The following is a 57,671-nucleotide window of genomic DNA, read 5'->3' as shown; positions in this document are numbered from 1 at the left end:
AGCCCGGCGATCTCATCGAGATAGGAACCGAGACGTTCCGCTTCGAGGCGGCCGACGCGATGGAGACCATCCTCGACCTCTCCGTGCTGGGGCCGATCACTCCCTCCAAGGCGACCCTGGAGGCAGGGCCCGTGCTGAACGTCACGATCTCGGGCGGCGGTCCCGTCGGCCTGAGTTTCGCCCTGCTCCTCGAACACCTCATGGGGCCACGCGTGGCCATCACGGTCTACGACGGCCGATGGGTTCAGGACGGGGCGAAGGTCGTCTGGAAGAGCGACGGGCAGGGCAACGTCAGGCGGCAGCAGGTCGTCACTGTGCAGAGCCGCCAGTACCTGAACCTCCCCGACGAGGTGCAGGGGCGGCTGTTCAGAGGCGATGCCTACACCGAGATGTGGCCGGTCGGCCCCGACTCGCTCCGTGGCTACAACCCGAGGAACCTCCGCATCGCCTACATCGAGGACACCCTCCTCGAACTCGCCAACGAGAAGCCGGACCGGATCCGGCTGGTTCCTGACGCGTTCGACCCGGCCGAGTACCACAAGGCCGAGGCCACGGACCATGTGCTCGCCGTGTGCGAGGGAGGCCGCTCCCGGACACGGGAGTATTTCACCGACAAGTTCGGCAACGCCGACAAGTCCATCTACTCGCTGCACGGTCAGCATGTTCAGGACGTCGTCCTGGGGCTGCGCGTCAAGTCGACCCTGACGGACCCCATGACGGTCCTGCTGACCGTCGCGCAGAACCGCTTCCTTCTCAACTCCCTGCGCGGAGAGGGGTTCTTGAACATGCGGCTCACCGACGCCGAGGCCGCCGAAGTGGTCGGTATCGATCCGGTGCGGCACGTGTTCGAGGACTGCATCGCCTCACGCCCCTGCGTGATGGGGCGGGACGGTCACGGCGACTTCCAGTGCTCGACGCACAGCACGCTCTTCCTGCCCGCCATGGTCAGAGGGTCCGCCCTGTGGAAGCGGGTGCTGGAGGGGCTGGCGCTCTTCGGTGTCGCCGAGAAGGACCTGAGCGCCGTCACGGCCTTCCGGCTCGACATGGTCCAGCGGCCCCGGTTCACCACCCGGCTCCGGTCGGCCACGGCGACCACCCCGGGGACGTACGGGTTCCTGCTCGGCGACGCGGCCAACGCCATCCATTTCTGGCCGGGACGCGGCCTCAACAGCGGGCTGGGCTCCGCCATCTCGCTTGCCCGGTCCCTCAACGGCGCATGGACCGGCCGGCCGTTCCGGGACGCCGACTTCGCACGCCACGAAGCAGCCATGTCCATGCTCCAGTACCGGCACAAGAGCCGCGCGTGGAACACGATGATCACCACCGACGAGAACGGTGTCAGCCGTGCCATCAAGGAGAAGATCGCCCAGAGCATCGAGGAGTCGGAAGGGAAGGACCTGGACAGGAACGCGGACACCGACGCGCTCATGGAACGGCTGCGGGGAATCCGCGACCGGCTGGCATCACGCGTCCCCGGCATGCCCGACGACTCGACCCTCCGAAAGCATCTCGCAACACTCAACTCCGACACCCTCCGCATCTTGTGGGAGAGCGGGGCGTGGGACACCCTGATCGTCGGGGGCGAAGAGGTGGACATCGACATCTTCTACCAGCAGGACTCGCCGGCCACGGCCGCCCTCACGAGGTCCCCCGCCGCGAAGTGAATCGGTACGTCGTCGTACCCGCCCTCGGGCGGGCCGCGGCTCGGCTGGGGCGCGTACCTTTGAGGTGTGGAAACCGCCCGTGAAACCGCCCTCCCGCTGCGGCGGCTGGTCGTTCTGCGGCACGCCAAGAGCGCGTGGCCCGAGGGTGTGCCCGACCATGACCGTCCCCTCGGCCCGCGAGGTCTTCGCGACGCCCCGGCGGCCGGCCGTTGGCTGAGGGATGCCCACTGCCTGCCCGAACTCGTCCTGTGCTCCACCGCCCGCAGAGCGCGTTCGACCTGGGAGCTGGCCGCCGCCGAGATGCCCGGGACTCCGCCCACCCGCCACGAGCGGCGCGTCTACGCGGCGGACAGCCACAGCCTTCTCGACGTCGTACGCGAAGTGCCGGACGAGGTGGGGACGTTGCTGCTGGTCGGACACAACCCGGGCCTGCAGGAGCTGGTCCTGCTGCTGGCCGGAGAGGCGCTCGACGACACCCTGCAGCGCGCGGAGACCAAGTTCCCCACCTCGGCCATCGCCGTGCTGGCACGGCGCGGCGCATGGGCCGACTTCGCGCCCGGCGCCGCGCTCCTGACCGACCTCGCAGTCCCGCGTGGACAGCGGTGAGCCGGCCCGGGCAAGGGCCGTTCAGCCCTGGCGCGAGGCGTCGACGCCCGGGTTGCCGCGCCGTACCGCGTCGTGGGCGGCGAGTGCGGCGTGCAGGGTGACCAGGTCGGCGCCCCGGGACGCGTCAAGACCGGTGAGATCCGTCGCCTTGCGCAGGCGGTAGTCCACCGTGTTCGGGTGGACCTGGAGCCGCGCCGCGGCCCGGCGGCGGTCGAGGCTGCAGGCGAGGAAGGTGCGCAGGGTGGTGAGCAGCTCCGGGCGGGTGTCCAGCGGGTCGAGCAGCGCGGCGAGCCCGTCCCTGGCGGGGCTCGGACGGCTCAGCTGGTATTCGAGCAGCACGTCGTCGAGCAGGTACAGCCCTGGTCCACGGCCGGAAGCCTCGGCCACCTCACGCACCTCGCCCGCCAGCCGGGCGGCGTCCGCGACGCCCTCCGGTGGCGCGGCGGTCGCCGCGGCAAGCACCTCGGCGCCGCACATCCGGCCCAGTTCCACGACCAGTTGGGACAGCCGGTCCCGGTCGTCAGGGCCGAAGTCGGCGGCCGGCGCCTTGTGCGGGATGAGGACCAGCCCGCCGCCACCTGACAGCACGGACAGCGGCACGCCCACCGTCTGGCGCTGCAGTTCGTTGCGCAGCCGCCGTAGTTTGCGGCGTGCGGCGACCGCGTGGTCCACGCCGGGCACCAGCTCGTCCGGATGCCGTCCCACGGAGATGCTCAACACCAGGTAGCAGGGCGGCAGTCGGACACCGGCGCGGTCGGCCGCGGCCTGGGGGCTGCCGCCCTCCAGGAGTCGGGACAGCAGCGACTGCAGGGCGACCTGCTCGTCGCTCAGGGCCGTCTGCCGCTCCTGTACGTACCCGGCGGCGACCTCGCAGCTCACCAGTCTGAGATACGTGAGCATGTGACGCTGGACCAGCAACAGGTCGCTCAGGTCGCCCGGTTCGGCGGCCGGAAAGACATGGGCGGCGCACTCCTCCGCACCGATGTGATAGGCGCCCACCACGGCCTCCAGCGGCACTCCCTCGTCGGCGCGCCGGGCCGACGACTCGCGTATCGCCGTCTGCTCCGCCTGATCCGGCAACTCCCCGGTGCGCACCATCTCGGCGAAGCACCGGATGCCGCGGGTCACCTGCTTGGCGATGTCGCTGCCGAGCTGTTCCGGCGGCAGCCTTCCGTAGACGGGCAGCCGTTCGACGAGCCGGATCATGACCGCGCGCTCCAGTGCGCCGGCGGCGGCCTGGAGCCGCTCGTATACCGGAACGCCGCCGAAGCGTGGCGCCGAGTTGCGAGCCGCGGCGTTGGACACGGTCACAATCCACCTCGCAATTCTCTGTTGCCCGCCCTGGGCGCGCCGCGGCGTACCGCCGTCATCATGTTTCCGGGACATCTCCTACTGGTTGGTAACACGTCAGGCCGGTGAATTGCCAGGTGCCCGCCCACCGGCGCGTCGCCCCCCCCACTCACGAATCGAGGAAGCCTTGCCCAGGACCGCCGTTCGTCTGATCCCCATCGCTGTCGTCACCGCGGCGGCCATGACCGCCGCGCCGGCGGCCACCGCCACCGTCTCCACGCCGGCTGCGACCACGGCCACGGCTGCATCCACCGCGAGCGACCCGTTCTACACCTACGACGGCAGCGAGCCCCTGTCGTCGTTCGCCCCGGGCACCGTGCTGAAGACGCGGACGCTCCCGTACCACCTCGTCGGGATTCCCACGCCGCTGAAGGCGATCCAGCTGCTCCACCGCAGCACGGATGCCCAGGGACGCCCGGCCGCCAACGTGACCACGGTGGTGCGCAGCCTCACGGGTGACGGAAGCAAGGCCGTGTCCTACCAGTCCTTCTACGACTCGCTGAACCCGGAGGACGGGCCGTCCCGAGCCATCGCCGGTAACCTCACCCTCGGCGGCGTGATCCCCAACGTCGAGGCCGTCTTCATGGCGACGCTGCTGGCGAAGGGCTACAGCCTCGTCATCCCGGACACCCAGGGACAGCGCGCCGCCTTCGCCGCGGGACCCGAGTACGGAACCAACACCCTGGACTCGATCCGTGCCGCGACCAGGTCCCCGGAGACGGGGCTGAGCGACCACACCCGGTTCGGTCTCATGGGCTACTCGGGCGGCGCCATCGCCACGAACTGGGCGGCCGCGCTGGCACCGTCGTACGCCCCCGACGTGAACCGGAAGCTCGTCGGCTTCGCCGAGGGCGGCCTGCTCGTGACCCCGGCGCACAACCTGAAGTACGTGGACGGCTCCCTCTCCTGGTCGGGCGTCATCCCGATGGCGATCATCGGCGTCTCCCGCTCCTTCGACATCGACGTCAAGCCCTACCTGAACAGCTACGGCCTGAAGGTGTACGCGGAGCTGGAGAAGGGCTCCATCATCGACGCCCTCGGCCACTACCCGGGTCTGACCTGGAAGAAGATGGCGAAACCCGAGTACGAGAACATCAACTCGGTTCCCCAGCTCGTCACGGCGGTGAACCGGATCAACCTCGGCTCCGCCGCCACGCCGACCGTCCCGGGGTTCATCGCCCAGGGCGACGCGGGCGTCCTGGAGGGCACCTTCAGCAACCACCGGGGAATCGGCACGGGCGACGGAGTCATGGTCGCCGGGGACGTGCGCGCGCTCGCGCGGCAGTACTGCGCCACGGGCAACTCCGCCATCACCTACCGGCAGTACGAGCTGCTCAGCCACGTCGGCGTGCCCGTCGTCTGGGCCCCGCTCGCGATGGACTGGCTCGACGACCGCTTCGCGGGGCGGACGGCTCCGTCCGACTGCGGACGCATCCCCGCAGGCAACTCGCTGGCACCGGAGGAGCCGGCGCCGCTGTCCTGATCCGCTTGTGGTCCTGCCGCTCGGATCGCGTGGCAGGACCGGGTGAGGCAGCCGGGCACCACGGCATGAGCCAAGCGTCGGACACGAGGCCTCGCCTCCGCCGTCAGTCAGGCGGCGGGACGAGGTCTCCGCGCATCCGCCGGGTACGGAGCACCAGCTCCAGCTCGAAGCGGCGGTCCGGGTCGTCCAGGTCGTCGCCCCACAACTCACGGAGCTGTCGCAGCCGGTAGCGCACGGTCTGCGGGTGGACCCCCAGCCGGGCGGCCACCTCCGGGGCACCCCCGCGCGTTTCCAGCCAAGCCAGCAGCGTCTCCGCGAGCCGGTGTGCGTGCGCCGGGCCGCCGGACTCGTCCAGCTGCGCCAGCCTCCGCCGGGCAAGATCGTCGATCAACTCACTCGCGGGCAGCAGCACCAGGGCTTCGACGTGCTCGCCGCAGTGCAGCAGCCGCCCGCGCGGCAGCAGACCCTGCTCGATCATCCCGACGGCGGCCTCGGCCCACCGCAGCGACGTGACGGCCTCCGCCACGGGGACCGACGGGCCGATCGCCCCCGACCAGCCGGCGACCGCCCGGTCCAGCAACTCCGCGCGTCCGGGAGCGTCCGGGTCCGGTACGACGAGGCGCGGCCGCTCGCCCTCCATGTCGACCAGCACCTCCTCGCCCACGGCAGGGGCGACGGCCTCCGCGGCGGGGCGGAGCAGCACGGCCACCGCCACCTTCTCGGGCAGTTGCCAGCCCACGTCGGCCGCGCGGTCGGCGAGGAAGGCCGACGGATCCGAGCGGTGCTCGGCGAGCAGGAGATCGACGAGAAGACGTTGCAGACGCAGCCGCTCCCCGGCCTGGCGGGCGATGGCTTCGGCGTAGCCGCGTACCGACTGGGCCACCATCACGTCGAGGTACTCGAAGGCGGACTCGGCGAGCTCGTACATGGCCGAGGACGGGATCTCGGCCTGCTGGCCGATCTCCGCCATGCGCCGCCAGGAAAGGCGCACGCCCAGCCGGTAGATCCCCTGCAGGGAGTCCAGGCTGCGCCCCTGAGCGACCTCGCCACGCCCGAAGTCCCGGAACATTTCCGGGAGTTCACTGGGCCGGTCCGAGCCCGTGGTCATCTGCTCCACGAAGAGCTCCAGCGCGTGCCGGATCGCCACCAGGGCCTTCGGCTCTCCGGACTCGTCGACCGTGAACACGAGGCCCGGGTACTCCCGCCGGATGGCGGCGAGGATGTCCTGTGCCAGCTCGGGGACCTGCTCCAGGGCCCGGTCCGCGAACTGCTGAATCCGTTCTTGTGGCACATCGCGCCACGCTGACGAGGCTTCCAAACCACCGCTCCTGGATGTCCGGTCTTCATGAGCTCGGTCAGCCGGGCCTGCACAGGCACAAACTAGCCCGCGCCGGGGCCAGGTGTGCCGGAGGGCCCTTGGATGGGCGGGTCGGGGAATGTGACGAGCGGCACATTCTGCTGCTCGGGTGCGGCGTCGAGAGCGGCGACGATTCCGAAGGCGGCGCCTGTGGCCAGAGCGGCGGCGGCGACGCAGGTCAGGAGGGCGGCGAGCAGTCTGGACATGAGGATGATCGGCCTCTCAGTCGATGAGGTCTGTCACCCAGCGCGCCGGCCCGGTCCGGCGCGGTCAGTATGCGAGGCGCATTGACAGGTGGTCAAGCTCCACCTAGCTTCGCCGTTCACAGCAGTGTTACTACCGGGTAAGTCGCTCGTCGCCCCGGACAGGCTGTGATTCGTGCGCGCGGCCCGTCCCGCACCGCCCTGAACTCCCGCATCTCGCGTCCGTATCGGAGTACCAGAATGCGTCGTTCAACATCACCTTTGTCCCTGATTCTGCTGGGCGCCGGTGTCTTTCTGCTGGTGTTCACCCAACTGCTCGCCTGGTACGTGGAGCCGCGCGCCAAACGCACGCCGACCGACACGGTCTCCACGACGGTCTTCGAAGGGCGAGGCAGCTACTTCGACACCGGGTCCGTCGCCACGGTGGACGACCAGACGATCACGATCACCCGCCGGGTGCTGGGGGACGTCGCCGCAGGTGAGCGGAGCGGCAACGCGATCTGGGACGTGTCGACCCAGATCGACACGCCGAAGACGCTGCCGCTGGCCGACCCGCGGAAATCCCTGCAGTGGACCACCGAACGCTGGGTGACCGACCGCCGGACGAACCTCCCGGTGCACTGCTGCGAGGAGAAGCCCGGGTTCGAGGGTGAGGCGTACCTGAAGTTCCCGTTCGATGTCGAGAAGCGTACGTACGCCTGGTGGGACAGCAGTCTCGGTGCCACCGTGCCGCTGGCGTTCGACAAGGCCACCAGGATCGACGGGCACGAGGGCTACCGCTTCGTCGGCGCCGTCGAGGCCACCGCGACGGGCACCCGGCTGGTGCCCGGCGTGCTGGTGGGCAGCAAGGAGCCGGGGCAGGTGCTGGCCGAGGAGTGGTACTCCAACGCGAGGATCGAGCTGACCGTGGACCCCCGCACGGGGCGGATCATGAACGCGATGATCGCGCCGACCAAGACGCTGCGGGCCCCGGGCTCGAAGAAGGACGCGGTCACCCTGCTCTCCAGCGAGCGGCTGGAGTTCACCGAGGCGACCCGGCGTGAGCAGGTGAAGCTGGCCTCCGAGGACAGCGGCCGGCTGGAGCTGCTCGGCGAGACCGCGCCCCTGGCGGGCGGGATCGCGGGCGGTCTGCTGGTCGCCGCGGGCGCGGTGCTGCTGACGCGGGGCCGCCGAGAGCCGCAACACTCAGAAGAGTGATGAAACAGGGTCCGCCGATCGACTCGAACTTGTCACCGGCGTGAGTAGCCGGACGAATCGCTTGAACGAACACTGACGTTACCCCTCGGTAAGACCAGTGTTTCCCGGTGGAAGGGGCTCTCACCTCAGGGTCTCCCGCCGTACTGGTGTCGGACAGGACACCCTCACGTCCTGGTCCGGCATCGCAGCACCCGCTGTACCCGCACCCGCTGCACCCGCACTCCGCTGTACCCGCACCCGCTGTACGCGCACACCGAGCCAGCCCAGCGCTTCATCCCGGAAGCCCGGCCGTCCCCCCACCCGCCTGCGTCCCGCAGCCCCCGAGTTGGAGCACCTCTATGCCCCAGCGCGCGTCCGCCCTGGTCCCCGGCCAGAAGGACCCTCTTTCCCTTCCCGCTCAAGCCCTCACCGGTTCCGTCCCCTCCCCCCAGGCGCCTCTGCCGCGCAGGATCACCTTCCTCGCCCGCCGCGACGTGGCCAACCGTGCCGCCGGTGGCTCGGAACTGCTCATCGACCGGATCGCCGACGGTCTGACCGCCGGCGGCCACGAGGTCACGCTCGTCTGCGGCGGCCCTGCCGCGGCGCGCGACTACCGGGTGGTCTCCGCGGGGGGTGACGCAGGTCACTTCCTGCGCGCCAGGGGGACCTTCGCCCGCGAGGTCGGCGACTGCGACCTGCTGGTCGAGGTGTGCAACGGCATGCCGTACCTGGCGCCGCTGTGGCACCGCGGACCGACGTTGTGCCTGGTCAACCACGTGCACACGGATCTCTGGCAGATGCGCTTCCCGGGTCCGGCGGCACGGCTCGGACGCAGGCTGGAGCACTGGGCGCTGGCAGGCACGCACCGCGACAACCTGATGGTGGCCGTCTCCGAGTCCACCGCCTCGGAGCTGCGCGGCATCGGCGTGGCCGCGGACCGCATCCGGATCGTCCACAACGGTGTCGAGGACCCCGGCCCGCCGCTCCCCGAGGCGAAGGAACCGCTGTTCCTGGCAGTCGGCCGACTGGTCGAGTACAAGCGCATCGACCTGCTCCTCAGGCTGTGGGAGCGGGTCCGCCCCGTCACCGGCGGCCGGCTCGTCATCGTGGGCGACGGTCCCGAACGGGAGCGGCTCGAAGCCATGGCCGGCCCCGCCGTGACGTTCGCCGGACGGGTGTCGGAGGCCGAGAAGCACCGGCTGATGTGCGAGGCGTGGCTCCTGCTGCACCCCTCCCTCGTCGAGGGCTGGGGTCTGGTCGTCACCGAGGCGGCCGCCCGTGGCACCCCCGCCATCGGTTTCGACATACCCGGCCTGTGCGACTCCGTCGAGGACGGGGAGACCGGGGTGCTCGCCCGGGGCGAGAGTTCGTTCGCCGCCGCGTGGTGCGCCCTGTCCCTCAGTAGCGAACGGCGCGCGGCCATGGGACGCGCCGCCGCGCAGCGCGCCAAACGCTTCCGCTGGAGCGCGACGGTCCGTCAGTTCCAGGAGGTCGCCGCCGAGGCCGTGGCCCGCGCCGCCCTCCAGGGACGCGGCGGGAGCGGCCATGGCTGAGATCGGCGAACGTGGCTTCAAGGATCCGTCGTTGAGACGGTCGGCGGCCCTCTTCCGGGCGTTCATGCGCGAGCCCAGCGACCCCGAGCGGTGCTACACCCTGCTGGCCCGCGACTCGGTCGCCCAGGTGGCACGCCATGTCGACCTGGCCGGCAAGATCGTCGTGGACGTCGGCGGCGGCAGCGGCCACTTCACCGAGGAGTTCCGCCGCCGTGGCGCGCAGAGCTACCTCTTCGAGCCCGACCTGCGGGAGCTGAGCGCCCGCGGCCCGGTCACCGAGGACGCGGTGCTGGCCGACGGCTATCTGCTGCCGCTCGCCGACGGGGCGGCGGACGTCTGTTTCTCGTCCAACGTGCTTGAGCACGTGTCGGACCCGCAGACCTTCATCAGCGAGATGGCACGGGTCACCCGCCCCGGCGGACTGATCTACCTGTCGTTCACCAACTGGCTCTCCCCCTGGGGAGGTCACGAGACCGCGCCGTGGCACTACCTCGGGGCCGACCGGGCCCGCGAACGCTACGAACGGCGCACCGGCCGCCCGGCCAAGCACACGCTCGGCGAGAACCTCTTCCCCGTCCACATCGGCCCCACCCTTCGGCACGTCCGTGCCCGCGACGACGTGCAGGTCGTCACGGCGCGCTCCCGTTACTGGCCGTTCCTCGCGAGCACGATCACCCGGGTGCCGGGACTCCGCGAGATCGCCACCTGGAATCTGCTGCTGATTCTCAGGCGAACCCCATGAGGGCGACGCCCATGCGCATGCGAAGCGAGGAACGGTCATGACCACCACGGTCCAGGCGCCCACCTGGGTGCCGCAGCCCGGCCCGACGCCGTCGCAGGCGTCCGGCGAACCGCGCGGACGACGCCTGCTGTTCGGCTTCTGGGCCGTCGTGCTCGTGTCGTTCCTCGCGGTGTCACCGGGAAGGATGACGTTCGAGACCAAGCTCGGCGTCGCCCTCGACCCCTGGCGTTTCATCGGCGACCTCGGCTCGCTGTGGAACGGCAACGTGGGCCTCGGCGGCATCGCCAACCAGTACGTCGGCTACGCCTTCCCGGCACTGCCCTACTACGCGCTCATGGACCTGCTCCAGGTGCCGGTGTGGCTGGCCGAACGGCTCTGGCTGTCGTTCATCGTGACCGCCGCCTTCTGGGGCGCGCTCAGGCTCGCCGAACGGCTGGGCGTGGGGACGCCCGCGTCCCGTGTCCTCGGCGCGGTCGTCTACGCGCTGTGGCCCACCTTCACGATCGTCATCGGATCGACCTCCGCCGCAGCCCTGCCCGGCGCCCTGCTGCCCTGGGTGCTGCTGCCGCTGACGTCCGCGAAGGCGAGCCCCCGGACGGCCGCCGCACGCTCGGCCCTGCTGATCCCCTTCATGGGCGGCGTGAACGCCGCGTCGACACTGGCGGCGCTGCTGCCGGTGGGTCTGTACCTGCTCAGCCGCCCGCCCGGCCGGCGCCGGTGGGCGCTGCTCGGCTGGTGGATACCGGGCGTCGTCCTGGCCACCGTGTGGTGGGTGGTGCCGCTGCTCCTGCTTGGCGTGTACGGCGAGAACTTCATGCCGTACGTGGAGCAGGCCGACACCACCACCGCCACCATGTCCGCGACCGAGCTGCTGCGCGGCGCCGGCAACTGGGTGGCGTACCTGAACTTCGGTGAGGCATGGCTGCCGGCCGGCTGGACCGTCGCGACCTCCGTCGTCACCGTTCTCGGCACGGCGTTCGCCGCGGCCCTGGGCCTCGCGGGCCTGGCCCGGCGGGACCTGCCGGAGCGCCGCTGGCTGATGCTGACCGTCCTGGCCGTCGTCCTGGTGGCGCTCGCCGGGTACGGCGGAGCCTTCGGCGGCCCGGTTCACGGAGTCGTCCAGGACTGGCTGGACGGGCCGCTGAAGCCGTTCCGCAACATCTACAAGTTCCAGCCGGGCCTCGCCCTCGCGCTCGCCCTCGGACTGACCCATCTGACAGCCGTGCTCTCCGAGAGCCGGGGGTCCCGCGCACTGCGTGGTCGCCGCTGGGTCCCCGCGACCGCGGCCGTGCTGGTCCTGCCGGGTCTGGCGCTGCCGTACGTCAACGGCTCGATCCTGCAGCCCGGGGCTTTCACCAAGCTGCCCACCCACTGGGACAAGGCGGCCGACTGGCTCAAGGACAACGCCCCGAACAGCCGGGCACTGGTCGTACCGGCGACGGCGCACGGCATCTACACCTGGGGGTCCCCCATCGACCAGCCCTTCGACGTGCTGGCCGACACGCCTTGGGCGCAGCGTGACTTCGTCCCCTTCGGTACTCCCGGCGCACGCCGTATGACGGACGCCGTCGAGCAGGCGCTGCTCTCGGGCTCCGAGGTTCCGGGCCTCCAGGCGTACCTGGCACGGGCCGGCATGCACGAGGTGGTCGTACGCAACGACCTCGACCCCGACCAGATCGGCTACGTCCCGCCGCAGACGGTGAAGCGGACCCTGGAGTCGTCCGGCTACCGCAAGGTCACCGGGTTCGGTCCGCTGGTGACCGGTGGACGCATCGCCGCCGACACCCCGCTCCAGGTGCAGGGGCTCTACCCGCGGCTCCAGGCCGTGGAGATCTACGAGCCGCGGGACCGCGACGCGCGGCCCGACAGGGTCGGTCTCTCGGCCGTGGCCGACACGGCCGTGGTCAGTGGCGGACCCGAGGCGCTGCTCCAGCTGTCCGCCGATCCCTCGATGACCGAGCGTCCGGCCGTACTGGCCGGGGACAGGCTTCCCGAGGGCCTCGTCGCGCCGGTGAAGGCGGTCGCGGACGGGCTGCGTCGAGCCGACACCCGGTTCGGCCTGGTCAACAACAACACCTCGTACACGTACACCGCGAACGAGCGCAATCACTCCGGCAGCCTGCAGAACCCGGGCGAGAAGCCCAAGCAGATCCTGCCGTCGCAGGGCACCGATCACCAGACGACGGCGGTGCTGCGCGGCGCCGAGGCCGTGACGGCCTCCAGCAGCGGCAACTGGCTGTTCCACCTGCCGCAGTACGACCCGGTGAACGCCTTCGACGGCAACCCGGACACCGCGTGGGCCGAGGGCAGCCCGGGCGAGCCGGCCGGACAGTGGCTCAAGGTGGAGTTCTCCCGGCCGACCACCGTCCCGGACTCCCTCCAACTCACCCCGCTGCCGGGCGACTCGATGCGTGCGGCGCCCACCCGGGTGCGGATCGAGACCGACCGTGGCTCGGCCGACAGCCCCCTCCGGACGAACGGCCTGCCGCAGACCGTCAAGGCTCCTGCCGGCGAGGCCTCCTGGATGAAGATCACCATTGTCGGCGCGCAGCAGGCGCGCCCGGGCCTCTCCGGGGCCGGGTTCTCCGAGGTGTCGATCCCGGACGTGCAGGTGACGCGCATGCTGGCGCTGCCGGCCGACGCGGAGCGCACCGACGCGGCGGCGAGCGTGTACTCCCTGCACCGCGGCACCGACGCCGGCGGCCTGTCGCCCGTGTCGGCCGAAGTGGGGCTGCACCGGCGGTTCAGCACCGGGGAACCGGGCGAGTACAAGGTGTCGGCGCGAGCCGTCGCCGTGCCCGGAGCGGCGCTGGACGGACTACTCGACCGCTCCGCCCCCGGATCGAAGAACCGGGTGACGGCCACGGTCGACTCCATCAGCCCCAACGGCACCCAGCTCAGCGCCCGCAACCTGGTCGACGGTGATCTGACGACCGCGTGGATCGCGGGCGACCGGCCCGTGGTCCACCTGAGCTGGCCCAAGAAGAGGAAGGTCGACGAGATCATCCTCGCGTCGGCCGGCGGGGTGTCCACCCGGCCCGAGCAGGTGATGATCAGCTCGCCGCACGGCGCCGCGGTGGCCGACGTCGACGAGAACGGACGGGTCCGCTTCCCGGCGATCGAGACGAACCGGCTGGACATCACCATCAGCAGGGTCGCCCCGCTCACCGTCCACAACCCGGTGGCGAACGCGCAGTTGCAGCTGCCGGTCGGGCTGAGCGAGGTGCACGTTCCCGCACTCGCCGACCTGCGGGTGCCGCGCCCGAAGCCGTCCGAGCGCTTCTCGCTGCCGTGCGGTCAGGGCCCGGACCTCGCCGTGGGCGGTGTCCTGCACAAGACGAAGGCCTCCGGACTCGTCCGGGACCTCACCGAGCGGCGCCCCGTCACCGTCGCCCTCTGCGCGGGGGAGGAGAAGGACGGCACGCTGGAACTCCCCTCCGGCGACCACGAGGTGGAGGCGGGTGACGCGGGCCCGCTGGCGGTCACCGACGTCACGCTGAGCCGGGGCACTCCGCGGGAACTGGCCGGAGCGGCGGGTCGCGAGGCCACCGTCACCCGGTGGACCGACGACAGCCGGACCGTCACGGTGTCGGCCGGCGCCGGCGAGGCCACGTACCTGCGGACCTACGAGAACGCCAACGACGGCTGGAAGGCCACCCTGGACGGCAAGGAGCTGAAGCCGGTACGGCTCGACGGCTGGCAGCAGGCGTGGGTGATCCCGGCCGGGGCGTCCGGCACGGTGACCATGGAGTTCGAGCCCTCCGGGCCGTACCGGACAGCCCTAGTCGGCGGCGCGGTCGCGCTCGTCGCCCTGCTCGCCCTGGCCTTCGTGGGCCGCCGACGTCACGACGGTGGGACCGACGAGGAGCTGTCCGAACCGTCGCCCCCGGGGATGCTGCTCGGCGTGTTGGCGCTGACCGCGGTCGTCGCGGTGGCGGCGGGGCCACTGGCCCTGGTCGTACCCGTACTCGCCGTGGCGGCACGGTTCCGGCCGGCCGTGCTGGTGCCGATCGCGGCGGCGGCGATGGCCGGAGCGGGCCTCGTCGCGGCCTTCGGCGCCGGGGAGCCGGTCGCCACGGGGGCGGGCTCGTTCAGCGGCTTGGCGCAGGTGCTCGCGTTGGTCGCCCTGTCCGCCGCGCTGGTCACGGCGGTCAGGCCGGGATCCGTGGGCGCCGGGCGTGAGGATGACGACCCCTACGAGGACGACGATGCCGACGCGCCGGAAGCCGGACCGGTGGTCACGGCCAGGCCGAGTGGCACCGGCGACGGGCACCGGCCCGTGCCGCCCCTTCGGCCGGAAGGCGGTGGCCCCTCATGACCGCGCCGGGGGATGCCGTCGGGAGGGTCCGGATTCCCTTTCCGACCGTCGACGAGGTGTCGCGGCACTGCCTCAGTGACGACGAGCCGGAGAGCGTACACATCGAGGTCCATCTGCCCGGACGGGTGGACCCGGCACGGCTGCGGGCCGCGTTCCGGCGGGCGCTGCTGACGCACCCCAGGGTGCTGATGCGGGAAGTGCCCGGCCGGCGGCTCCGGCGGTCCTTCGCGTGGGAGCTGACCGTCGAACCGGACGGCGACCCGGTGAGCTTCGCCGGGCAGGGCCCCGACGCGTTGGCCAGGGCCCGGGCCCGCGCGCTGAGTGCCTGCCCGCCGCTCACCCTGTCGCCGCCGATGCGCCTGGAAGTCGTCGAGGTGGACGGGGGAGCGGTCGCTCCGGAGGCGTCGAGCGTGTCTTCCGAGACGCGGACCGTACTCCTGCTGACGACGCATCACACGGCCCTCGACGCACCGTCCGGGCTGCGGGTGCTCGCCACGACCGCGGAACAGTACGCCGGCGCGGACGCGCTCCCGGTCACCGGCCGGGCCCGGCCGGCGCGCTCGGGTCCGGCCCGGGGAGGGGCCGGTCGCGCCGTACGGGAGCGCCCCGTACGCGTCGCGCCGGACTCCCGCCCGGAGCCGGTACGTGCCCGCGCCGTGGGCAACGGCATGCTGCAGGCGGAGCTGTCCGTTCCGCGGCGTGCGGCGCGGGCCGGAGAGCTCCCGCCCTGGACCGTCAACGACCAACTCCTGGTCGCCGCGGCACTGATGGTGGGCCGCTGGAACGTTTCGCAAGGGCGCCCGGCCGGTCCGGTACGGATCACCATGCCGGTCGACGACCGTCCGCGCGGCACGGACATGCCGATGGGCAACGGGACCAGGCTCGTCGAGGTGGCCATGACCTCCGAGGACCCGCGCGACACGGACCTGCTGCGCGGCGAGCGGCCGGACCCGGCAGCCGTGGCGCGGTTGCTGCGCACCACTGCTCGCCGCACGCGCGCGCTGAAGTCGGCCCAGGGCACCCCCATGGGCGCCGGGGCGAGTCTGCTGACCGCTCCGCTGCTCCCCGTCGGCCTCCGGGGCGTGCTCACCCGTGGCGCACGGCGGGCGGCGGCGCCCTGGACGTCGACGACACTCGTCACCAACATCGGACGCGTGCCGTACGCGCTGGACTTCGGCGACGCCGGCCGTGCGACGGCCGTGTGGTTCTCCGCACCGGCCCGGATGCCGCGCGGGCTGAGCCTGGCGGCGGCTTCCACCGGCGGGCGGCTGCATGTGACGCTGCGCTGGTCGCGGGCGCTGCTCGGCGACGCGGCCGGCGCGGACCTGGTGGGCCTGTTCGAGGAGTCGCTCTCGACGACGTCTCTCACCCCGGCCGGAGCGCCTGTCCCTTCCACCCAGGACAACCCCACGAGGCCGTCATGACCCTACGCGCCAGCGGCTCCACAGAGACCGAGAAGTCACCCGAGGCGGCGGTGACTTCTCCCGACCTGGCGCCGAGCCGGCCGGTCCCCGGGCTGCGGGACTTCTACGAGAACCCCACCGTTCCCGTCGCCTCCGGCGAGGCCCGCACACTCCGCCAGGCACGGATGCTGGCCGACGCGCTCGGCCCCGTCGGGCCCGGTCGTCCGGCCGCGACCGTGCTCGACGTCGGCTGCGGGGACGGCTCGGCGGGCGCGACCGCCGCCCGCGTCCTGGACGGGCACCACATCGTGGGGATCGACTGGTCGCAGGACGCGCTGCGCAGGGCGGCGCCGCGCCTGAGTCAGGTCGTCCGCGGCGAACTGACCGGCAGTGGGCTGCCGTTCGCCTCCGGCAGCGCCGACGCCGTGCTGTTCAGCGAGGTCGTCGAGCACCTCGTCGACCCCGACAGCGCCCTCGACGAACTGCGCAGGGTGCTGCGACCCGGTGGGCATCTGATGCTCTCGACGCCGAACCTCGCCGCCTGGTACAACCGCGCCCTGCTGCTCGCCGGAGTCCAGCCGGTGTTCTCCGAGGTGAGTCTGCGCCGCATCCACGGCCGCCCGGGCCGGGAGGTGGTGGGTCATCTGAGGCTGTACACGGCACGCGCGCTGCGCGAGTTCGTGACCGCGTCCGGATTCGAGGTGGTGGCGGTCGCCGGCGCGCCGTTCCATGGAGTGCCGCGCCCGCTACGCCCGCTGGACCGCCTGGCCTGCGCGGCGCCTCCCCTCGCCTCCATCCTCCTCGTGCACGCGCGAAAGGTGTAGGCCGTGGTGTGGGGTGTGGCCGCCGCGCTGGTGGCGAACGTCCTGTACAGCACCGGCTTCGTCCTGGAGAAGCGTGCGCTGGCCGGCATGCCGCCGCTCAGTGCCGCCCGGCCGGGCCGGGCCCTGATCCTGCTGGCCAGCAGGCCCCTGTGGATCTGCGGGGCTCTGGCGCTGGCCCTGGGGTTCGCCGCGCAGCTGGCCGTCTACCGCACACTGCCGATCGCGGCCGCCCAAGGCCTGTTCCTGTCCGGCCTCGTCCTCCTGCTGGTGCTCTCGTCGGTGGTGCTCGGCGAGCGACCCTCCGGCCGTGAGCGACGCGCGGTGGCGGTCATCGGCCTGGCGCTGGTGATGGTGGTGGCCTCCCTGTACGGGACCAGCGAGGAGATCAGCCGCAGCGCGCCCACCGGCATCCTGCTGGCTCTGTGCGTGCCGACCCTCGCGGCCGGGCTGCTGCTCTACTCGGCGGCGGAGCGGCGCGCCCGCCGACGCCATCGGCAGCCGACCACAGGCGTGGCCTACGCGGTCGCGGTCGGTCTGATCTACGGCGTCAGCTCGCTCGCCATCAAGGGCGTCTCCGGCCATCTGGACACCGCGGATCTCGTGGGCTCCGTGCCCGCCTTGCTGACCTCCCCGTACCCGTACCTCCTCCTGCTGACAGGGGTCAGCGGACTGGTGCTGTCGCAGACCGCGCTCCAGCGTTGCAGGGCCTCCCTGATCGTCCCGGTCTGCTCGACGGTGACCTGCGTGTTCACCATCGTGAGCGGCACGATCGCGTTCGACGAGCCGCTGCCAGACGACGTGTCGCGGCTGTTACTGCGGCTCGGTGGAACCGTGCTCGCCCTGACGGTCCTGCTCACCCTGCCGCGCCACGACGCGGACACCCCCACTTCCGAAGGAAACCGGCCATGAAGCCTGACAACCCGCTGCTGAAGATCCTCGCCTGCCCGCTCGACAAGGGGCCGCTGATCCTCGACGAGATCGGGGGCGCTCTCTACAACCCGCGCCTGCGCCGCCGCTATCCGATCGTCGACGGCATTCCGCAGCTGCTCCCTTCCTCCGGAGTGCCGGACGCCGAGGAGGAACCGGCCGCCGAGAAGGAGCGCGACGCGTCAGCCGCCCAGGACCGCGCGTAGGCCCTGGCCGGCGGGTACGGGTGTGACGTGGCAATACGCCATGGGCGTAAAGGAGTTGCTCAGCCCCTGCGCTACGTTGAAGCAGTGACCGACATCGAATCGCGCATCGACACGTCCCGGCCCCACACCGCCCGGATATGGAACTACTGGACCGGCGGGAAGGACAACTACCCCGTCGACCGGGAGGCCGGCGACCGGATCCGGGAGCTGCATCCCGGGATCGGGGAGTACGCGAAGGCGGACCGGCTGTTCCTGGGGCGGGCGGTCCGGTACCTGGCCGAGGAGGTGGGCATCCGGCAGTTCCTGGACATCGGGACGGGGCTGCCGAGCGCGGACAACACCCACGAGGTCGCCCAGCGCGTCGCTCCCGACGCGCGTGTCGTCTACGTCGACAACGACCCGCTCGTCCTGGCACACGCCCGGGCGCTGCTGGTCGGCACGCCCGAGGGCCGCACCGACTACCTGGACGCCGATCTGCGGGACGTCGACGCGATCCTCGCCGCCGCGGCGAAGACGCTCGACCTTTCGCAGCCGGTCGCGCTCATGCTGCTCGGGGTCGTCATCTTCGTCGAGAACGACGAGGAGTCGTACGAGATCGTGCGTCGGCTCATGGACGCGCTCGCACCCGGCAGCCATCTCGTCCTGTCCCATACCGTGACCCACCCCGACATGCCGGATGTCGACGCGGCCGTGGCGTTCTGGAACGAGCACGGCACCCCGAAACTCACCCAGCGCACCCCCGCCGCCGTCGCACGCTACTTCGACGGCCTGGAGCTGCTCGAGCCCGGCGTCGTCCCGTGCTCCGCGTGGCGACCCGAGACGCCTGCCGCCGACGTCGCGATGTACGCGGGCGTCGGCCGCAAGTGAGGGCGGCGGCGGGCACCGCCGGGACGGAGCACTCTGCGGACGTACACCGCTGAGCGCCGGTGCCCGATGCCGTGCATCCGGCGTACGAGCGTTCGGTTAACCTGGCTGTGCTGGGGTGAGCCTGGCTTGGATCAGGCTCGGGTTTCCGTGCCGCCACGGTGGAAACGCAAGGGACGGAACGGGTGAGGCGTCGTGGATAGGATCGCGCTCACGGCCGCCGCTCTGTACGTCATCGTTCTCCTCCGAGCCGGAGGGACGTTCGCTGTCGGGTGGCTCGCCGGTGCCGGTGCCAGGCGCAGCCGGCTCGCCGGGCGGATCTCCTCGGCGAAGTTCCAGCGCGCCGAACGGGCCATCCAGCGGTGGGGCGCGCCGGTGGTGGCCGTCTCCTTCCTGACCGTCGGTTTCCAGACCGCCGCCAACTTTCTCGCGGGCAGCATGCGTATGCCTCTGACCCGCTACCTTCCCGCACTGTTCGTCGGGGGAGCGGCCTGGGCGCTGGTCTACGCGACCGCCGGGCTCGGGGCGCTCGACATGCTGGCGCGACTGTTCGCCGAGCGGACGGCACTGGGTGTGGCCGCGGTCGCCGCTCTCCTTCTCGCCGTGTGCGGTGTGGTGGTGTACCGCAGAAGAAGGGCCGCCGCGTCCCCCCGTGAGGACGCGGCCGACGAATCGTGAGCCCACCCCGCGCCGGATCCTGACACGGGCGGTGCGCTCACGCCGTGGGTGACGGGCCCGTGAGTTCTCCTTCGAAGCCGGTCAGCAGGGCGTCGAGGGCGAAGTCGAAGCGGGCTTCGCCCGTGTGCTCGCCCGCCTCCTTGGCGGCGGCGACCAGGAGCGGGTACGCCGCCGGGTCCAGCGAGGTCAGGGCGCCGGCCCCGTCGATGTGTCCCGCCTGGGCCGCGGCGTGCCCGACGACGAAGCTGGTCAGCGAGTAGAGCACGTCCAGGGCTCTGGCCAGGGAGAAGCCCGCGCCGTGCAGCATGGCGACGACGGCCTCCAGCGTGCCCAGAAGGCGGGGCGTCAGGGCAGGCCGGGACAGCAGCAAGGGCGCGGCGTGCGGATGTGCGTCGAGCGCGGAGACCAGCGCGTGGGCGTAGGCGCTCAGGTCCGCCCGCCAGGTGGCGGCGCCGAACTCCGGGGGTACGGCCTCGGCGACGACCTGCTCGATCACGCCGTCCAGCAGAGCGGCCTTGTTCGGCACGTGGTGGTAGAGGGTCATCGCCTCCACGCCCAGTTCGGCGCCGAGCCGCCGCATCGACAGGGCCTTGAGCCCTTCCTGGTCGACGAGCCGCAGGGCCGCCTCCAGGACCGCCTGCCGAGTGAGCCCCGCACGTTGCCCGCGTGCCCTGTGGGCTGCCATGCCGCCCCTCCCTCCGTTGACGATTCTTACGATGTAAGTATAGCCTCTCGAAGGAAATTTACGTTGTAAGAATGCGGGGCCTTCACGGCCGGCGCGGGCGAGGGGACGGAAGAGTCATGGAGCAGGAGCGGAGTGCGGCAGGGCTGTTGCGGCCGTACGCGGGGGGCTTCGCCACCGTGATCGTCCTTCAGGTCGTCGGCGCGGTGGCGGGCCTGGCGCCCCTGCTCGCGGTCGTCGAGTTGGGCCGTCTGCTGCTCGCGCCCGGTCCGGTCGACCACGGCCAGGTACGGTTCGTCGTGGTCGTGGGCGCGGTCGGCCTGTTCGTCAAGCTGCTGTTCACGGCCGCCGCGGCAGGTGTCGGGCATCTGCTCGACGGGCGCGTTCAGTTGGCGTTACGCCGCCGGCTCGCCGCGCGGCTGGGGCGGGTGCCGATCGGCTGGCTCTCCCGCCGTCGCAGCGGTGAGCTGGCCAAGCTGGTGGGCGAGGACGTCGGCGCCGTGCACCCGTTCATCGCCCATACCCCCGGCGAGCTGGCCTCCGCCTTCGTCGTCCCGGCGGTGTCACTCGTCTACCTCTTCACCGTCGACTGGCGGCTGACACTGATCACGCTGATTCCGGTGGTCATGGCGGTGGCGATGGTGCCGCTGATGATGACCCCGGTCCGGCTGCGCGAACAGTCCGACTTCGACGCGGCGACGGGGCGGATCGCGAGCTCCGTCGTGGAGTTCGTCCGGGGCATCGCGGTGGTCAAGGTGTTCGGCGGGGGCGAGCGCGCGCATCGCGAGTTCCGTACCGCCGCCGACGACTTCGTCGCCACCTTCCGCCGCTGGGTGCACGGAATCTCCCCGATCGCCGCGGGAATGCAGCTGGTTCTCTCGCCCCCCTTCGTGCTGATGACCGTCCTGATCGGCGGCGCGGCGATGATCAGCGGCGGCGGGATGGCCCCGGCCGATCTGCTGCCCTTCCTGCTGCTGGGACTCGGACTGACCGCACCGGTGGCGGCGCTCGGGCACGGCTTCGACGAGCTGCAGGCCGCCCGGCGAGCGGTCGGCCGGATCCGCGACGTGCTCGCGGTGCCGCCTCTGCCGGAGCCGGAGAACCCGATCGCACCGCACGGCCACCGTGTGGAGCTGCGCGACGTCCGCTTCGCCTACGAACCGGGCCGCGAGGTCCTGCGCGGGATCGACCTCGTACTGGAGCCGGGGACGGTCACCGCACTCGTCGGCCCGTCGGGAAGCGGCAAGTCCACGCTGGTACAGCTGCTGCCGCGGTTCGCCGACCCCACGAGCGGCTCGGTACGACTGGGCGGCGTCGACCTGCGCGAGCTGGGCAGCCGGGAGCTGTACCGGCAGGTCTCCTTCGTCTTCCAGGAGGTCCACCTGCTGCGCGCCTCGGTCGCGGACAACATCGCCCTGGCGGTGCCGGACGCCCGGCCGGACGAGGTGGTGGACGCCGCCCGTAGAGCCAACATCCACGACCGTATACGCGAACTGCCGCGAGGGTACGAGACGGTGATCGGCGAGGATGCCCGACTGTCGGGCGGCGAGGCTCAACGGATCGTGCTCGCCCGCGCGTTGTTGGCCGACACCGCCGTCCTCGTGCTCGACGAGGCGACCTCCTTCGCCGACCCGCACACCGAACAGGCGGTACGCCGAGCCCTGGACACGCTGCGGGGCGATCGGACGATCCTGATCATCGCGCACCGCCTGGAGACGGTCATCGGAGCCGATGCCGTCGCGGTCCTGGACGACGGGGTGATCGTCGAGCGGGGCGCGCCCGGCGAACTGCTCGCCGCCGACGGGAAGTTCGCCGCCCTATGGGCCTCCGGGCACAGGAGCTTCTTCGACCGGCAAGGAGATGACCTTCGATGATCCGCATGCTGCTGCGCGTGCTGGGCGAACAGCACTCCCGCCCGATCCTCCGTACCCTCGCCCTGATGACGACGACCGCGGTCGTCGAGGGTCTGTCCTACGCCCTGCTGGCGCCCGTGCTGCGGGCACTGCTCGGCGGCGAGCCGGATCGTGCCTGGCCCTGGCTGTGGGCGTTCGGGGCCACGGTGGCTGCCTACGCGGTGCTGCGCTACGTCGGTGACCTGTCGGGGTTCCGCGTCGGCACCGCGTTGCTGCGCGGTGTGTACCACCGCCTCGGTGACCACCTGGCCCGTCTGCCGCTCGGCTGGTACGGCGCGGCCAGGGTGGGAGAGGTGTCCGTCCTGGCGGGCCAGGGCGTGCTGCAGGCGATGAGCGTGATCGCGCACCTGCTGGCTCCGTTCGTCTCCGCCGCCGTGACGCCCCTGACGATCGTCGCCGTGATGCTCTGCCTCGACTGGCAGTTGGGCCTGGCGGCGCTGTCCGCCGTCCCCGTCGTGGCGGCCATCCAGGTCCTGACCGGGCGCACGACGGCGGCGGAGGACGAGGACCGGGCCGCACGCGACCGCGAGGCCACCGCGAGGGTCATCGAATACCTCCACGCGCAGCCGGTGCTGCGCGCAGGCGGCCGGACCGCCGAACGCTTCCGGCTGCTGGACGAAGCCCTGTCACAGGTGCAGCGCGCCTCCCGTCGCTCCGTGCTGTCCGCGCTGCCCGGCGCACTGGGCCTGACGCTGACGGTGCAGGCGGCGTTCACGGCGGTGCTGGTCCTGGGCGCGTACCTCGCTCTCGGCGGGGGCGTCGGAGCCCCGGAGACGCTCGCGGTCCTGGTGCTGGCCGCCCGCTGCGCGGATCCGCTGCTGTCGCTGGCCGACCTCGGTGGCAAGCTGCGCGGCGCGCGCGGCGAACTGGCCAGGATCGACGCGGTTCTGCGTACGCAACCACTGCCGCAGGCCACCGACCCGGTCGAACCCGTCGGCCACGGCCTGGAGTTCGAGGCGGTCACCTTCCGGCACGGTGGGCGCACGGTGCTCGACGACCTGTCGCTGTCCGTCCCCGAGGGGCAGCGGCTTGCCGTGGTGGGGCCGTCGGGCGCGGGCAAGAGCACGCTGCTGCAGTTGCTCGCGCGGTTCTACGACGTGGACGCGGGCGCGGTGCGTGTCGGCGGCGCGGACGTGCGCGCGGTCCGCACCGAGATGCTGATGGCGCAGGTCGCCGTCGTCTTCCAGGACGTCCATCTCTTCGACGGCACGATCGAGGACAACGTGCGCCTCGGCCGCCCCGACGCCACCGGCGCGGAGGTGCGGGCAGCCGCTGCCGCGGCGCGACTGGACGAGGTGATCCAGCGCCTGCCCGAGGGATGGGCGACCCCGGTGGGCGAGGGCGGAGCCCGCTTGTCGGGCGGTGAACGACAGCGCGTCTCGATCGCGCGGGCTCTGCTGAAGGACGCGCCGATCGTGCTGCTTGACGAGATCACCTCCGCACTGGACCCCGCCAACGAGGCCGCCGTCCACGCCGGCATCGAGCGCCTGACGGCGGGGCGGACCGTGGTGATGGTGGCTCACCGCCTCCGCACCGTGCGCCACGCCGACCGGATCGTCTTCCTCGACGACGGCCGCATCGCCGAGGAGGGCAGCCACGACGACCTGCTACGCCGTGGCGGCCGCTACGCAGATTTCTGGAACCTCACCCTGACCTGACCTCACCCTGACCTGACCTCACCCTGACCTGACCTGACCTGACCTGACCTGACCTGACCGCGCCGCCCCGCTCGTCCCGCGTCCGCGGCGGATCAGAGGCCCGTGACCTTGGCGCTCGCCGACAGTTCGTAGACCAGGGTGACCGTGCGGCGGCCGCCGGGAGCCAGGGGGACGTCCCAGCGGGCGATGCCCTCGGCGTCGACCGCGTCCGGGGGAGGGGAGCACGCGTCCTTGTGCAGACGTACCTCCACCGCCGAGACCTCGGAGACGGGGATCCGCTCCCGGAGGGCGACCACGCGCTCGCCGTGCTCGCCGGGGGCGGAGAACCGGGACAGGTGCAGCCGGACCGTGCGGGTGACCACCGTCCGCTGGGTGAGTCCGGTCGTGTCGCGGGACTCCTCGGCCTGCCGGACCACCCGGTGGTCGTCGCGGCTGCCGAAGGCCAGCTCGACGGGGGCGCCGACGGCGGTGAAGTCCAGCGTGCCGCGCCCGACGAATCCGCCCCCGCGGACCAGGTCCACGGGCCCGGCGAGCAGCACGTGGCCGGAGCGGTTGTCGCACCGCACCACCTGGGTGACCAGCGGGGACAACTCCGGAGAGCACGCGTACTCACTGCGCGTCCCCGTCGTGAACGAGGAGAGCGGCACCCGGTGGGCCCGGCCGTCGCCGGGCACCGAGACCGGCGCGGAGGCCCGCAGCACCCGCGTCTCGCCGCCGTCGTCCACCCCCGGCAGACCGAGCACCGGCGTGGGGCCGAGCGACCCGATCTCCTCCTCGCGCAGCTCCACGTCGACCGTGCGGCGCTCCGCCGCCGAGCGGTCCTTGAGGGTCAGCCGGTCCTCGCCGAGGGACGGCGGATCGCTGGCCAGCGCGGAGCGGGCCGTCGACAGGGTGAGCCGTACGTCGGACCAGTCCTCGCCGGTGCGCTGCCACACCATCGCGTCGGTCTCCAGGGTGAGGGAGTCGCCGTCGAGCACGGCCCGGTAGGCGGGCCGCCACAGCGCGCACGGGGTGAGGTGGCTCAGGCGGAGCCCGACCGGCCCGGCCGCCTCGCTCTCCACGGTCAGCTCGACATGGGCCACCAGCGCAGCCGGCTCGTCCTCCGCGAGGTCCATGGCCCGCTGCACATCGGCGATCTCGACGGAGACGGACTTCAACCGCGCGTCCGCGGTACGGAGTTCCTCGCCGCACGTGTCACGTTCGCCGTCCACCCGGTCCAGCTCACGGGCCCAGCGGGTCCGGTCGGTCTCCCCGGAGCCGGCGCCCTCGCCGATCTCCCGGAGCAGGTCGGTGGCGAGGCGGCCGAGCAGGTCGAGGCGGGTCCGGAGCCGGTCGCGCCGTCGCTCCAGGCCGCGCCGCTCCTCTTCGAGAGCGTGCGCCCGCCGGCGCAGGGGCGAGTCGTCGTCCGTGGACGGCCGCGGTCCGCGGGGGGTCCAGGCGCGGACGATCCGCACGTCGAGGACGCTCGCTCGGTGATCGGCCGTCAGCTCGGCGTGCAGGGTCCGGTCGACGGCGAGCGCGCTGACCGGTCCGAGGCGCAGCCGTTGGACCCCGGCCCCCAGATCGAGCACGGCGGTGCGTTCGACGTGGGCGCGGTCTTCCAGGCAGGTGACGGCGGTGACGGGGAGGGCGATCGGCTTCGGGGGCGTGGACATGGGATGCGTCAGCTCCTGCGGTTGCCGCCGACCAGGGCCTTGCCGGTCGGGATGCGGATCTCGTAGCCGCCTTCGAGGGCGGCGGTGGCCCCGGCGGGCAGGTCCAGGCGCCACACGCGCGTGCCCGGAGCGTGGCGGTCGGGCCCGGCGGCTGCCCCGGGTGTCGTCCAGTCCGCCCGCTCCTCGATGCGGACGTCCGCGTCGGAGGTGACCGGGACCCGCTCGCGTACCTCGACGGTGACGGACCGCGCGAGCCGGTTGGCCAGCTCCACGTGGACGCGGTGGTCGAGCACGGTGGTGGTGTTGCGCAGGCCCGAGGTCGACTCACGCAGGTGGGTGCGGCGGGTGACCCGGATGCCCTCGGCGGGCCCGAGCCCCACGCGTCGTACCCCGCCGGGCGCGAGCGTCGGCAGCGCGGTGGTCAGCAGGAAGTCGTCGTCGACGGTGACCTCGACCGGCCCCGCCAGAAGGGCCTGGTCGGTCGCGTTGGAGAGCACCAGCGTCGCGTACACGGTCTGCTCGACGGACGGCACGCAGAGGTACTCGGTCCGCAGACCCACCGGGATCTCGCCGACGGTGACGGTGTGCCAGGTGCCGTCCGACGGGATGTCGGCGCGGGCGGCGGCGTCGAAACGGTGGTCGAAGGAGCCCGCCGACTCACGGGGCCGCACGGCGTGTCCGGGCAGCGGAAGCGCGGCCACCGCCTCGGCACGGCGGCGGTACTCGGCCGCCACCGGATCGAAGGAGGCCTCGGGGAACAGGCGGCCTCGGCGGCCGCCCGGCTCCTCGGGCCCGCTCAGGACGAGCGCGGCGTAGTCGAGTTCGGCGCCGCTCGGCTGCGGAGGGCCGGGCTCCGGCGCCGGAGCGGGCGGCGGCACCGACCCGGCCGGTGCCAGAGGCGCAGGGGCTCCCACGAACGGCCCGCCGCCGGTACGCGCCCTGGCGGCCGGTGGCGGGCCGCCAGGGCGCGGCTGCCCGGACGGCTGCGCGGGGGCGGGCGGCGCGCCACCGGGTACCGGGAGGGCGGCGGGTGGCGCGCCGTAGCTCTGCGGGGCGGGCGGCGGTGGCGGCACGGGGACGGGCGCGGCTGCCCCCGGAGCGCGGGCCGCCCCCGCGGCGCCGCCGACTCGGGCGGGCGAGGGGCCCGCCGATGCGAAGCCGGAGAACAGGTCGGCGAGCCCGGCCGGCGGCTCGCGCCAGCCGGCCGGCGCGGGGGCGGCCTGCCGGCGTCCGATCCGCACCGAGTGGAGCCTCGGTAGATCGGTGCGCCGTCGCAGATCGGCGGTGGCCAGGGCGAGACGTACACCCGTCCAGTCCTCGCCGGTCCGCTGGGCGACCGAGGCGCGCAGCACCAGGTTGCCGCTGCCATCGCCCTGACGATGGGTGAGCCGATACGTCGGCACCCAGACCGCGCCCGGAACCCCGTACTCCAGCTCCACCTCCACCTCTCCGGTGCCCTCACCGGTGACGTCGAGCGTCAGGAGCGCGCCGACCGCCGTCTCCACGTGCGCCTCCGGTGCGTCCGTGGAGGCGCGGGCCTGACGGTCGTGGGCGACGGAGAGCGCGTGCTCGGCGTCGCGCACCGCCTCCTCCAGCTCGGCGAGGCGGGTGTGCAGAGCCGTCAGCCGCTCGTCGACGAAGTCGGCGAGTTCCAGCCACGCCTCGACGGGCGTACGGCGGTGCGGGTCCTCGCGCTTGCGGCCGGGAGGAACGGGGTGGAGTGCGCCGACCTCCGCGATGCGGCTCAACTGCCGGTCCCGGCGCGCCTCGGCCTCCGCGTGGGCGTCCGTCAGCCGCTCGACCTCGCGCCGCAGCTCGTCGGGGTCGCCCGCGCCGAGCGGCTCGGCCTCCACGTCAAGCCGGGCCTCGGTGACCCGCACCCCTGGAGCGCCCAGGACACGGGCCCGCAGTGAGCCCGGGTCCAGCGAACGGGGCAGGCCCGTCACGCGCACCCGGCCGTCGGGCGGCACGCTGCCCCGGGCCAGACGCCGGCAGAGCGCGCCCTGTGCGTACACCACGACCGCATCGAGGGTGGACTCCCACCGCCGCGCCGTTCCCGCGTTCATGTGCCCCCGTCCCCTGGAACGTCACATACCGAGCGAAGCCTATGCCGAGGCGGCCGGGGTGTCCGCCGAATACCGCCTAGGCTGCCCTCCGGTACCGAACGCCGACCCAGGAGCGCACCCCATGCACGACCCCGCCCAGCAGCCCCCGTTCCCCGACGCCCTGCACCCGGACGCGGCGCCTGCACCCCACGCGCTGCTCGCGCCGGTGATCGGACTCCTCGGGACCTGGGTCGGCCAGGGCCGGGGCGGATACCCGACGCTCGACGACGAGTTCACGTACGCGCAGGAGGTGACCTTCAGCCATGACGGGCGTCCCTTCCTCCAGTTCGAGGCGCGCGCCTGGCTCCTCGACGCCGAGGGCAACCCCCTGCGGCCGTCGGCCCGGGAGACCGGCTGGTGGCGGCTCCAGCCCGAGGGCCGGGTGGAGGCGTTGATCACGCAGCCCACCGGCATCGCGGAGATCCTGGTCGGCAGCGCCGACGCCGGTACGGTCGAGCTCAGCAGCCACGCGGTGGCGCTCACCCCCACGGCCAAGACGGTGAGCGCCACCCGCCGCCGCTACACCGTGACGGCCGAGGGTGTCCTCGACTTCACGCACGACCTCGCGGCGGTCGACCAGCCTCTGCAGCACCACCTCGCGGCGACGCTGCGCCGCGCAAGGTAGCGGGTCAGAGGAAGGCGGCGAGGCCTTCGAGGAGCCGGTCCACCTCGGCCTCGGTGTTGTAGGGGGCCACGCCCACGCGGAGGGCGGGGCCCTCCAGCTTCAGGGCGGTGAACGGCTCGTACGCGTAGAACTGGCCCGCCGTGGCCAGGACGTCGCGGCCGGCCAGGTGGATCTGGGCCTCGCGGGGGTCGCGTCCTTCGAGGGTCATCAGGAGTGTCGGGGTACGGTCCGCGGCCCTGGAGTGCAGCGTCACGGCGTCGCCCAGGCCGCGCAGGCCCTCCTCCAGGCGCGCACGCAGAGCCAGTTCGTGCTCGTGCAAGGAGCGCAGGGACGAGGTCAGCCGCTCCCGGCGCGAGGTCCCCGTACCCGGGTCGACCGCCGCGAGGAAGTCCACCGCGGCCCGCGCGCCCGCCAGGGTCTCGTACGGGAGCGTGCCGAACTCGAAGCGCTCCGGCACCGTGTCGGGGGACGGCAGCAGCTTGTCCGGCCGGAGGGTCTCCAGGAGCTCGGGCGCTCCGGCGAGCACGCCGCAGTGGGGGCCGAGGAACTTGTACGGCGAGCAGACGAACAGGTCCGCCCCCAGCGCCGGTACGTCCACGAGGTGGTGCGCCGCGTAGTGCACCCCGTCCACGTACACCAGCGCGCCGACCTCGTGGGCGCGGTCCGCGATCCGGCGCAGCGGCGGCTTGGTGCCCAGGACGTTCGAGGCCGCCGTGACGGCCACCAGCCGGGTACGAGGCGAGAGGACCCGCTCGTAGGACTCCAGGTCGAGTTCGGCCGTCTCCGGCACGATCTCGATCCAGCGGACCGTCGTCCCGGCGCGCTCGGCAGCCTGGACCCAGGGCCGGACGTTGCAGTCGTGGTCCAGTCGGCTGACGACGATCTCGTCCCCCGCACTCCATCCGCGGGCCAGCACGCGGGCCATGTCGTACGTGAGTTGGGTGGCGCTGCGCCCGTGGACGATGCCGGTCGCGGGCATGTGGAGCAGGTCGGCGTAGGCGGCGCGGAACTCCGTGACGGATCGCTCGGCGTTGCGCTCGGACGGGCTGATCGTTCCCCGGTTGGACAGGGGCCCGGTCAGCGTCTCGGCGATGGCTTCGGCGACGGGGCGGGGCGTCTGCGTGCCGCCGGGTCCGTCGAAGAAGGCGAGGCCGTGGTCGAGGGAGGGAAAGTGGGCTCGCAGGGCGGTGACGTCGATGGCCATGGCCTCGGCTTTCTGTCGGGCGGGCGAGGGGGAGGCTGGTGCGGGGCCGTTCTCCGGGCGCGGGAGCTCGTTCCCCGGCGCCGGGCCGTCGGAGGGACGGTCCCGGCGCCGGGGGAGGGCCCGGTACGGGGGGCCGGGGTGAGCCGGACTACTCGGTCACGCCGTAGGCGTGTCCCTCGCGCGGGGCCACCGCGTCGGCGGCGGTGCCGTCCGCGCGCGCCGCACCGGTCGGCTGCCGCAGGGAACCGAGGTCGTGGGCGTACGTGCCGACCGCGTTGGCCATGACGTCGATGTGGGTGTCGAAGGCCGTCATGCTGATGTTCCGTACCGTGTCGCCGGCCCCGTGGTAGTTCGGGTCGAAGGCGACCCCCGCCGTACCGCCGAACTTCTCCGCCTCGGCGGCCGTCTTGAGCGCCTCGGCGCCCGCGAACGTACCGCCGGAGGGTATGCCCGCGGTGACGAACGGGCCGTAGTCGAAGCGGCCGACGAACGGGGTGCCCGCGTGCGGCAGGCCCCGCTCGCCGAGGAAGGCGGCGATGTCCTTCTCCAGCCGGTCCGAACCGACCGGTGCCGTCTGCCCGTTGGCGCCGTCCGAGTTGTCGCCGTCGTAGACGAACAGGCCGTGGTTGGTCGAGGCGATCAGCTCGAAGTTGAGGTAGAGCTTGATCTCCCGCCGGTCGAGCGGCGTGAGGTTCGCGACGTAGTGGTGCGAGCCGACCAGACCGCTCTCGGCGGCCGACCACCAGGCGAACCGCACCTTGTTGCGCGGGTTCTTCTCCTTCTTGGCCAGCTTGAGGGCGACGTCGAGCAGTCCGGCGGAGCCGGAGCCGTTGTCGTTGATGCCGGGGCCCGCGAGGACCGAGTCGAGCGAGGCGCCGAGCATCACCGTGTCGGCCGCGTTCCCGCCCTTGGTCTCGGCGACGACGTTGTTGGTGGAACGCTTCTCCTGGAGCTGGCGGATCTCGAAGTCGACGTTCACCGGGCCCTGCGCGAGGTCGGCGGCGAGCTTCTCGCCCGCGGCCTTGCTGATCCCGCCGGTGGGGATCCTGGCGGCGGCCGGGTCGCCGAGGGTGCCCGAGAGCGGGCCGTATCCGGCGTCGATGTTGTTGTAGATGAGGGCGCCGATCGCACCGGCCGCCGCGGCCTGTTCCTGCTTGACGGCGAAGGCGCAGCCACCGCGCTTGATCAGCGCGATCTTCCCGGTGAAGGCACCACCGGCGTAGTCGCCGGGCTCGCAACCGGTGGTGCCGTCGGCGTCGACCGGGACGGCGGCCAGTCCGGCCCGGACACCGCCGACCGGCGTCGACTTCGTGTACGTCAGGGCCCTGATCTCGACGTCGTACGGGGCCGGTGTGACGGCGGTGAGCTTCTCGGCGAGCGTCTGCGTGTAGACGAAGTCGAACCTCTGGTACGAGACGAGGTACCCGGCCTTCTTCAGTTGCTGGTAGACGTACGCGGCCGAGGCGTCGTGTCCCAAGGAGCCGGCGACGCGGTGGCCGCCGGCCGAGTCCGCGATGGACTGGAACTTCTGCAGGTGTCGTAAGGCGTCCTGGGCGGACGCCTCCCGGACGAGTGCCTGGGAGAGCGCGGCGGCGTCCTTGCCCGGCCGGTCCTGTTGGGAGGAGGCGGGGGAGGCGGAGACCAGCAGGAGCGGGGTCGCGAGAGCGGCTGCGGCCAGGGTGGCCACGGCTCCGCGAGGTGATGCGTTCACAGAGGTCCTTCCCGGTGCGAACGAGGTTGAGGGGAAGCTAGCGATCTCTGGGGGGTTCTGTGAACAGGTGTGCCACAACTCACGCCAATTCACACACAGTTGTAGACATTGAGTGGAGGAGATGTGAGTGGGTGCCCGGCGTTCGCGGTCGTGTGCATGAGGTACGGGAGAGGGCGGGGCGGTCGACGGTGAGGCTCTCCGGAGGGGTCGCTGCGGTCAGTCCGTCGGCGGTGTCGAGCGCTCTGCCCCGCCTTCCCCCGCGGAGAGGAAATGCTCGTGGGCGAGTCGGCGCATCGCGGAGAGGGCGACGTCGCCCAGAGCGGTGACCGTCACCAGCCGCGCGGCGGCGCTTTCCGCGTCGCCCTGTTCGCTGAGGATTTGCATCTCAAGCCGGGCAATCCGCTCCAGATTCTCGGCGTAGGCCGGGAACAGCAGCGGAATGTCCTGGTGATCCAGCGACTTGCAGGCGATGGCCACCTGACAGAGCGTCTGCCAGGCCGGGTTGTCCGGGCTCACCTGCCAGCCCCAGTCGTGGATCAAGCCGGACACCTTGGCCTGAGCCCATTCCCACTCCTGATCGGGTGACGCGGAACCGGGTGTCGGTAAGGCGTACTGGGTGAGGCGCAGAAGTTCGCCCACCGGTGGTCTTTCCTCCTCCAGGTGACGGACGAGCCGGCGTACCTCGGCATGGGAAAGTCTGCCGACATTCAGGAGGGTCTTCACCAGTGCAACTCTGCGTACATGCGATTCGTCGTATTCCGAAAGAGTCGGCAGGAGATCCAGTTCCTGATATGACCGCAGTGTGCGGACGGGGACCTTGGTCCGGCGACTCAGGGCGGCGAGCTGCGACATGAACGACCGGCTTTCAGGACGGTATGGGCGCGGACGTGGTGTGCGGCCCGGCAATCGAATTCGAGGCCGCCGCGACCCTATGGGGCGGGAATGCGGCGACACAAGGCATCGCTCCCCGGTGACCGGGGGAGTTGGCTCAAAGGAGAAGTCCCGGTGTCCCTGGGGAGTTGGTCTCTCTATACAGGCCATCCGGCGTGGCGCTCGCCCACCTGTGGGCGTCCCTCGGGGTCGGCCGGAAAAGGCCGTTCAGCGGTAAACCAAAAAGGCCTGGTGGGTGAATGATCTTCCGGCCCGTCGCGGCGCTCCCGCCGTGGTGTTCCGCGGGTGTTCGCCCGTCCCTCGGTTGGCGTTCGGTGCCCCTTGGTGTCGACGGTAAGGGGTTATGCCGGACGTTCGTGGCCGTCCGAGTTCTTTCGGCGGATTTGCGTCGCCGCTCAAAGAGGCCGGGAGGCGTGGATTCCGCAGGCGGGACACTTGACGTCCTTTAGGCGGTACGGCATGATCATGGCGATCTCCGGCATTTCTCTCCGTTTTGTACCGTCTGGTGACGGGGAGACGTGGAGGGGGACGGGTAAAGGGGAGGGGGGAGGCGTTGTCCGAAACGTCGGCACGGGGAATGTCAGGTCAGGGCCCGTCTGTCGAGGACGAGGGGCCGGCCGCGGAATTAATCGCCTGTGAGCCCGAGTTACTCGACACCTATCGGAGCAGGCTCATCGATCAACGGAATCCGCTGGGGACCCATGCGGAATCCTGGGAGTCCTGCCGCGACCAGGCGCGCAGAATACTGTCGGAGTGCCGCGACCCGTCGGGGAAGCAGGCGGCGTCCGACGCGGAGCGAGACGCGCGCCCCGCAGGCCCCGCGACCGGGGCGCGGAGCAGCCGGGGGACGGTACCCCTCCACGTCGTACAGGCCGGGGCCCTGCTGGTCCAGCTCGTGGCCGAGTTCCTGGAGCGGCCCGGCGCCCCTGGGCCGGACGGCGACCCCGGCGACCGGACGCGGTTCCTGGCGCGGGTCCAGGCCGCCGTGACCGACTCCCTGGAGGAGGCCGCCGACGGAGACGATCTTCACCTTCTCGATGTCGTACGCGACTCCGTCCGCGCGAGCCGCGACGCGATGGCGCGCGAGATCCACGACCGCGTCGGCAGTGCCGCCGGCCTGGCACTGCGGCAGCTGGAGCTGTACGAACTCACGCAGCACGTCTCGTCGGTGACGGACCCCCGCCTTGACGCGCTGAAGCAGGCGATCCTGGAGACGATGCAGAGCGCCCGGGACATCGTGACCGAGCTGCGCACGGACGCGCACTCCGCCGGTTCCCTCGGGGTGGCGCTCTCCGCCTTCGTGACCGCCATGGCGATCGACCGGCCCGTGGTGGAGATCCGCGTGGAGGACGTCGACGATCCTCTGCCGGACGCCGTCGGCGAGCAGCTCTTCCTCGTCCTGCGTGAAGGTCTGCGCAACGCCCTGGCCCACGCGCACGCCTCCCGCGTCACCGTCGACGTCCGTGGCGAACCGGACGCGGGAGACGCGGAGGCGGGCGGTGGCGTACGTCGATTACGGGCGTCGGTGAGCGACGACGGCGTCGGCCTCCCGCCGGGGCAGGCGCTCGGCAATGGCCTCGCCTCCGTCGCCGAACGGGTCCGAATGCTCGGCGGCCGCATGGAGATCCGGAGCGCTCCGGGCCGCGGCACGACTCTCGCGTTCTCGGTGCCGATGGGCGAGGAGTGGCATGCGGACGCCAGATGACCACCGGATCCTGCGGTCGGCCGAGCCGATCCGGATCGTCGCGGTCGACGACCACTCGCTGCTGCGCGACGCCCTCTGCCAGCTCCTCAACGCGGAGGACGACCTGCGCGTCGTCGCCGAGGCCGACACCTCCGTCGGCCTCGGCGAGCTGGTGGCCGGCACCGGAGCGCACGTCGTGCTGCTCGACGTCGAGATGCCCCAGCACCACGCGCCCACCGTCGTCAGCGAGTTGACCTCGCGCTTCCCGCTGCTGCGGGTGCTGATGCTGTCCATGCACGACCACCTCCCGCTCGTCCAGGAGCTGCTCGCCCGCGGGGCACACGGCTATCTCCACAAGAGCGCCCCGCGCGCCTCGCTGCTCTCCGCCATCAGGGGCGTCATGGCCCGCGACCCGCAGGTCATGATCGCCCTGCCCTGCAGTGCCACGCCCGGGACCGCCTTCAGCGGGGTCGGGCACTCCCTCTCGCCCCGCGAACGAGAGGTGCTCACCCATGTCGCCAACGCGCTCAGCAACCGTCAGATCGCGAACGAACTGGGTATCACGGAGGCGACGGTGAAGCGGCACCTGCGGAACATCTTCGAGAAGCTCGGCGCGGCCTCGCGCATCGGGGCCGTCAACAAGGCTGTCGAGGCACGCCTGATCGATCCGTCCGCGAAGGCCAAGCACCCCACCGCACACCAGCAGCCCGTGGCCCAACCATCCGTGTCCTTTCGGGGGTTGGCGTTTCGCCGTGTGGTGTGACCGGACAGGTCGGACGGGGCGCCGTACGCCTTTCGGAGCATGCCCGATGCTCCCTGAAGGGCCTGGTGTCCCTCCCACGACCGGATTAGATTCGCGGCCATGCCTCCAGTGACGCCTTGTTGTCACCGCAGCGGCCGGCAGGGCCCGCTCCGGAACACCTCAGGCACCGCCTGAACCTCCGAGCGGGACTTCCGCCTCCGCCGGCCCGCCACAGGCGGACACACCGGCTTTTCATGAACGCGTGACGCGCGACGCAACTCGCCGCCGTCGCGAAGCCCGGGGCCCGAACGGCCACCACCGGGGACCGGCATGAACAGCACGCGACCCTGAGGGGTGAACGGGATCATGACCTGCACGGGGGAATCTCTCCGCATACAGCTTCTGGGACCGATACGGGCCTGGCGGCACGGCGAGGAAGTGGCGCTCGGCTCGCCCAAGCAGCGCGCGGTCCTGAGCCTGCTCGCCAGCCGGGCGGGCGAGGTGGTCAGCGGGGAGACCATCACCAGCGCCCTCTGGGGCAGCGACACCCCGCAGACGGCGGCCAACGGCGTCCACACCTATGTGGCCCGGCTCCGACGCGCCCTGGAACCGGGGCGCGGCAGCAGGGTCGCCAGTACGGTGCTCTCCTCCGAGCCCGGCGGCTACTGCCTGCGCCTCGACCCGGCCGACGTCGATGCCACCCTCTTCGTCGAGCGTCACGGCCACGCCCGCAGGTCCCGCGAAGGCGGCAGTGCGGAGACGACGTTACGGCTGTACGAGGACGCCCTCGCGCTCTGGCGCGGTGAGGCGTACGCCGGAGTCCCGGGGCCCTTCGCCGCCACGGAGGGCGTCCGTCTGCGGGACCTCAGACTGACCGCCGTCGAGGAGTGGGCCTCCGTCATGCTGGCGGCCGGCGGCTACGCCGAGGCGGTCGACACGCTCGCGCGCGCCGCCGTCGAGGAGCCGTTGCGCGAGAAGGTCCGCTGGCTGCTGATGCTGGCGCTCTACCACGCGGGCCGCCAGGCGCACGCCCTCGCGGTCTACGCCGAGACCCGGCAGCTGCTCCGCCGCGAACTCGGCATCGAGCCCGGAGCCGAGCTGCAGGACCTCCACCGCCGGATCCTGGCCGGACAGCGGGAGTTACGGCTCCCCGGCGGGAGCATCTCCCCCGGGAGCAGACAGACGCTCGCCAACGCCGTGCCCGTACCGGCGCAACTCCCCTCGGTGGCCCGTGGATTCACCGGGCGGGACACCGAACTCGCGCATCTGGAAGAGATCCTCGACGACGAGTCCGCCCAGCGGAGCACCCCGGTGATCGTCGTCGACGGCCCCGCGGGAGTCGGCAAGTCGGCCCTCGTCCTCGAACTGGCCCACCGGCTCGCGCACCGCTTCCCGGACGGCCAGCTCTACGTGGACCTCTGCGGCAACGGGCTGCGTGGCAGGCCGCTGAGCGCATCGGACGCGCTGCTGCACCTGCTCACCAGCCTCGGCGCCGACACCAACCGGATCCCCCGCGACCCGGCCGGCCGCGCGACGCTCTTCCGCAGTCTGCTCTACGGCAAGAAGATGCTGGTGGTCCTGGACGACGCCCTCAGCGTGGACCAGCTGAGACCCCTGATACCGCGCGGCGCCTCCTGCGTCCTGGCCACGAGCCGGCAGCGGTTCGCCGGCCTCGCCGCCCGGGACGGGGCGCGCACGGTCACCGTGCGCCCGCTGGCCGTCGACGAGGCGGCCCAGCTGCTCACCACCCTGTCCCAAGGGCGGCTCGTCGGCCACCCCGAGGCCGCCCGGCGGCTGGCCGCGCTCTGCGGCGGTCTGCCCCTGGCGCTGCGGATCACCGCCGAGGGCCTTCTCGCCAACCCCGGCGTGCCGCTCGGGACCCTGGTGGAGCAGTACACGACGGAGAGCGACCGGCTGGACCGGCTCACCGTCGGCGACGACGCCCTCGCCAGCGTCCGCGACGCGTTCGAGACCTCGTACCAGGCGCTGTCCCCGGAGGCGGCGCGGCTGTTCCGCTTCCTCGGCCTGTGCAAGGACGGGCCGATCACGGTCCCCGTCGCAGCGACGCTCCTGGACATCGACCACACCACCGCCCGGCGGCTGCTCGACGTGCTGGTCGCCCACCACTTCCTGGAGGAGCACGGCGCCCAGTACCGGCTGCACGATCTCCTCGGGATCTACGCCGCCGAGTGCGCCGAGCGTGAACCGATGCTCAGCCGGCGGGCCGCGCTGGCCCGCCTGGGCGGGCCGCCCTCGACGGCCGCCCCCCAGCCCCCGGCCCCCAAGGCCCCCGGAGAGGCCTACGCCGGCGTGCTCCGCCGCGCCGCCGTGCTGCGGCGGGCCGCGTTCCGGCAGTGGGAGGACCCGGCGCGGCCCACCGACCTCACCGCGAGGTGAGCGCGCCGTCCTCCGGACCCGTCGGCATCTCGCGCAGCCGGCCGACCGGCGAGAGGAAGATCGGGACCAGCATCGCGGCCGACAGCAACCCCGCGATCCACAGGGCACCGTGCAGCCCCGCGAGCGCCGCCAGGAGACCGCCGACCGGGCCGCCCAGCGCGCCGCCGCCGTACAGCAGCATCCGCATCGCGGCCGTCATCCGGCCCATCAGGTGCTGGGGGGTGATGGTCTGACGCAGGCTCACGATGAGCACGTTGGAGACGCTGGCGCCGACGTACTCGATGAAGAAGGACGCCACGAAGAGCCCCACGAGCAGCCAGCGCGGACCGCCCGCCGCCGGAATGAGCAGGGGCCCGAGGAAGATGACCGAGACCGACAGCCGGTAGGCGGTGCCCACCGACAGCCGCCGCACCACCGTGCCGGACACCAGCGCGCCCAGCAGACCGCCCACCGCGGCCGCCCCCATCACGAAACCGACCGCGGCGGCCGACAACTCCTGGTCGCGCACCGCGTACAGCAGGAACAGCGACTGCACCATGGTGAGCAGGAAGTTGCAGGCGCAGCCGACAAGCCCCATCGCCCGCAGCCAGCGGTTGCCGAACACCCAGCGCAGCCCCTCGGCGAGCTCGGTGCGCAGCCGCCGCTTCTCCTTCGGGACCTCCGGGGCGGGTTCGGGCGTCCTGATGAGGATCAGCGACAGCACCGACAGGGCGTACGAGAAGGCGTTCGCCGTCATCGCGAAGGGCGCCGAGAACGCGCTGACCAGCGTGCCGGCGAGCCCCGGCCCGGCGATGTCCGCCGAGGACAGCGTGGCGTTCAGCTTGGTGTTGGCCTCCAGCAGGCTGCGCCGGTCCTTCACGAGCACGGGGACGTACGACATCCAGCTGACGTCGAAGAGCACCGTCGCCACACCGACCCCGAGCGCCAGGGCGTACAGCGCCGGGAGCGTCAGCAGGTCCAGCTCGTACAGGACGGGGACCATGCCGATCAGCACCATCCGCACCACGTTGGCGCCCAGCATGACCGGCCGCTTCCGCCGCCGGTCCACCCACACCCCGAAGAGCAGGGCGAGCCCCAGGAAGGGGACCAGCTGGGCGAAGCGCAGCATACCCAGCTCCCCGGCCCCCACCTCGAAGACCAGGACGGCGGTCAGCGGCAGCGCGAGGTGGGTGATCTGGGTGCCGTACAGGGAGAGCGCCTCGCCCGCCCAGAACACCATGAAGTCCCTGTCGCGCCAGAGCGACCGAGGAGGGCCCTCCGCCTCGGCCGGGGAGGCCGACGCGGTGGACGTACCGTGCTCCGTCATGCGGGAGTCGCCTCTCGTAGGGCCTGGTCGACGATCGAGCCGATGGCGTCGAGGCCCGGGCCCTGCCACACGGAGTGGTGGTCGCCCGGCGCGGTGTGCACCGTGAGCCGGTCGACGTACGGACTCCAGTCCAGGAGCCGTTCCGTCGACTCCTCGGCCTTGATCAGGATCGCGGGGCCGGGATGGACCGCGTCGAGACGGTGGTGGCGCAGGGCCAGGACTCCCGTACGGAAGAGGGCGTAGCGCTCCAGCAGGAACTCCGCGTCGAACTCCTCGGGGACGGCGCCGTGGCGCTCCGCCGCCGCGAAGATCTCCGCCGGTTCCGCCCCGGGCTCCATGCCCGCCAGCGCCTTGTCGATGCCCGGCGCCCGGTCCCGGGTCACGCCGAGGAAGTCGTACAGGAAGTGGCGGGCCAGCTCGTCGTCGGGCGGCACCGACTGCGTGCCGGGCAGCGCCGCGTCGACGATGACGAGCAGTGGGACCTCCTCGCCCCGGGCGGCGAGGAGCCGGGCCATCTCGTAGGCGACGACCCCGCCGAGCGACCAGCCGAGCAGCTGGTACGGGCCGTGCGGCCGGGACACCAGGAGCGAGGCCGTGTGCAGTTCGGCCAGCTCCGCGATCGACGTGGCGGGCTCGGACACCCCGTCGAAGCCCGGCGCCTCGAAGCCGAACACCGGCCGCCCGGCGGGGAGTCGGTGCGCCATCGCCGAGTAGCAGTAGGGCGAACCGGAGACCGGATGGACACAGTGCAGCGGGGTCAGGTCACCCTCGTCCCGGAGGGGGACGAGGCTGCCGGCGGAGGATGCGGTCACGGTGCCGACGTTCCCTTCGTCGTGGAGGCGAGCCGCTCGTCGATGACGGCGGCGATGCCGCTGACGGTGCTCCCGCCGTACAGCAGACGGACGTTCACCCGAATTCCGAAGTGCTTGTTCAGGCGGGTGACGGCGCGCATGGCCTGCAGGGAGTTGCCGCCGACCGCGAAGAAGCCGCTGTCCGCGCCGATCCGGGAGGCGCCGAGCACGGATGCGAAGATGCCGGCCACCGTCCGCTCGGTCTCCGTCGCCGGAGGGGTGTAGCGCGCCGGCGGCTCGCCGACGCCCTCGGGAGGCTCGGGCAGGGCCTTGCGGTCGACCTTGCCGTTGGGCGTCAGGGGCAGCTCGGCCAGGACGAGGACGGTGCTCGGCACCATGAATCCTGGCAGCGACCGGGCCGCGTGCTCGGCGACCGCCGCCGGGTCCACGGTCCGGCCCGCCTCGGGGACGAGATAGCCGACCAGGCGCCGGTCGCCCGAGCCGTCGGGGTGCGCGGTGACGACCGCCTCCCGGACGGTCTCGTGGGCGCGCAGCACGGCCTCGATCTCCCCCAGTTCGATCCGCAGACCGTGCAGTTTGACCTGGAAGTCCGCGCGGCCCAGCAGCTCGATCAGCCCGTCGGGACCGTAGCGGGCCACATCGCCCGTCCGGTAGAGCCGCTCGCCCTCGACCTCGCCGCAGGACCACTCGAAGAACCGCTCCGCCGTCTGCTCCGGCCTGCCGAGGTACTCCCGGGCGAGCCCGATGCCCGCCAGATGGAGCTCGCCCGGCACGCCCGGCGGCACGGGCCGGCGCTCCTCGTCGAGGATGTACGTGCGCTGGTTCGCCATCGGGCGCCCGTACGGGACGCTCGTCCAGCGCGCGTCGGTCTTCGTCACCTCGTAGATCGTGGAGTGGATCGAGGCCTCGGTGGCCCCGCCGAGGGCGACGAAGCGCAGCGCGGGGGCCGCCGCACGCGCCCGGTCGGGGAGCGACACGGGGATCCAGTCGCCGCCGAGCAGCGCCAGACGCAGGTCCGCGAGGGGCGCCGCGCCGGTGGATTCGAGGTGGTCGACGACCATGTCCAGGAGCGCGGGCGCGGAGTTCCAGACGGTGACCCGGTGGTCCGCGAGCAACTCGGCCCAGTGCTCGGGGTCCTTGGCGCGCTCCGGCTCCGTCAGGACCACCGTGCCACCCGCCGTGGTCAGCCCGAGGAACTCGTACACCGACATGTCGAAGCTCGGCGACGACAGGGCGAGGACCCGGTCGCCGGGGCCCACGCCGAAGCGGGAGTTGAGGTCCGCGATGTTGTTCATCACCCCGCGGTGGCGCAGCGCGATCGGCTTGGGCGCGCCGGTGGAGCCCGACGTGTGGATGATGTACGCGAGATCCTCGGGCGTCGCCCCGCCCCCTGGGTTGTGCGTGGGGAACCCGGCGAGAAGCGCCTCGTCCCGGTCGAGGAGGAGCACAGGCGTCCCGGCCGCGGCCCCCTCCTCCGCCGACGGGAGGCTCGCGGCCGGGCCGCTCCGGCTGACGACCACCGCGCAGGACGTGCCGGCCACCATGGTGGCGAGGCGTTGCCGCGGGTAGTCGGGGTCCAGCGGCACATAGGCGCCGCCCGCCTTGAGCACGCCGAGGACGGCGATCAGCAGCTCGGCGGACCGGTCCAGACAGATGCCGACCCGCCGGTCAGGGCCGACACCGCGCTCCCGCAGGTGGTGGGCGAGCCGGTTCGCCGCCTCGTTGACCTCACGGTACGTCCAGGTCCGGTCGGCGCCGATCAGGGCGAGGGCGTCGGGCGACGCGGCGGCGCGGTCCTCGAACGCGGCGTGCAGGCACACCCCGTGCGGAAGGTCCGTCGCCGTGTCGTTCCAGTCGACGAGCATCCGGCGCAGTTCCTCGCCCGGAAGCAGCCGCAGCCGCGACACCGGCCGGTCCGGAGCGGTCAGCCCGTCCTCCAGGAGCGTGACGTAGGAGGAGAGGAACCGGAGTACGGTCTCCCGGTCGAAGAGCTCCGGGGCGTACCGCAGTTCGGCGCTCGGCAGGCCGTCGTCGTCCTCGCGCGGCGGATGCAGCAGCAGCTCGAACTCGTCCTGCCACACCGCCTGTTCGCTCGGCTCCTGTCGCGGCGCCGTGACGTCGGCGGCCAGTTGGGTCAGCGTCTCCGTTCCGGTGACCGTCCGATCCGGACGGACCGGACCCTCACCGGGCGTTCGGACGACGACACCGAAGCGGGACTGACCGCTCCAACGGTGCACCAGCGCCGTGAATCCGGCGAGGAGCACCTCCTGCGGTGCGGTACGGGTCGAGGGACCGAGCCGCACCCGGGCGGCGGCGGTCCGTTCCGGGGTGGCTCCGGGCATGCGCGGCCGGTCGGCGGGCAGCAGCGCCGGCGGCGCCGGTGCCGGGGCCGTGGCGGGGGCGGTGTTCCGGCTCAAGACCTCACTCCTGGCTCGCGGTCGGCGGCGCCCGCCGGGGGGAGACCGGCGCCGAAGGGCAGGGGGTGGGCGCGGCACAGGGCGGCCACCTCGGCCGTGACCCGCTCGCGCACCAAGGGGTCGGTGCGGAACTCGGTGTCGCTCAGCACGGTCGTGGCGCCGAGCACCTCGTGGAGCAGCCGGGCGCAGACCCGCATCTCGTCGGGCCCCATGCCGCGCTGCGCCAGCACGTTCGTGCCGAGCCGCAGACCGCTGGCGACCAGCGGGGCCTTGGTGTCCTTCGGGATGCGGTTGCGGTTGGTGAGGATGCCGCACTCCTCCAGGGCACGTTCCGCGACCACCCCCGTGATGCCCCGGTCGAAGATGTCGAGCAGCACCATGTGGTTCTCCGTACCACCGGTCAGCACCCGGTAGCCGAACTCGTCCAAGGCGTCGGCGAGCGCCGCCGCGTCGTCGCGGACCAGCCGCATCGTCTCCCGGAACGCCGGCTCCGTGACCAGCTTGAGCGCGTGCGCCTTGGCGGCGACACCCGCCGGGCTCGGCGTCCCCTGCGACTGCGGGAAGACCGCGCGCTGCATCAGCCGGTCGAGCGGGGTGCGGCGGGCGTCCGGACCGGGCGTACGGTGCTCCGCGCCCATGAGGATCAGCCCGCCGCGCGGCCCGCCCAGCTGCTTGTAGGTGCTGGTCGTCGTGACGTGCGCCAGGTCGATGGGGCTGGGATGCTCCCCGGCCGCCACCAGACCGGCGATGTGCGAGATGTCGGCCACCAGGTACGCCCCGACCGAGTCCGCGATCGCGCGGAACCGGGCGAAGTCCAGGGTCCGCGGATAGGCGCTGGCGCCCGCGATGAGCACCTGGGGGCGGTGGACCAGGGCCAGCTCGGCCACCTGCTCGTAGTCGATGAACCCCTTGTAGTCCAGGCCGTAGTGGACGGCCCGGTAGTGGTGGCCGGTCACCGAGGCGGCGGACCCGTGCGTGAGGTGCCCGCCGGAGTCCAGGTCGAGGGCGAGCAGGGCGCCGCCCGGCGGCAGCAGCGCCGCCAGGACCGCCTGGTTCGCCGAGGAGCACGAGTGCGGCTGCACATTGGCGTACTGGGCGCCGAAGGCCTGCCGGGCCCGCGCGACGGCCAGCCGCTCCACGCCGTCGAACCGCGCCGCGCCCGGGTGGTAGCGGGCCCCCGGGTAGCCCTCCGCCGTCACGTTCGACAGGGCGGCTCCGCCCGCGGCGAGGACGGCCGGGTTCGCGACGCTCGCGGAGGCCACCATGGCCAGGGTCATGGCCTGCTCCTCCACCTCGCGGTCGAGGAGCAGGGCCAGTTCGGGATCGGTGCCGCCGAGGAGCGCGGCGCCCTGGCGCAGCAGCAGCTCCTGCGCCGAACCGGGCCGGCCACCCGTCACCGGCGCGTGCGGGGGAGGGAGCGCCGCCCCGGGGGCCTCAGGCACGTGAACCCGCCTTCGACTCCACCAGCGCGTCGATGGCGGAGGCGACCGTGGCGACCGAGGCACCGCCGTACAGCAGACGGACGTTGACCTTGACGCCGAAGTGCTTGTTGAGCCGGCTCACCACCCGCATCGCCTGCAGCGAATTACCCCCCAGCTCGAAGAAGTTGCCGTCCGCGCTGACCTGCGGCGCCGACAGGACGGCACCGAACACCTCGGCCACCTTCTCCTCGGTCGCGGTCACCGGGGCGACGAAGCTCGCCGTCGCGTCACCCGAACCGGACACCGGAGCGGGGAGCTTGGCGCGGTCGATCTTGCGCGCCGCCGTCAGTGGGAACTCGGTCAGCTCCACCCAAGCCGTCGGCACCATGTACTCGGGCATCGTGCTGCCCAGGTGCTCACGGAGCTCGGCCACCGTCGGCGGGGTGTCGCCGAGGACCGTGTAGTACGCGACGAGCTGCTTCTCCCCGTAGTCCTCGCGCAGCAGGACCAGCGCCATCCGGACCTTCGGGTGCGTCAGCAGACCGGACTCGATCTCCCCGAGCTCGATCCGCAGGCCGCGCAGCTTCACCTGGTTGTCGAGCCGCCCGATGAAGTCGATCTGCAGATCACGGGTCCAGCGCACCAGGTCACCGGTGCGGTAGACCCGGCCCTCGCCCAGGAACGGGTCCGGCACGAACTTCTCGTCCGTCATCTCCGGCAGGTTGAGGTAACCGCGGGCCAGACCCTCGTCCCCGCCGATCAGCAGCTCGCCCGGGACCCCGACCGGCACCAGGTTGAACTCCTTGTCCACCACGTAGTGCAGCCGGCTGAACTCCGGCCTGCCGATGGGCGGCGAGGACTGCCACTCCTTGTGCTCGCAGAGGTACTCGGTCGTCGCCACCGACGCCTCGGTGGGGCCGTACAGGTTGACGAACTTCCGCCCCGGCAGGTTCCACTTGTTGACCAGCTCGGCCGGCAGGGCCTCCGCGCCGCCCATGATGTACTTCAGATCCGGGTACGGCCCCGCCTCGACCACGGAGAGGATCGCCGGGGACAGACCCGCGTACGTCACCCGCTGGTCGCGGATCAGAGCGCCCAGGGCCTCGGGGGACGAGGCGTCCTCGGGCGCCACCAGGACGAGGGCCGAACCGCTGATCAGGCCGGCGAAGATCTCGCCCTGCGACATGTCGAAGGTGAGCGCCGGCAGTTGGAGCAGCCGGTCCTCGGTGGTCCACTCGCCGAAGGTGCGCCGGTAGGCCTCGATGAACATGCGCAGGCCCCGCTGCTCGATCATCACGCCCTTCGGACGCCCGGTCGAGCCCGAGGTGTAGAGGACGTACACCAGCGAGGTCGGCTCGGCCCACTCCTCCAGTGGCTCGTCGTCCGGCTGCGCCTCGATCAGCGCCCAGTCGGCGTCGATACGGACGCTCTCCCATCCGCACGAGTCCGGCAGGTCGCCCACCACGTTCGCCCGAGTGATGACCAGCGGGCTCTTGGTGTCCCGCAGCATGTGGTCCAGACGGGCGTTGGGGTGCGAGGGGTCGATGATCGTGTACGCGGCCCCGGAGACCATGACGCCCAGGATCGCCACCAGGGCGTCCAGGTCGCGGTCCATCGCGATGGCCACGACCTCCTCCTGCCGCACGCCCCGGGAACGGATGTACCGGGCGAGCTTGCCGGCCCGGCGCATCAGCTCGCCGTACGTCATCTCCACGCCCCGGCAGACCAGCGCGACCAGCTCCGGGTTCTCCTTCGCGATCCGGGCGATCGTCGCGTGCACCGGCTCCGTCGGGTAGTCGAAGTCCGCGCCGCGCCCCACGTCGAGCAGCTCGCGCCGCTCCTCCTCGGAGAGCAACGGCAGCGCGGAGACCGGGGTCTCGGGGGCGTCCGCCGCCGCCTCGAGCACGGTCCGGAAGTGCCCGATCATGGCCTCGACGCGCCAGCGGTCGTACAGGTCGGTGGCGAACTCGACGATCAGACGCAGCCGTTCGGTACCCTCCACGAAGCTGAAGGACAGGTCGAACCGCGAGCGGGAGGTCGCCAGGGTGATCGACTCCGACGTCAGGCCCGTGAGCTCCAGCGCGTCACCGGTGCTCGCCTCGCCCAGCAGCTGACAGGCGATCTGGAAGAGCGGGTTGCGGCCCGCGTCCCGGGTCGTCTGGACCCGGTCCACGACGTGGTCGAACGGCACGTCCTGGTTGTCGTACATGTCGAGGTTGGCGTCGGCGATGCGCTCCAGGAGCTCGGCGAAGGTGACCCCGCCGGACAGGTCGCAGCGCAGCACCGTCATGTTGATGAACAGGCCGACGACGTCCTCGAGTTCCGGATCGGTCCGCCCCAGCATGGGCACCCCGAGGGCGATGTCGTCCTGCCCGCTGTACCGGCTCAGGACGACGTTCAGCGCCGCCGCGACCACCATGTACAGCGACGCGCCCTGCTCGTGCGCCAACGTACGGGCCTTCGCGAGGAGTTCGGCCGGGAAGTCGACCACGAAGGTCTCGCCGTTCTGCGTCGGCTCGGCGGGCCGGATCCGGTCGGCGGGCAGTTCGAGCGCCTCCAGACCGGCGAGCCGCTCCTCCCAGAACTTCAGCTCCTCCTCCCACACCCCGTCGGCCCGCTGCTTGCGCTGGCGCTTGATGTGGTCGCCGTAGCCGATGGACAGCTCGGGCAGTGAGGGCTCACGGCCGGCGACGAGGTCGGCGTACGCCTGGGAGATCTCCCGGCTGACGACACCGCCGGACCAGCCGTCGGTGACGATGTGGTGGAAGCTGAGGCCGAGCACGTGGTGGTCGGGGGCCAGTCGGAACAGCTGGAAGCGGGAGATCGGCCCGGCCGCCAGGTCGAACGGCGTGTCCGCCTCGGTCTGGAGCGCCTCGCGCAGCTTCTCCTCGGCCTCCTCGGGGGCCAGGCCGGAGAGGTCCCGCAGCGGCAGCGGCCGGTCCTCGGCCGGCGAGACGACCTGGTACGGGACGCCGTCCGCCGAGTGGAACGTCACCCGCAGCTGCTCGTGGCGCCGAACCAGCAGATTGAGTGCGCCTTCGAGGGCGGCGGTGTCGAGCGGACCGCGCAGCCGGTAGGCGATCGGGACGTTGTAGGTGGTCTCCCCGGGACTCATCTGGTCCAGGAACCACAACTGCTCCTGACCGAAGGACAGTTGGATGCGCGACTCGGCGGTGTGGATGCTCATCGTCACAGGACTCCATTCAGGGCATGGCAGGGCGAAGCAGGGCAGGGCGGAGCGAGGAAGGGCGGAGCACGGCAGGGCGGTGCCGCGGCGCGGCGCCGTGGGGAGGTGCGGAAGGGGGAACCCGAGCGGGTTCGCGACGGGCCGGGGCGGCGGCCCCCGTGCGACGGGGGCCGGGGCCCCGGCGGGTCAGCGGAGCGGGTCCGAGCCGGCCGGGGCCGAGGACGGCCTGAGCACTCGCTCCACGCGGCTCAGCCCTTCCGCCACGGCCTCGGGCGAGCGCGCGAAGCAGATCCGGAAGCCGTCACTGGCTCCGAGCGTCTCGCCGGGCATCAGCAGCACGCCGAGGTCCAGCGCTCTGCGGCACATCGTCAGCGGCTCCTCCCCGGTCGTGAGCCAGAGCCACGCGAACGGGGTGCCCTCCGGCTCCACGAGCGTCACCGCGTCCGCGTTGCGGCGGGCGAACTCCCGTACAAGGTCGAGACCTTGGCCGGTGAGCTCGTGGTAGGAGCGCAGATGGTCCGTACGGTGCGCCAGGACGTCGCAGGCCAGCGTCTCGCACAGCACCGAGTTGGAGATGGTGGACAGGAACTTGCGCCGGGCGCAGCGCTCCACGACGGCCGGTGGGCCGTAGAGCCAGCCGACCCGCAGCCCGGGAAAGCCGTACACCTTCGACAGGCTCGACACGGAGATCACCCGGTCGGAGCCCACGGCGGCGGACGAGGAGAGGTCCAGCGCGTACTCCTCGTCCAGGAGCAGATGCGCCCCCGTCCGTTCCGCCAGGGCGACCAGCGCGCGCAGGTCCTTCTCCGCGATGCACCGACCGGTGGGATTGCACGGGCTGTTGGCGACGATCAGCCGCACGTCCGGCCCGGCCACCGCCTCGGCGGCCTCGACGTCGAAGCTGAGATCCGGCCGGAACCCCACGAGATCGACCGTGGACCCCAGCTCGGGGGGTACGTCCCAGGACTGCTGCCAGCCCGGCCGGAAGGCGATCACCCGCGATCCGGGCGACAGGAGCGCCGCGTACACCAGGTACAGCGCCTGCTGGGCGCCCTGGGTGATCAGGACCGAGTCGGCCGGACCGCCGTACAGGCCGGCCACCGCCTCCCGCAGGACGTTGATGCCCCGGTCGTGTCCGTAGTCCAGTTCCAGACCGGGCGGCACCGCGAGGGCGTCGAGCCGCCCCGGGACCATGTTGCTGTCGCCCAGGTCGATGTCGAAGCGCCCGGCGGCGTCCTCGAACACCCAGCGCTGGATCGGGTAGTCGCGCGAGCGCGGCGAGGAGACGGTCACCGTACGGTCCCCGGAGCCCCGGCCGACGCCGTCCGGGCGAGCCGCGCGCGCAGCGCGGGCGCGAAGGAGCCGGCGGCCACCTGCTCGGCGTCACCGGTCATGGTGACCCCGCCGTCCTCCGCGACGGCGATCTCCACACCGCCCCCGGGCATCCTGACCTCCACCCGGCGCTCGCAGAGCCCGAGTTCGCGGGCGGCCGACACCGCGGCGCAGGCACTGGCCCCGGACGCGGTCACGTATCCGGCACCGCGCTCGAAGACCTCCAGCTCCATCACCGACCGGTTCACCATGCGCATGAACTGCACGTTGGTGCGGTGCGGGAACCGCGCGTGCCCGGCGATCGACGGGCCGAGCCGGCGCGCCAGCTCCGCCGACGGCTCGTCCACCGGCACCACGGTGTGCGGATTGCCGTTGTACACACAGGTGACGGTGAGCTTCTCGCCGTCCACCGACAGCGGCACGCCGACCGCCCGGCCGGCGTACGGGGCCGTCCCGTCCTCCTGGAGCAGGGGCACGTCGGCTCCGTCGAAGCTGGGGCGCCCCATGCCGACCTCCACGCGGCCCGCGGAAGCGTCGAGCACGCGCACCGGGCAGTCGCCGGCGGCCGTACGGAGCGTGAACTCCCGCCCGTCGCCCCAGTCGCCGGGCTCGTGCCCGGCGAGGTGGAGCGCGAACATCCGCAGCCCGTTGCCGCTCCTGCCGCAGTCGGTGCCGTCGGAGTTGTACAGGTCGAGCGCGACCGGCACGCCGGGGCGCGGCGGCTCCAGCGGCCCGTGCAGGACACCGTCGGCCCCGATCCCCAGACGCCGGTCGCAGATCAGCCGGATCGCCTCACGGGTCACCGGGAAGTCGATGTGGCGGGGGTCGATCACCACGTAGTCGTTGCCTGCTGCCTGGTACTTGTAGAAGTCGATCACGGATGATCTCCCTTGGCTGCTGGGCGCGGCGCCGCCCCGAGGCGTGGTGCCCCGCCCCGGGGCGGCGCCCGGGTTCACTGCTCGGAGAGCGCGGCGGCGTCGTGCTCGTCGCCGTACCACTTCTCCGCCCACCGGGAGAACGCGACGATGACGATGTCCCGGTGGCCCGGTCCGCCGTCGGCGGAGAGCACGTCGGTGACATCGTGGGCCAGCGCCCGGTCGTCGAGGAGGACCGCCTGCCCGGGCTCCAGCGTGCCCGTCCAGAACGGCTCGTCGGCCCCCGGGTTCCACAGCCGGGTCTGGCCACCGGCGACGTTCACCTTGTTGAGGATCGCGATCATCACGAACTCGTGCCCGTCGTGGTGCACGCCCTCCGGAGTGAGCGGGCCCGGCTTGCCGCCGTCCGCCCGGGTCCGGTTCTGGTGGACGTTGATCTGCCAGTCCTCGGACCGGTCGAGGCCGAGCTCGCGGACGCCGTGCTCGATCAGCGGCGTGAAGTCGACCTTGATCGGCTCGTAGACGCGCCGGATGCCGCCGCCGACCGAGTTGAACTTCTTGTACGTCGTGTAGTCGCGGTGCGCGAGCCGCTCGAACGACCACGCGTCCTCGCCCTGCGGCCGGAGCCGGTACTGCGAGAACCGCTTGAAGCGGGTGCCGTTGCCCATGTACTCGTCGACCGGGCAGTCGTCGTAGCTGGGCAGGATGTCGGCCGAGACATCCGGCAGGTCGATGACGGTGAACCGTTCGCTGCCGAGGGGCATGATCTCTCCTCCAGAAATGGGGTGGCTTCGGGCGTCGAACGTCAGGCGGCGACGGAAGGCATGCGCTCGTCCAGATAGGCGGCAGAGGAGTTGAGCCGCCAGAGGATCCCGCGGGCGATGGCGCGCCGCATGTCCGCGGACTCGGCGGCGGGCAGCACCACGTTGTGGAACCAGCCCTGCGCGTGCTGGGAGTCGATGGTGATGTGCAGCTTGTGGTACACGATCCCGACCTCCGGCAGCCCCAGCCGCTCCCAGGCGTGCACGACCTGCACGAACCGGTCCGGCGCCATCCACTCGGTCATCCCCAGGAAGCCCACGGCCTCCGGGTACAGGGTGCGGTGGCGGCACAGCATGACCGCGAGGTTGCCGTTGAGCAGCGAGGTGGCGGTGAGCGAGCGGGCGAGCTCGTCCTCCGAGATCTCGAAGACCTCGTAGATCTTGTTGAAGAGGTGGGTGTGGACCTGCTCGGGGGCGCCATTGCCCATCTCGTCCCAGAAGTTGGCGGCGATCTCCATCTTCGCGGCGCCGGCCGTGCCCACCTGCATCATGGCGAGCAGGTCGTCGAAGCGGCCGTCCACGACCGACTCCTGCATCACGTAGTTCCGCAGGTCGCCCTCCGTGGCGGTGTTGCGGATGAACTCGTGGTAGTACGGGTGCTTGTACACCCGGTGGCCGCGCGCCGTGCTCTTGAGCCAGGACAGGTACTCCCGGGGCTCCGTCGGCGCCTCTTCGAGCAGGCCCGGCTCGATCAGCCGGTCCTGCGCGGCCGCCGTGGCGGTCTCGAGCAGCCGGGCTATCTCGTAGATGACGACGGAGCCCTCGGCGCTCTGCCGCCCGGGGATCTTCGTGTACAACTGGTAGATCCTGTCGAGCAGATACTGCTGCGCGTACAGGGCGCCGCCGTCGCCCGCGGCCGCGGCGGCGTTGATGTCGGCCACCTCGCCCAGGATCTGGATCCGCTCGCCGCCCGACAGGGCGTCCACCTTCTCGGGCGCGGAACCGAGCCATGCGCACACCCTGTCCACCGTGGACAGGAACGGGTCACCGGAGAGAGTCAGACCCTTGGAGCCGCCGACTTCTGGCATGTGTTTCCCCTTGGATTCACTGGACGAATCAGATTCTCGACACGTGGTCCGTACGTGGTCCGTGCACCGCCGCCGCGGCGAAGTCGTGCCTCGCGGCGGCCGCCTGGAGCGGCGGGCGCTGCCATTGTGCAAGGGGGGCGCTGGACGTCCTGTGTACGTCCTCTGTACGTCGCCTGACACTCCCCGGAGTTACGCTGACGTCGCCCTGAAGGACCGGTACGGAGGTGGGTGGCGTGACCGAGGAGAGTGCGCGGGCACCCGTCTCGTACGGGCGGCTGCGGGTGGAGCGGGAGGACCTCGGGCCGGCCCGCTGGCTGACCGAACGGCGCCCCGGCCACGGCGCGTTCGGCACCGTGAGCGGGGTCGCCGCGCCGGGGTTCGCCGCGTACGCGCGGGTGCTGCACCCCGCGGCCCTCGACGAGCGCCCGGTGCGCTGGGAGACCGTCGCCGCGGCCCACGGACGGACGGTCGGGGCGCTCACCGACTGGTACGAGGTGATCGGCGCCGAGCCGTACTCCTACCAGAACGCCGAGGAGTACGGCCTGCGCGGGGTGTGGGACGAGCACCCGGACGAAGGCCCCACCCCCGGTGGGGTCGCACGGGCCCTGATCCCCGTGCTGGCCCGGCACACGGGCACGCCGGAGCGCTGCTGGTTCGGGCTCTGGGACGGCTACGGCCGTCGGGAGTGGCGCGGGACCCCGACCTTCCCCACCCCGGGACGGGACGAGGTCCTGCTCTCCGGACCGCTGGCCGACGTCCTCTCCGTCGAGGACGAGGAGGACTTCGCCGACCTCCCCGACCTGTGGTGGCCGCAGGACCGGGCGTGGTGCGTGGGCGGTGACGTCGACCTGGTGAGCACGTACGTGTGCGGATCGGAGGAGCTGATCGCCGAGCTGCTCACGGCCCCCGGCCTGGAGGCGCACCGCGTGGCGGCCGGGGACCGGGTCGGCTGACCGCCCGCCGCACAGGCCGCTCCCCGGGGGTGCCGGGGAGCGGGGAGTGGGCCATCCTGGGGGTATGGGTGCCCAGGGTGGTGGGACCCTTCGTCGGGGTCTTTCCGGAGGCCGGGGCGCGTGGCGCGCTCCGGCCGTCATCGTCGTGGCCCTGGTCGTGGCTGTCGTCGCGGCGCTCTGCGGATGCGCGGGGGCGGGCACCGTCACCGACGACCGCGGCAGCCCGACCTCCCTGACGCCTACGGTCTCAACGGCCTCCGAGGCCCCCGTGGCGCCCGCCCCGCCCGCTCCCACGTCGTCGGAGCCCTCGCCGCGGCCGCCGGTCGCCGCCGAGGTGTCCATACCGTCGATCGGCGTGGACGAGCTGGAGGTCGTCCCGTACGAGGGCACGACCGACGACCGCGCGGGCACCCGGATCCAGGACCGCGGCGTGGCCGCCAGCCCCTACGGAGAGCGCGGGGGCGTCGGACCGGGGGAGATCGGCAACTATCTGGTGACCGCCCACCGGCTCTCGGCCGGCGGCGCCCTGCGCGACCTCCCCGCGGTCGACGTGGGGGACCTGGTGCACGTCACCGCCGCCGGCACCGTCTACACGTACAAGATCGTCGAGACCCGGACCACGTCCTTCCGCTCGGACCGCTCCCTGGCCGAGCAGCGGGCCGCCGTGCCGGGCGAGCCGGGGCAGAAGCCCACCCGGGCCATGATCACGCTCTCCACGTGCGCGACACCCGAGGACGACGCGGCGGGAAACTACTGGCGGGACGCCAACGGCAACCCGGAGCACCGCATCGACAAGATCGGCGTCCTGACCGGCAAGCGACCGGCCTGACGCGGACGGGACCTGACGGGGGACGGCTTCGGCACCCCGTACGAGCGTCCCCTCGCATTGCTCAGGGAGTTCGGGCCAGGGCGGCGGCGCCCGGACGGCCGGGGCGCGGGGGCCGGGCGGCGCCTGGACGGCCGGGGGCCGGCGGGGCCAGCCGCAGGAAGGGTGCCTGACCTGGGTTTTCCGGGGGCAAATGCCGGGAACCTGCCTTTTTGCCCTCCGTTCAATCCTTGGACTGACAGGGCACACCCGAGGTTCCGTCTGGAGGTCGCATGCTGCTCACCCACCACATCGACGTCGGCACGCTCCGCGTCACGCTGCATCAGGGCCTCGACGTCACGAACCGTGCCGCGGCCGCCCTGCTCATCCAGGCCCTGGTCGACGCCCACCGGCCCCGAGCCGTCGAGCTCGAACTGCCCGGAGGCCCGGCCTCCGCCGCGACCATGAGCGCGGTCGCCCGCGCGAAGAGGATGTGCGACAGCCTCGCCATCCCGTTCACCCTGGTCCACGGACCGGCCGAGCGGCAGCCTCTGTCCCGGGAGCCTCTGGCGGCGGCAGCGGGGGAGTGAAGGGTCCCGCCGGGCAGGCGCCCGGCGGGACGGTACACAACGGGGCGGCGCCCGTTCATCCGCCGACCAGGACGACATCGAGCCGCCGCGGGCCGTGGACGCCCTCGACCCGGTCGAGTTCGATGTCGCTGGTGGCCGACGGGCCCGAGATCCAGGTCAGGGGGCGCGCCGGGTCGAGCCGGTCGAGCGCCTGGGGGACCGAGCCGACGACCTGCTCAGGGACGCGCACCAGGCACAGGTGGTGGTCGGGGACGAGGGTGAGGCGGCGGCCGCCCTGGTCGGGGCCGGCGTCGAGGACGACGGTGCCGGTCTCCGCCACGGCCACCGCGCAGCCGGTCACGACGCTGTCGACGGCGTCGAGGTCGTACGGGATGAGGCCGGGGCCCTCTTCGACGACGGTGGCGGCGGTACGGCTCAGCAGGGGGCGGGGCAGCCCCGTCGGCACGAGCACCCGGCGTGCGCCGCGCTCGGCGAGGAGGCGACCGATCAGCTCCGCCAGTCCGTCCGGGCGGCAACGGTGGACGACGGCGCGGTAGTCCGCGAGGTTCTCGGCGAGCAGGTCGACGGTCTGCTCCTGGGTGCGCTCTCCGTGCTCCCGTTCGTACCGGCGGGGTACGGCCTGCTCGTACGTGCTGTCCGGGTCGGCCGGGGGGATGTCGGTCAGGGCCTGGCGGATCCGGGCCAGGACGAGGTCCCTGCTGCTCACGAGGAGCCTTCCTTTCGTTCCTGCTCGCGCTTCCACCAGTTGCGGAAGGACTCCGCCGGTACCTCCGGCAGATCCCGGCTGTCCGTCCACGCGCGCCCGGGGCCGGGTAGGCGGGAGGGGTGCAGGCGCCGGGTGAGGGAGGCGAGCCGCTGCCCGGCCTCGTAGGCGCGGGGATGGTCGAAGGCCCAGGTCGCGGCGGTGAGAGCGGCCTTCTCCATGGAGTGGCCGCCCTGATCGGCGACCCTCTCGCGGAGGTGGACGAGGACCTCGGGGATGTCGATGGCGACGGGGCACACGTCGTAACAGGCCCCGCAGAGGGAGGAGGCGTAGGGCAGCGAGGCGTCGATCTCGCTTGCGGTGCCGCGGAGTTGGGGCGTCAGGATCGCGCCGATCGGGCCCGGGTAGACGGAGCCGTACGCGTGCCCGCCGGCCCGCTCGTACACCGGGCAGACGTTGAGGCAGGCGGAGCAGCGGATGCAGCGCAGGGCCTGGCGGCCGACCTCGTCGGCGAGGGTGTCGGTGCGGCCGTTGTCGAGAAGGACGAGGTGGAAGGCCTGGGGCCCGTCGCCGTCGGTGGTGCCGGTCCACAGGGAGGTGTAGGGGTTCATGCGCTCGGCGGTGGAGGAGCGGGGGAGGGTCTGGAGGAACACCTCCAGGTCCCGCCAGGTGGGCACCACCTTCTCGATGCCGACGACGGAGATGAGGGTCTCGGGGAGCGTCAGGCACATCCGTCCGTTCCCCTCCGATTCCACGACGACGAGGGTGCCGGTCTCGGCGACCATGAAGTTGGCGCCGGAGATGCCGACCTTGGCGCGCAGGAACTTCTCCCGCAGGTGGAGCCGGGCCGCCTCCGCGAGATCGGCGGGGCGGTCGGTCAGGTCCTCGGGCGCGGGGCGGCCCCATGTCCCCATCTCCGAGCGGAAGATGTCCCGGATCTCGCCCCTGTTGCGGTGGATGGCCGGGACGAGGATGTGTGACGGGCGGTCCTTGCCCAACTGCACGATCAGCTCGGCGAGATCGGTCTCGTAGGCGGCGATGCCCTCCGCCTCCAGGGCTTCGTTGAGCCCGATCTCCTGCGTGGCCATCGACTTGACCTTGACGACCTCGCTCTCCCCGGTGGCCTTCACCAGCTCGGTCACGATCCGGTTGGCCTCGTCGGCGTCCGCCGCCCAGTGGACGGTGCCCCCGCCCCGCACCACCGACTCCTCCAACATCACCAGGTAGTGGTCGAGATGGCGCAGGGTGTGGTCCTTGATCCGCCGGCCGGCCTCGCGCAGCTCCGCCCAGTCGTCCAGCTCGGCGACCGCCTTGGCCCGCTTGTCGCGGATGGTGTGCGTGGCGTGGCGGAGGTTGGTGCGCAGGGTCGGGTTCCGTACGGCCTCGTGCGCGGCGGCCGGGAAGGCGGGCATGCCCAGGAACGCCCTCCCGTCGCCCGAGGACGGCCCTTCGACGGGCGCTTCCGCACGCTTCTTGTCCCTCATCCCAGGGGCTCCTCTTCCGTGCTCGCCAGGATCTCGGCGATGTGGACCGGCCTCATACCGACCTTGAGCCGGCTCATCGTGCCGCCGAGGTGCGTCAGGCACGAGTTGTCGGCGGCGCACAGGACGTCCGCGCCGGTCGAGACGGCGCTTCGGACCTTGTCGGTGCCCATCGCGGCGGACACGTCGGGGTTCTTCACCGCGAACGTGCCGCCGAAGCCGCAGCACTCCTCGGCGCCCGGAAGCTCCACGAGCTTCAGGCCCTTGACCGCCGAGAGCAGCCGGTGCGGCCGGTCGGCGAGACGGAGGCCGCGCAGGCCGTGGCAGGTCGGATGGTAGGTGACCGTGCGCGGGTAGGACGCGCCGACGTCCGTCACCCCGAGGACGTCGACCAGGAACTCCGTCAGCTCGTACGTCTTCGGCACGACCGGCGCCACGGTCGCGGCGAGCCCGTCGCCCCGGCCCTCCGCCCGGGCCCTCTCGCCCATGCGCGGGTACAGCTCGCGCACCATGGCCCCGCACGAACCGGACGGGGTGACGATCGCGTCGTAGGCGCCGAAGACCTCGGCGAACCGCCGCGCGAGCGGCTCGGCCTGGCGGCGGTAGCCGGTGTTGTACTGCGGCTGTCCGCAGCAGGTCTGCCCGGCCGGGAAGTCGACGTCGACCCCCAGCCGGGTCAGCAGCCGCACGACGGCGCGGCCCGTGTCCGGATACAGCGTGTCGTTGACACAGGTCAGAAACAGAGCGACACGCATCACGGCTCCCTCAGGTCACGTCACTTCACGGTCAATGATCCATTCCCCCGGAACGTATTCCGCAACGGGCGCGCGGCCCCGCACCGGGGCGCGGCGGCGGACGAGTGCCGGCCGCGGGGGTGTCACCTGGCGTACACCCTTGTGCCGCCGACGTAGGTGCTGTCCACCCGTGCCTCGGCGATCTCCTCCGGCGGCGCGGTGAAGATGTCGCGGTCGAGCACCACCAGGTCGGCGAGCATGCCCGGGAGGAGCGTGCCGGTCCTGTCGTGTCCGTTCACGTGCGCCGCGCCGGCGGTGTACGCGGCGACGGCGGTGGGCAGGTCGAGGCGCTGCTCCGGGAGGAAGACACGCTCGTCGGTCGTGCCGGGCTCCTTCCGGTTCACCGCGACGTGCAGGCCGGCTATCGGGTCCGGGCTGGAGACGGGCCAGTCGCTGCCCGCCGCCAGGGTGGCCCCCGCGCGGAGCAGGGAGCCGAACGGGTACTGCCAGGAGGCCCGTTCGGGGCCGAGGAAGGGGATCGTCAACTCGTCCATCTGCGGTTCGTGCGCTGCCCACAGCGGCTGGATGTTGGCGATGGCGCCCAGGTGGGCGAAGCGTGCCATGTCGTCGGGGTGGACCACCTGCAGATGCGCGAGGTGGTGCCGGTTGCCGCGCCGCCCGTTGGCCTCGACCGCGGCCTCGATCGCGTCCAGCGCCTCGCGCACGGCACGGTCGCCCAGGGCGTGGAAGTGCACCTGGAAGTCGAGGGCGTCCAGTCGGGTCACGTACGAGCGCAGCGCCGTCGGATCGACGAAGCTCAGGCCCGCGTTGGCGGTGGCGCAGCCGCATCCGTCGAGGTACGGCGTCGTCATCGCGGCCGTGAAGTTCTCGGCGACGCCGTCCTGCATGATCTTCACGGAACCGGACCGGAACCGCCCGTACGCCAACTCCCGGCGCCGCTCGACGAGTTCCTCGATCTGCTCCGCCCCGCGCTCGCGGTCCCACCACAGGGCCCCGTTGACCCGAGCGGTGAGCGTGCCTTCGCGGGCGGCGGCGAGATACGCGTCGGAGGGGTCGGGGTGGCCGCCGTACGCACCGAGCAGCGCGTCCTGCCATCCGGTGACGCCGAGGGAGTGCAGCAGCTCCTGCGCGCGCAGCAGACCGGCGAGCCGGGCGGCGGGCGTGCTCGGCGGGACGAGCCGTGAGACCAGGGCGGTGGCGCCCTCCTGCAGGGCGCCGCTCGGCGTGCCGTCCGGCTCGCGCTCGATCCTGCCGTCGACCGGATCGGCCGACTCCCGGGTGATTCCAGCCAGTTCGAGGGCGCGCGTGTTGGCCCACGCGCCGTGGTGGTCGCGGTTGACGAGACAGACCGGGCGGTCGGGGACCACCGAGTCGAGGAGCTGCCGGGTGGGTAGACCGCCCTCGAAGCTCTCCATCGACCACCCGCCACCGGTGATCCACGGACGCTCCGGGTGGGCGTCGGCGTACTCCCGGACCCGCACCAGATAGTCCTCCACGCCGACCGTGCCCGTCAGGTCGCACTCCGCCAGCTCCGTCCCGCCGAACACGGCGTGGATGTGCGCGTCCTGGAAGCCGGGCAGGAGCAGCTTGCCGCGAAGGTCCACGACCTCGGTGTCCGGACCGATGAGTTCCCGCACGTCGTCGTGGCCGACGGCGGTGATGCGCTCCCCGGTGACCGCCAGACCGCTCGCCCGCGTGCGGGCGGGATCACCGGTGTGGACGGGGCCATGGGTGAAGACCAGATCGGCCGTGGTCATGGGTGCTCCAGAGCGAGAGAGGGAGGGGGCCTGGCGAACGGACATGCAACTCGGCGGCGCGTTTACATGTCAATGGTGTTGTCATAAGGTCCGCGGATGGTCGAGCGAGTGGTCCCCGAGGGGCAGCGGCGGCGCCGCAGGCCCACCAAGCAAGGCGCCGTCCTCTCGGAACGGCTGATCATCGAGACGGCGCTGCGGCTCGTCGCTCAGCACGGCGCGGACGCCCTGTCCGTACGGCGGCTCGGCACCGCCCTCGGCGCCGACCCCAGCTCGCTGTACCGGTACTTCCGGAACACGGACGACCTGCTGCTCGCGCTGGCCGACGAGTTCGTGGGGCGCGCGCAGGACGGCTGGACGCCCAGCGGGGACTGGCGCGCGGACCTCCGGGAGCTGGGCCTGCGGATCCACGCGGTGTACCTGGCGAACCCACAGGTCGCGCTGCTCGCCGCGCACCGCACCACGGGCCGCGCCCATGAGACGGCGGTGGTGGAGAAGATCCTCGGCATCCTGCGCGGGGCGGGCTTCCCCGACGCGACGGCCGTACGGCTCTACCACGCCTTCGTCGACCAGGCGCTGGCCTTCGCGGCCCTCGACGCCGCGGCCCTCGCCCTGCCGACTCCGGCGCGCGAGGCCGACGAGGCGGTCTGGCACGCCTCGTACGGCAAACTCCCGCAGGACGCGTACCCGAACGTCGCGGCGACGTTCCCCCTCCTCGCCGCCGACATGCGGGACAGCGGCTACCCCTTCGCCCTGGAGCTGATGCTGGAGGCGGCGGAAGCCCGCCTGCGGGGGTGAACCGCCGAGGGC

At 72.3% G+C, this 57,671-nt stretch carries 45 protein-coding genes (1 of these 45 running past the window's edge); 23 read left to right on the top strand and 22 right to left on the bottom strand.

Features of this window, described 5'->3' with window-relative positions; translation table 11 throughout:
• Together ACWF79_RS19455 and ACWF79_RS19450 are read left to right on the top strand one after the other, a co-directional pair.
• Positions 1 to 1,664: the 3' portion of an FHA domain-containing protein gene (locus tag ACWF79_RS19455; RefSeq protein ID WP_453729334.1), read on the top strand. It extends 235 nt beyond the left edge of the window; the window shows 1,664 of its 1,899 coding nt (coding positions 236-1,899); its start codon lies off the left edge, out of view; the stop codon is at positions 1,662 to 1,664.
• 66 nt (positions 1,665 to 1,730) lie between these two features.
• Positions 1,731 to 2,270 (top strand): SixA phosphatase family protein, encoded by a 540-nt coding sequence (locus tag ACWF79_RS19450; protein WP_453729333.1) that lies wholly within the window; start codon positions 1,731 to 1,733, stop codon positions 2,268 to 2,270.
• Between the two features lie 21 nt (positions 2,271 to 2,291).
• Here the strand turns inward: ACWF79_RS19450 and ACWF79_RS19445 are convergent, their stop codons facing one another.
• On the bottom strand, positions 2,292 to 3,575 hold the full coding sequence (locus ACWF79_RS19445; protein WP_453729332.1) for a PucR family transcriptional regulator: 1,284 nt from the start codon (positions 3,573 to 3,575) through the stop codon (positions 2,292 to 2,294).
• Between the two features lie 226 nt (positions 3,576 to 3,801).
• Between ACWF79_RS19445 and ACWF79_RS19440 the strand changes: the two genes are divergently transcribed.
• Positions 3,802 to 5,103, top strand: a complete 1,302-nt coding sequence (locus ACWF79_RS19440) for a lipase family protein (RefSeq protein WP_453729331.1) — start codon at positions 3,802 to 3,804, stop codon at positions 5,101 to 5,103.
• A 103-nt stretch (positions 5,104 to 5,206) separates the two neighbouring features.
• Here ACWF79_RS19440 and ACWF79_RS19435 read toward each other — a convergent pair whose 3' ends face one another.
• The gene (locus ACWF79_RS19435) at positions 5,207 to 6,394 is read right to left on the bottom strand and encodes a PucR family transcriptional regulator (protein ID WP_453729330.1); all 1,188 of its coding nucleotides are present in this window, start codon (positions 6,392 to 6,394) and stop codon (positions 5,207 to 5,209) included.
• 89 nt (positions 6,395 to 6,483) lie between these two features.
• The gene (locus ACWF79_RS19430; RefSeq protein ID WP_453729329.1) at positions 6,484 to 6,666 is read right to left on the bottom strand and encodes a hypothetical protein; all 183 of its coding nucleotides are present in this window, start codon (positions 6,664 to 6,666) and stop codon (positions 6,484 to 6,486) included.
• Positions 6,667 to 6,903: 237 nt separating this feature from the next.
• Between ACWF79_RS19430 and ACWF79_RS19425 the strand changes: the two genes are divergently transcribed.
• The 10 genes from ACWF79_RS19425 (at position 6,904) to ACWF79_RS19380 (ending at position 19,354) form a co-directional block, all read left to right on the top strand.
• Positions 6,904 to 7,860, top strand: coding sequence for a DUF3068 domain-containing protein (locus ACWF79_RS19425; protein ID WP_453729328.1), 957 nt, complete (start codon positions 6,904 to 6,906; stop codon positions 7,858 to 7,860).
• Positions 7,861 to 8,198: 338 nt separating this feature from the next.
• On the top strand, positions 8,199 to 9,392 hold the full coding sequence (locus ACWF79_RS19420; RefSeq protein WP_453729327.1) for a glycosyltransferase family 4 protein: 1,194 nt from the start codon (positions 8,199 to 8,201) through the stop codon (positions 9,390 to 9,392).
• Complete coding sequence (locus ACWF79_RS19415) at positions 9,385 to 10,134, top strand: class I SAM-dependent methyltransferase (RefSeq protein WP_453729326.1); 750 nt, start codon at positions 9,385 to 9,387, stop codon at positions 10,132 to 10,134. Before ACWF79_RS19420 ends, ACWF79_RS19415 begins: the two co-directional genes overlap by 8 nt.
• 37 nt (positions 10,135 to 10,171) lie before the next feature.
• Complete coding sequence (locus ACWF79_RS19410; protein ID WP_453729325.1) at positions 10,172 to 14,452, top strand: alpha-(1->3)-arabinofuranosyltransferase domain-containing protein; 4,281 nt, start codon at positions 10,172 to 10,174, stop codon at positions 14,450 to 14,452.
• A complete protein-coding gene (locus ACWF79_RS19405) occupies positions 14,449 to 15,876 on the top strand; it encodes a condensation protein (protein ID WP_453729324.1) in 1,428 nt (475 codons plus the stop codon). The genes ACWF79_RS19410 and ACWF79_RS19405 overlap by 4 nt, the downstream gene beginning before the upstream one ends.
• A complete protein-coding gene (locus ACWF79_RS19400; RefSeq protein ID WP_453729323.1) occupies positions 15,873 to 16,679 on the top strand; it encodes a class I SAM-dependent methyltransferase in 807 nt (268 codons plus the stop codon). The genes ACWF79_RS19405 and ACWF79_RS19400 overlap by 4 nt, the downstream gene beginning before the upstream one ends.
• Before the next feature lie 3 nt (positions 16,680 to 16,682).
• Entirely contained in the window at positions 16,683 to 17,588 is a 906-nt protein-coding gene (locus tag ACWF79_RS19395) for a DMT family transporter (RefSeq protein WP_453729322.1), read from the top strand.
• The gene (locus ACWF79_RS19390) at positions 17,585 to 17,812 is read left to right on the top strand and encodes a Trm112 family protein (protein WP_453729321.1); all 228 of its coding nucleotides are present in this window, start codon (positions 17,585 to 17,587) and stop codon (positions 17,810 to 17,812) included. The genes ACWF79_RS19395 and ACWF79_RS19390 overlap by 4 nt, the downstream gene beginning before the upstream one ends.
• A gap of 84 nt (positions 17,813 to 17,896) precedes the next feature.
• Positions 17,897 to 18,679, top strand: a complete 783-nt coding sequence (locus tag ACWF79_RS19385; protein ID WP_453729320.1) for an SAM-dependent methyltransferase — start codon at positions 17,897 to 17,899, stop codon at positions 18,677 to 18,679.
• A 192-nt stretch (positions 18,680 to 18,871) separates the two neighbouring features.
• Positions 18,872 to 19,354, top strand: coding sequence for a DedA family protein (locus ACWF79_RS19380; RefSeq protein ID WP_453729319.1), 483 nt, complete (start codon positions 18,872 to 18,874; stop codon positions 19,352 to 19,354).
• A 37-nt stretch (positions 19,355 to 19,391) separates the two neighbouring features.
• On the opposite strand, the gene ACWF79_RS19375 is transcribed toward ACWF79_RS19380, so the two are convergent.
• Positions 19,392 to 20,039, bottom strand: a complete 648-nt coding sequence (locus ACWF79_RS19375) for a TetR/AcrR family transcriptional regulator C-terminal domain-containing protein (RefSeq protein WP_453729318.1) — start codon at positions 20,037 to 20,039, stop codon at positions 19,392 to 19,394.
• Between the two features lie 116 nt (positions 20,040 to 20,155).
• On the opposite strand from ACWF79_RS19375, the gene ACWF79_RS19370 reads away from it, so the two are divergent.
• Together ACWF79_RS19370 and ACWF79_RS19365 are read left to right on the top strand one after the other, a co-directional pair.
• On the top strand, positions 20,156 to 21,910 hold the full coding sequence (locus ACWF79_RS19370) for an ABC transporter ATP-binding protein (RefSeq protein WP_453729317.1): 1,755 nt from the start codon (positions 20,156 to 20,158) through the stop codon (positions 21,908 to 21,910).
• Positions 21,907 to 23,607 (top strand): ABC transporter ATP-binding protein, encoded by a 1,701-nt coding sequence (locus ACWF79_RS19365; protein WP_453729316.1) that lies wholly within the window; start codon positions 21,907 to 21,909, stop codon positions 23,605 to 23,607. The genes ACWF79_RS19370 and ACWF79_RS19365 overlap by 4 nt, the downstream gene beginning before the upstream one ends.
• A gap of 92 nt (positions 23,608 to 23,699) precedes the next feature.
• Here the strand turns inward: ACWF79_RS19365 and ACWF79_RS19360 are convergent, their stop codons facing one another.
• Positions 23,700 to 25,262, bottom strand: a complete 1,563-nt coding sequence (locus ACWF79_RS19360; protein ID WP_453729315.1) for a DUF4139 domain-containing protein — start codon at positions 25,260 to 25,262, stop codon at positions 23,700 to 23,702.
• An 8-nt stretch (positions 25,263 to 25,270) separates the two neighbouring features.
• On the bottom strand, positions 25,271 to 27,328 hold the full coding sequence (locus ACWF79_RS19355; protein ID WP_453729314.1) for a DUF4139 domain-containing protein: 2,058 nt from the start codon (positions 27,326 to 27,328) through the stop codon (positions 25,271 to 25,273).
• Between the two features lie 121 nt (positions 27,329 to 27,449).
• On the opposite strand from ACWF79_RS19355, the gene ACWF79_RS19350 reads away from it, so the two are divergent.
• Positions 27,450 to 27,992, top strand: a complete 543-nt coding sequence (locus ACWF79_RS19350; protein WP_453729313.1) for an FABP family protein — start codon at positions 27,450 to 27,452, stop codon at positions 27,990 to 27,992.
• Positions 27,993 to 27,996: 4 nt separating this feature from the next.
• Here ACWF79_RS19350 and ACWF79_RS19345 read toward each other — a convergent pair whose 3' ends face one another.
• The 3 genes from ACWF79_RS19345 to ACWF79_RS19335 all read right to left on the bottom strand — a co-directional run bounded on the left by ACWF79_RS19345 (position 27,997) and on the right by ACWF79_RS19335 (position 31,759).
• On the bottom strand, positions 27,997 to 29,196 hold the full coding sequence (locus tag ACWF79_RS19345; protein ID WP_453729312.1) for a cysteine desulfurase-like protein: 1,200 nt from the start codon (positions 29,194 to 29,196) through the stop codon (positions 27,997 to 27,999).
• A 148-nt stretch (positions 29,197 to 29,344) separates the two neighbouring features.
• Positions 29,345 to 30,907, bottom strand: a complete 1,563-nt coding sequence (locus ACWF79_RS19340; protein ID WP_453729311.1) for a M28 family peptidase — start codon at positions 30,905 to 30,907, stop codon at positions 29,345 to 29,347.
• Positions 30,908 to 31,123: 216 nt separating this feature from the next.
• Positions 31,124 to 31,759, bottom strand: coding sequence for a MerR family transcriptional regulator (locus ACWF79_RS19335; protein ID WP_453729310.1), 636 nt, complete (start codon positions 31,757 to 31,759; stop codon positions 31,124 to 31,126).
• Between the two features lie 934 nt (positions 31,760 to 32,693).
• Here ACWF79_RS19335 and ACWF79_RS19330 point away from each other — a divergent pair.
• The 3 genes from ACWF79_RS19330 to ACWF79_RS19320 all read left to right on the top strand — a co-directional run bounded on the left by ACWF79_RS19330 (position 32,694) and on the right by ACWF79_RS19320 (position 36,621).
• On the top strand, positions 32,694 to 33,503 hold the full coding sequence (locus ACWF79_RS19330) for a sensor histidine kinase (protein ID WP_453729309.1): 810 nt from the start codon (positions 32,694 to 32,696) through the stop codon (positions 33,501 to 33,503).
• Positions 33,487 to 34,245 carry a response regulator transcription factor gene (locus ACWF79_RS19325; protein ID WP_453729308.1) on the top strand — a complete coding sequence of 253 codons (759 nt, stop codon included), beginning with the start codon at positions 33,487 to 33,489 and terminating at the stop codon, positions 34,243 to 34,245. Before ACWF79_RS19330 ends, ACWF79_RS19325 begins: the two co-directional genes overlap by 17 nt.
• Before the next feature lie 345 nt (positions 34,246 to 34,590).
• Entirely contained in the window at positions 34,591 to 36,621 is a 2,031-nt protein-coding gene (locus tag ACWF79_RS19320) for a BTAD domain-containing putative transcriptional regulator (RefSeq protein ID WP_453729307.1), read from the top strand.
• Here ACWF79_RS19320 and ACWF79_RS19315 read toward each other — a convergent pair.
• The 9 genes from ACWF79_RS19315 to ACWF79_RS19275 form a co-directional block, all read right to left on the bottom strand.
• Positions 36,608 to 37,927 carry an MFS transporter gene (locus ACWF79_RS19315; protein ID WP_453729306.1) on the bottom strand — a complete coding sequence of 440 codons (1,320 nt, stop codon included), beginning with the start codon at positions 37,925 to 37,927 and terminating at the stop codon, positions 36,608 to 36,610. The two genes, ACWF79_RS19320 and ACWF79_RS19315, sit on opposite strands and share 14 nt — an antisense overlap.
• Entirely contained in the window at positions 37,924 to 38,739 is an 816-nt protein-coding gene (locus tag ACWF79_RS19310; protein ID WP_453729305.1) for a thioesterase domain-containing protein, read from the bottom strand. Before ACWF79_RS19310 ends, ACWF79_RS19315 begins: the two co-directional genes overlap by 4 nt.
• A complete protein-coding gene (locus tag ACWF79_RS19305) occupies positions 38,736 to 41,156 on the bottom strand; it encodes a non-ribosomal peptide synthetase (protein ID WP_453729304.1) in 2,421 nt (806 codons plus the stop codon). Before ACWF79_RS19305 ends, ACWF79_RS19310 begins: the two co-directional genes overlap by 4 nt.
• Positions 41,153 to 42,598, bottom strand: coding sequence for a serine hydroxymethyltransferase (locus ACWF79_RS19300; RefSeq protein ID WP_453729303.1), 1,446 nt, complete (start codon positions 42,596 to 42,598; stop codon positions 41,153 to 41,155). The genes ACWF79_RS19305 and ACWF79_RS19300 overlap by 4 nt, the downstream gene beginning before the upstream one ends.
• Positions 42,591 to 45,764 carry a non-ribosomal peptide synthetase gene (locus tag ACWF79_RS19295; protein WP_453729302.1) on the bottom strand — a complete coding sequence of 1,058 codons (3,174 nt, stop codon included), beginning with the start codon at positions 45,762 to 45,764 and terminating at the stop codon, positions 42,591 to 42,593. The genes ACWF79_RS19300 and ACWF79_RS19295 overlap by 8 nt, the downstream gene beginning before the upstream one ends.
• Before the next feature lie 186 nt (positions 45,765 to 45,950).
• On the bottom strand, positions 45,951 to 47,057 hold the full coding sequence (locus tag ACWF79_RS19290) for a pyridoxal phosphate-dependent aminotransferase (protein ID WP_453729301.1): 1,107 nt from the start codon (positions 47,055 to 47,057) through the stop codon (positions 45,951 to 45,953).
• Positions 47,054 to 47,974, bottom strand: a complete 921-nt coding sequence (gene dapF / locus ACWF79_RS19285) for a diaminopimelate epimerase (protein ID WP_453729300.1) — start codon at positions 47,972 to 47,974, stop codon at positions 47,054 to 47,056. The genes ACWF79_RS19290 and dapF overlap by 4 nt, the downstream gene beginning before the upstream one ends.
• 74 nt (positions 47,975 to 48,048) lie before the next feature.
• Positions 48,049 to 48,735, bottom strand: coding sequence for a 2OG-Fe dioxygenase family protein (locus ACWF79_RS19280; RefSeq protein ID WP_453729299.1), 687 nt, complete (start codon positions 48,733 to 48,735; stop codon positions 48,049 to 48,051).
• Positions 48,736 to 48,776: 41 nt separating this feature from the next.
• Positions 48,777 to 49,820, bottom strand: a complete 1,044-nt coding sequence (locus tag ACWF79_RS19275; protein WP_453729298.1) for an iron-containing redox enzyme family protein — start codon at positions 49,818 to 49,820, stop codon at positions 48,777 to 48,779.
• Positions 49,821 to 50,053: 233 nt separating this feature from the next.
• Here ACWF79_RS19275 and ACWF79_RS19270 point away from each other — a divergent pair, with 233 nt between their 5' ends.
• The 3 genes from ACWF79_RS19270 to ACWF79_RS19260 all read left to right on the top strand — a co-directional run bounded on the left by ACWF79_RS19270 (position 50,054) and on the right by ACWF79_RS19260 (position 52,168).
• Positions 50,054 to 50,773, top strand: coding sequence for a hypothetical protein (locus tag ACWF79_RS19270; protein WP_453729297.1), 720 nt, complete (start codon positions 50,054 to 50,056; stop codon positions 50,771 to 50,773).
• A gap of 145 nt (positions 50,774 to 50,918) precedes the next feature.
• A complete protein-coding gene (locus tag ACWF79_RS19265; RefSeq protein ID WP_453729296.1) occupies positions 50,919 to 51,602 on the top strand; it encodes a class E sortase in 684 nt (227 codons plus the stop codon).
• A 269-nt stretch (positions 51,603 to 51,871) separates the two neighbouring features.
• Positions 51,872 to 52,168 carry a hypothetical protein gene (locus ACWF79_RS19260; protein ID WP_453729295.1) on the top strand — a complete coding sequence of 99 codons (297 nt, stop codon included), beginning with the start codon at positions 51,872 to 51,874 and terminating at the stop codon, positions 52,166 to 52,168.
• Between the two features lie 55 nt (positions 52,169 to 52,223).
• On the opposite strand, the gene ACWF79_RS19255 is transcribed toward ACWF79_RS19260, so the two are convergent.
• The 4 genes from ACWF79_RS19255 to ACWF79_RS19240 all read right to left on the bottom strand — a co-directional run bounded on the left by ACWF79_RS19255 (position 52,224) and on the right by ACWF79_RS19240 (position 56,864).
• Positions 52,224 to 52,874 carry a LutC/YkgG family protein gene (locus tag ACWF79_RS19255; protein WP_453729294.1) on the bottom strand — a complete coding sequence of 217 codons (651 nt, stop codon included), beginning with the start codon at positions 52,872 to 52,874 and terminating at the stop codon, positions 52,224 to 52,226.
• The gene (locus ACWF79_RS19250; RefSeq protein WP_453729392.1) at positions 52,871 to 54,283 is read right to left on the bottom strand and encodes a LutB/LldF family L-lactate oxidation iron-sulfur protein; all 1,413 of its coding nucleotides are present in this window, start codon (positions 54,281 to 54,283) and stop codon (positions 52,871 to 52,873) included. The genes ACWF79_RS19255 and ACWF79_RS19250 overlap by 4 nt, the downstream gene beginning before the upstream one ends.
• A 68-nt stretch (positions 54,284 to 54,351) precedes the next feature.
• Entirely contained in the window at positions 54,352 to 55,107 is a 756-nt protein-coding gene (locus tag ACWF79_RS19245) for a (Fe-S)-binding protein (protein WP_453729293.1), read from the bottom strand.
• 122 nt (positions 55,108 to 55,229) lie between these two features.
• Positions 55,230 to 56,864 (bottom strand): amidohydrolase, encoded by a 1,635-nt coding sequence (locus ACWF79_RS19240; RefSeq protein WP_453729292.1) that lies wholly within the window; start codon positions 56,862 to 56,864, stop codon positions 55,230 to 55,232.
• 96 nt (positions 56,865 to 56,960) lie between these two features.
• On the opposite strand from ACWF79_RS19240, the gene ACWF79_RS19235 reads away from it, so the two are divergent.
• Entirely contained in the window at positions 56,961 to 57,659 is a 699-nt protein-coding gene (locus ACWF79_RS19235) for a TetR/AcrR family transcriptional regulator (RefSeq protein ID WP_453729291.1), read from the top strand.
• The last annotated feature ends 12 nt before the right edge of the window (positions 57,660 to 57,671 follow it).

It is taken from the genome of Streptomyces sp. NPDC054975 (assembly GCF_053609105.1).
This window is presented reverse-complemented; position numbering and strand designations above follow the sequence as displayed.

Excerpts from the sequence above, each read along its gene's own strand:
- ACWF79_RS19415 (WP_453729326.1), top strand. The coding sequence starts at position 9,385 with ATGGCTGAGATCGGCGAACGTGGCTTCAAGGATCCGTCGTTGAGACGG.
- ACWF79_RS19360 (WP_453729315.1), bottom strand. The coding sequence starts at position 25,262 with ATGTCCACGCCCCCGAAGCCGATCGCCCTCCCCGTCACCGCCGTCACC.
- ACWF79_RS19325 (WP_453729308.1), top strand. The coding sequence starts at position 33,487 with ATGCGGACGCCAGATGACCACCGGATCCTGCGGTCGGCCGAGCCGATC.
- ACWF79_RS19315 (WP_453729306.1), bottom strand. The coding sequence starts at position 37,927 with ATGACGGAGCACGGTACGTCCACCGCGTCGGCCTCCCCGGCCGAGGCG.
- ACWF79_RS19370 (WP_453729317.1), top strand. The coding sequence starts at position 20,156 with ATGGAGCAGGAGCGGAGTGCGGCAGGGCTGTTGCGGCCGTACGCGGGG.
- ACWF79_RS19235 (WP_453729291.1), top strand. The coding sequence starts at position 56,961 with ATGGTCGAGCGAGTGGTCCCCGAGGGGCAGCGGCGGCGCCGCAGGCCC.
- ACWF79_RS19250 (WP_453729392.1), bottom strand. The coding sequence starts at position 54,283 with ATGCCCGCCTTCCCGGCCGCCGCGCACGAGGCCGTACGGAACCCGACC.
- ACWF79_RS19275 (WP_453729298.1), bottom strand. The coding sequence starts at position 49,820 with ATGCCAGAAGTCGGCGGCTCCAAGGGTCTGACTCTCTCCGGTGACCCG.
- ACWF79_RS19260 (WP_453729295.1), top strand. The coding sequence starts at position 51,872 with ATGCTGCTCACCCACCACATCGACGTCGGCACGCTCCGCGTCACGCTG.
- ACWF79_RS19280 (WP_453729299.1), bottom strand. The coding sequence starts at position 48,735 with ATGCCCCTCGGCAGCGAACGGTTCACCGTCATCGACCTGCCGGATGTC.
- ACWF79_RS19335 (WP_453729310.1), bottom strand. The coding sequence starts at position 31,759 with ATGTCGCAGCTCGCCGCCCTGAGTCGCCGGACCAAGGTCCCCGTCCGC.
- ACWF79_RS19320 (WP_453729307.1), top strand. The coding sequence starts at position 34,591 with ATGACCTGCACGGGGGAATCTCTCCGCATACAGCTTCTGGGACCGATA.
- ACWF79_RS19295 (WP_453729302.1), bottom strand. The coding sequence starts at position 45,764 with ATGAGCATCCACACCGCCGAGTCGCGCATCCAACTGTCCTTCGGTCAG.
- ACWF79_RS19365 (WP_453729316.1), top strand. The coding sequence starts at position 21,907 with ATGATCCGCATGCTGCTGCGCGTGCTGGGCGAACAGCACTCCCGCCCG.
- ACWF79_RS19240 (WP_453729292.1), bottom strand. The coding sequence starts at position 56,864 with ATGACCACGGCCGATCTGGTCTTCACCCATGGCCCCGTCCACACCGGT.
- ACWF79_RS19390 (WP_453729321.1), top strand. The coding sequence starts at position 17,585 with ATGAAGCCTGACAACCCGCTGCTGAAGATCCTCGCCTGCCCGCTCGAC.
- ACWF79_RS19420 (WP_453729327.1), top strand. The coding sequence starts at position 8,199 with ATGCCCCAGCGCGCGTCCGCCCTGGTCCCCGGCCAGAAGGACCCTCTT.
- ACWF79_RS19410 (WP_453729325.1), top strand. The coding sequence starts at position 10,172 with ATGACCACCACGGTCCAGGCGCCCACCTGGGTGCCGCAGCCCGGCCCG.
- ACWF79_RS19375 (WP_453729318.1), bottom strand. The coding sequence starts at position 20,039 with ATGGCAGCCCACAGGGCACGCGGGCAACGTGCGGGGCTCACTCGGCAG.
- ACWF79_RS19425 (WP_453729328.1), top strand. The coding sequence starts at position 6,904 with ATGCGTCGTTCAACATCACCTTTGTCCCTGATTCTGCTGGGCGCCGGT.
- ACWF79_RS19345 (WP_453729312.1), bottom strand. The coding sequence starts at position 29,196 with ATGGCCATCGACGTCACCGCCCTGCGAGCCCACTTTCCCTCCCTCGAC.
- ACWF79_RS19405 (WP_453729324.1), top strand. The coding sequence starts at position 14,449 with ATGACCGCGCCGGGGGATGCCGTCGGGAGGGTCCGGATTCCCTTTCCG.
- ACWF79_RS19355 (WP_453729314.1), bottom strand. The coding sequence starts at position 27,328 with ATGAACGCGGGAACGGCGCGGCGGTGGGAGTCCACCCTCGATGCGGTC.
- ACWF79_RS19245 (WP_453729293.1), bottom strand. The coding sequence starts at position 55,107 with ATGCGTGTCGCTCTGTTTCTGACCTGTGTCAACGACACGCTGTATCCG.
- ACWF79_RS19400 (WP_453729323.1), top strand. The coding sequence starts at position 15,873 with ATGACCCTACGCGCCAGCGGCTCCACAGAGACCGAGAAGTCACCCGAG.
- ACWF79_RS19350 (WP_453729313.1), top strand. The coding sequence starts at position 27,450 with ATGCACGACCCCGCCCAGCAGCCCCCGTTCCCCGACGCCCTGCACCCG.
- ACWF79_RS19440 (WP_453729331.1), top strand. The coding sequence starts at position 3,802 with ATGACCGCCGCGCCGGCGGCCACCGCCACCGTCTCCACGCCGGCTGCG.
- ACWF79_RS19430 (WP_453729329.1), bottom strand. The coding sequence starts at position 6,666 with ATGTCCAGACTGCTCGCCGCCCTCCTGACCTGCGTCGCCGCCGCCGCT.